General features: G+C 64.6%; 53 protein-coding genes and 1 pseudogene (1 of these 54 cut by a window edge). 37 read left to right on the plus strand and 17 right to left on the minus strand.

What is annotated here, in order from left to right:
- Window positions 1–69: 69 nt before the first annotated feature.
- Window positions 70–708: a TetR/AcrR family transcriptional regulator gene (locus AB4136_RS17725; protein ID WP_024924888.1), complete on the minus strand. Its 639-nt coding sequence runs from the start codon at window positions 706–708 to the stop codon at window positions 70–72.
- Window positions 709–890: 182 nt separating this feature from the next.
- Here AB4136_RS17725 and AB4136_RS17730 point away from each other — a divergent pair, with 182 nt between their 5' ends.
- Window positions 891–2,087, plus strand: coding sequence for a TCR/Tet family MFS transporter (locus AB4136_RS17730; protein WP_024924889.1), 1,197 nt, complete (start codon window positions 891–893; stop codon window positions 2,085–2,087).
- A gap of 65 nt (window positions 2,088–2,152) precedes the next feature.
- Here AB4136_RS17730 and AB4136_RS17735 read toward each other — a convergent pair whose 3' ends face one another.
- Window positions 2,153–2,788 (minus strand): TetR/AcrR family transcriptional regulator, encoded by a 636-nt coding sequence (locus AB4136_RS17735; protein ID WP_024924890.1) that lies wholly within the window; start codon window positions 2,786–2,788, stop codon window positions 2,153–2,155.
- A 159-nt stretch (window positions 2,789–2,947) separates the two neighbouring features.
- On the opposite strand from AB4136_RS17735, the gene AB4136_RS17740 reads away from it, so the two are divergent.
- The 8 genes and pseudogenes from AB4136_RS17740 to AB4136_RS17775 all read left to right on the plus strand — a co-directional run bounded on the left by AB4136_RS17740 (window position 2,948) and on the right by AB4136_RS17775 (window position 11,604).
- Window positions 2,948–4,129, plus strand: coding sequence for an MFS transporter (locus AB4136_RS17740; RefSeq protein ID WP_024924891.1), 1,182 nt, complete (start codon window positions 2,948–2,950; stop codon window positions 4,127–4,129).
- Between the two features lie 14 nt (window positions 4,130–4,143).
- A pseudogene (locus AB4136_RS17745) lies at window positions 4,144–4,524 on the plus strand (FAD-binding protein); the annotation flags it as partial.
- 176 nt (window positions 4,525–4,700) lie between these two features.
- Window positions 4,701–5,420 (plus strand): D-arabinono-1,4-lactone oxidase, encoded by a 720-nt coding sequence (locus AB4136_RS17750; protein ID WP_441931539.1) that lies wholly within the window; start codon window positions 4,701–4,703, stop codon window positions 5,418–5,420.
- Entirely contained in the window at window positions 5,420–6,568 is a 1,149-nt protein-coding gene (locus AB4136_RS17755; RefSeq protein ID WP_024924893.1) for an alanine racemase, read from the plus strand. The genes AB4136_RS17750 and AB4136_RS17755 overlap by 1 nt, the downstream gene beginning before the upstream one ends.
- Window positions 6,569–6,706: 138 nt before the next feature.
- Window positions 6,707–7,642, plus strand: a complete 936-nt coding sequence (locus AB4136_RS17760) for a bifunctional helix-turn-helix transcriptional regulator/GNAT family N-acetyltransferase (protein ID WP_024924894.1) — start codon at window positions 6,707–6,709, stop codon at window positions 7,640–7,642.
- A 496-nt stretch (window positions 7,643–8,138) separates the two neighbouring features.
- Entirely contained in the window at window positions 8,139–8,633 is a 495-nt protein-coding gene (locus tag AB4136_RS17765) for a MarR family winged helix-turn-helix transcriptional regulator (protein WP_024925257.1), read from the plus strand.
- A complete protein-coding gene (locus AB4136_RS17770) occupies window positions 8,630–9,808 on the plus strand; it encodes an HlyD family secretion protein (RefSeq protein WP_024925258.1) in 1,179 nt (392 codons plus the stop codon). Before AB4136_RS17765 ends, AB4136_RS17770 begins: the two co-directional genes overlap by 4 nt.
- A 260-nt stretch (window positions 9,809–10,068) precedes the next feature.
- Entirely contained in the window at window positions 10,069–11,604 is a 1,536-nt protein-coding gene (locus AB4136_RS17775; RefSeq protein ID WP_024925259.1) for a DHA2 family efflux MFS transporter permease subunit, read from the plus strand.
- A gap of 146 nt (window positions 11,605–11,750) precedes the next feature.
- Here AB4136_RS17775 and AB4136_RS17780 read toward each other — a convergent pair whose 3' ends face one another.
- Window positions 11,751–12,272 (minus strand): CAP domain-containing protein, encoded by a 522-nt coding sequence (locus AB4136_RS17780; RefSeq protein WP_024927180.1) that lies wholly within the window; start codon window positions 12,270–12,272, stop codon window positions 11,751–11,753.
- 183 nt (window positions 12,273–12,455) lie between these two features.
- Here AB4136_RS17780 and AB4136_RS17785 point away from each other — a divergent pair, with 183 nt between their 5' ends.
- A complete protein-coding gene (locus tag AB4136_RS17785) occupies window positions 12,456–13,274 on the plus strand; it encodes a DUF2189 domain-containing protein (protein ID WP_024927179.1) in 819 nt (272 codons plus the stop codon).
- 19 nt (window positions 13,275–13,293) lie between these two features.
- Here the strand turns inward: AB4136_RS17785 and AB4136_RS17790 are convergent, their stop codons facing one another.
- Complete coding sequence (locus AB4136_RS17790; protein ID WP_373426411.1) at window positions 13,294–13,878, minus strand: LysE family translocator; 585 nt, start codon at window positions 13,876–13,878, stop codon at window positions 13,294–13,296.
- Between the two features lie 278 nt (window positions 13,879–14,156).
- Here AB4136_RS17790 and AB4136_RS17795 point away from each other — a divergent pair, with 278 nt between their 5' ends.
- Window positions 14,157–15,017: a TIGR01459 family HAD-type hydrolase gene (locus tag AB4136_RS17795; protein WP_024927177.1), complete on the plus strand. Its 861-nt coding sequence runs from the start codon at window positions 14,157–14,159 to the stop codon at window positions 15,015–15,017.
- A gap of 9 nt (window positions 15,018–15,026) precedes the next feature.
- Complete coding sequence (locus tag AB4136_RS17800) at window positions 15,027–16,010, plus strand: bifunctional riboflavin kinase/FAD synthetase (protein ID WP_024927176.1); 984 nt, start codon at window positions 15,027–15,029, stop codon at window positions 16,008–16,010.
- On the opposite strand, the gene AB4136_RS17805 is transcribed toward AB4136_RS17800, so the two are convergent.
- On the minus strand, window positions 16,000–16,578 hold the full coding sequence (locus AB4136_RS17805) for an HdeD family acid-resistance protein (RefSeq protein ID WP_036255415.1): 579 nt from the start codon (window positions 16,576–16,578) through the stop codon (window positions 16,000–16,002). The two genes, AB4136_RS17800 and AB4136_RS17805, sit on opposite strands and share 11 nt — an antisense overlap.
- 171 nt (window positions 16,579–16,749) lie before the next feature.
- On the opposite strand from AB4136_RS17805, the gene AB4136_RS17810 reads away from it, so the two are divergent.
- From AB4136_RS17810 to AB4136_RS17820, 3 genes are all read left to right on the plus strand, one after another.
- Window positions 16,750–17,559, plus strand: coding sequence for a MipA/OmpV family protein (locus tag AB4136_RS17810; RefSeq protein WP_137900490.1), 810 nt, complete (start codon window positions 16,750–16,752; stop codon window positions 17,557–17,559).
- A gap of 238 nt (window positions 17,560–17,797) precedes the next feature.
- The gene (ileS, locus tag AB4136_RS17815; protein ID WP_137900491.1) at window positions 17,798–20,734 is read left to right on the plus strand and encodes an isoleucine--tRNA ligase; all 2,937 of its coding nucleotides are present in this window, start codon (window positions 17,798–17,800) and stop codon (window positions 20,732–20,734) included.
- 188 nt (window positions 20,735–20,922) lie between these two features.
- Window positions 20,923–21,603, plus strand: a complete 681-nt coding sequence (locus tag AB4136_RS17820; protein ID WP_024927172.1) for a hypothetical protein — start codon at window positions 20,923–20,925, stop codon at window positions 21,601–21,603.
- A gap of 17 nt (window positions 21,604–21,620) precedes the next feature.
- On the opposite strand, the gene AB4136_RS17825 is transcribed toward AB4136_RS17820, so the two are convergent.
- The gene (locus AB4136_RS17825) at window positions 21,621–22,067 is read right to left on the minus strand and encodes a nucleoside deaminase (RefSeq protein ID WP_024927171.1); all 447 of its coding nucleotides are present in this window, start codon (window positions 22,065–22,067) and stop codon (window positions 21,621–21,623) included.
- 273 nt (window positions 22,068–22,340) lie between these two features.
- Here AB4136_RS17825 and AB4136_RS17830 point away from each other — a divergent pair, with 273 nt between their 5' ends.
- From AB4136_RS17830 to AB4136_RS17850, 5 genes are all read left to right on the plus strand, one after another.
- Window positions 22,341–24,452 carry a pseudouridine synthase gene (locus AB4136_RS17830; protein ID WP_137900492.1) on the plus strand — a complete coding sequence of 704 codons (2,112 nt, stop codon included), beginning with the start codon at window positions 22,341–22,343 and terminating at the stop codon, window positions 24,450–24,452.
- Window positions 24,452–25,006, plus strand: coding sequence for a 16S rRNA (guanine(966)-N(2))-methyltransferase RsmD (gene rsmD / locus AB4136_RS17835; protein ID WP_024927169.1), 555 nt, complete (start codon window positions 24,452–24,454; stop codon window positions 25,004–25,006). The genes AB4136_RS17830 and rsmD overlap by 1 nt, the downstream gene beginning before the upstream one ends.
- Before the next feature lie 156 nt (window positions 25,007–25,162).
- Complete coding sequence (locus AB4136_RS17840; RefSeq protein WP_441931545.1) at window positions 25,163–26,470, plus strand: M16 family metallopeptidase; 1,308 nt, start codon at window positions 25,163–25,165, stop codon at window positions 26,468–26,470.
- Window positions 26,471–26,482: 12 nt separating this feature from the next.
- On the plus strand, window positions 26,483–27,886 hold the full coding sequence (locus AB4136_RS17845) for a M16 family metallopeptidase (protein ID WP_441931540.1): 1,404 nt from the start codon (window positions 26,483–26,485) through the stop codon (window positions 27,884–27,886).
- Complete coding sequence (locus AB4136_RS17850) at window positions 27,883–28,728, plus strand: patatin-like phospholipase family protein (RefSeq protein ID WP_024927166.1); 846 nt, start codon at window positions 27,883–27,885, stop codon at window positions 28,726–28,728. Before AB4136_RS17845 ends, AB4136_RS17850 begins: the two co-directional genes overlap by 4 nt.
- A gap of 358 nt (window positions 28,729–29,086) precedes the next feature.
- Here AB4136_RS17850 and AB4136_RS17855 read toward each other — a convergent pair whose 3' ends face one another.
- The 3 genes from AB4136_RS17855 to AB4136_RS17865 form a co-directional block, all read right to left on the minus strand.
- Window positions 29,087–29,503, minus strand: a complete 417-nt coding sequence (locus AB4136_RS17855) for a VOC family protein (RefSeq protein WP_024926105.1) — start codon at window positions 29,501–29,503, stop codon at window positions 29,087–29,089.
- A 121-nt stretch (window positions 29,504–29,624) separates the two neighbouring features.
- Window positions 29,625–30,017 (minus strand): hypothetical protein, encoded by a 393-nt coding sequence (locus AB4136_RS17860; protein WP_024926106.1) that lies wholly within the window; start codon window positions 30,015–30,017, stop codon window positions 29,625–29,627.
- Between the two features lies 1 nt (window position 30,018).
- Complete coding sequence (locus tag AB4136_RS17865; RefSeq protein WP_137900495.1) at window positions 30,019–30,903, minus strand: NAD(P)-dependent oxidoreductase; 885 nt, start codon at window positions 30,901–30,903, stop codon at window positions 30,019–30,021.
- A 140-nt stretch (window positions 30,904–31,043) separates the two neighbouring features.
- Here AB4136_RS17865 and AB4136_RS17870 point away from each other — a divergent pair, with 140 nt between their 5' ends.
- From AB4136_RS17870 to lpxK, 7 genes are all read left to right on the plus strand, one after another.
- Window positions 31,044–31,364 (plus strand): winged helix-turn-helix transcriptional regulator, encoded by a 321-nt coding sequence (locus tag AB4136_RS17870; protein WP_024926108.1) that lies wholly within the window; start codon window positions 31,044–31,046, stop codon window positions 31,362–31,364.
- Window positions 31,365–31,510: 146 nt separating this feature from the next.
- Entirely contained in the window at window positions 31,511–32,854 is a 1,344-nt protein-coding gene (locus AB4136_RS17875; RefSeq protein WP_024926109.1) for a TldD/PmbA family protein, read from the plus strand.
- Window positions 32,841–33,659: a 3'(2'),5'-bisphosphate nucleotidase CysQ gene (locus tag AB4136_RS17880; protein ID WP_024926110.1), complete on the plus strand. Its 819-nt coding sequence runs from the start codon at window positions 32,841–32,843 to the stop codon at window positions 33,657–33,659. Before AB4136_RS17875 ends, AB4136_RS17880 begins: the two co-directional genes overlap by 14 nt.
- A 75-nt stretch (window positions 33,660–33,734) precedes the next feature.
- A complete protein-coding gene (locus AB4136_RS17885; protein WP_024926111.1) occupies window positions 33,735–33,980 on the plus strand; it encodes a DUF4170 domain-containing protein in 246 nt (81 codons plus the stop codon).
- 2 nt (window positions 33,981–33,982) lie between these two features.
- The gene (locus AB4136_RS17890; RefSeq protein ID WP_024926112.1) at window positions 33,983–34,774 is read left to right on the plus strand and encodes a lysophospholipid acyltransferase family protein; all 792 of its coding nucleotides are present in this window, start codon (window positions 33,983–33,985) and stop codon (window positions 34,772–34,774) included.
- The gene (waaA, locus tag AB4136_RS17895) at window positions 34,771–36,087 is read left to right on the plus strand and encodes a lipid IV(A) 3-deoxy-D-manno-octulosonic acid transferase (protein ID WP_024926113.1); all 1,317 of its coding nucleotides are present in this window, start codon (window positions 34,771–34,773) and stop codon (window positions 36,085–36,087) included. Before AB4136_RS17890 ends, waaA begins: the two co-directional genes overlap by 4 nt.
- 1 nt (window position 36,088) lies before the next feature.
- Window positions 36,089–37,117: a tetraacyldisaccharide 4'-kinase gene (gene lpxK, locus AB4136_RS17900; RefSeq protein WP_024926114.1), complete on the plus strand. Its 1,029-nt coding sequence runs from the start codon at window positions 36,089–36,091 to the stop codon at window positions 37,115–37,117.
- A 43-nt stretch (window positions 37,118–37,160) separates the two neighbouring features.
- Here lpxK and AB4136_RS17905 read toward each other — a convergent pair whose 3' ends face one another.
- On the minus strand, window positions 37,161–37,388 hold the full coding sequence (locus AB4136_RS17905) for a DUF2093 domain-containing protein (RefSeq protein ID WP_171020924.1): 228 nt from the start codon (window positions 37,386–37,388) through the stop codon (window positions 37,161–37,163).
- A gap of 121 nt (window positions 37,389–37,509) precedes the next feature.
- Between AB4136_RS17905 and AB4136_RS17910 the strand changes: the two genes are divergently transcribed.
- Complete coding sequence (locus tag AB4136_RS17910; RefSeq protein ID WP_137900497.1) at window positions 37,510–38,118, plus strand: hypothetical protein; 609 nt, start codon at window positions 37,510–37,512, stop codon at window positions 38,116–38,118.
- 9 nt (window positions 38,119–38,127) lie between these two features.
- On the opposite strand, the gene AB4136_RS17915 is transcribed toward AB4136_RS17910, so the two are convergent.
- Together AB4136_RS17915 and AB4136_RS17920 are read right to left on the minus strand one after the other, a co-directional pair.
- A complete protein-coding gene (locus AB4136_RS17915; RefSeq protein ID WP_171020925.1) occupies window positions 38,128–38,709 on the minus strand; it encodes a GNAT family N-acetyltransferase in 582 nt (193 codons plus the stop codon).
- Between the two features lie 98 nt (window positions 38,710–38,807).
- The gene (locus AB4136_RS17920) at window positions 38,808–39,734 is read right to left on the minus strand and encodes a LysR substrate-binding domain-containing protein (RefSeq protein WP_137900499.1); all 927 of its coding nucleotides are present in this window, start codon (window positions 39,732–39,734) and stop codon (window positions 38,808–38,810) included.
- 195 nt (window positions 39,735–39,929) lie between these two features.
- On the opposite strand from AB4136_RS17920, the gene AB4136_RS17925 reads away from it, so the two are divergent.
- On the plus strand, window positions 39,930–40,823 hold the full coding sequence (locus tag AB4136_RS17925; RefSeq protein WP_137900500.1) for a DMT family transporter: 894 nt from the start codon (window positions 39,930–39,932) through the stop codon (window positions 40,821–40,823).
- Window positions 40,824–41,119: 296 nt separating this feature from the next.
- On the opposite strand, the gene mutL is transcribed toward AB4136_RS17925, so the two are convergent.
- Window positions 41,120–42,961 carry a DNA mismatch repair endonuclease MutL gene (mutL, locus tag AB4136_RS17930; protein ID WP_137900501.1) on the minus strand — a complete coding sequence of 614 codons (1,842 nt, stop codon included), beginning with the start codon at window positions 42,959–42,961 and terminating at the stop codon, window positions 41,120–41,122.
- A gap of 41 nt (window positions 42,962–43,002) precedes the next feature.
- Window positions 43,003–43,905, minus strand: a complete 903-nt coding sequence (locus AB4136_RS17935; protein WP_024926121.1) for a LysR substrate-binding domain-containing protein — start codon at window positions 43,903–43,905, stop codon at window positions 43,003–43,005.
- Between the two features lie 93 nt (window positions 43,906–43,998).
- Between AB4136_RS17935 and AB4136_RS17940 the strand changes: the two genes are divergently transcribed.
- The 3 genes from AB4136_RS17940 to AB4136_RS17950 are packed head-to-tail and all read left to right on the plus strand — an operon-like array spanning window position 43,999 to window position 46,622.
- On the plus strand, window positions 43,999–45,555 hold the full coding sequence (locus AB4136_RS17940; RefSeq protein WP_373426412.1) for a trimethylamine methyltransferase family protein: 1,557 nt from the start codon (window positions 43,999–44,001) through the stop codon (window positions 45,553–45,555).
- A gap of 34 nt (window positions 45,556–45,589) precedes the next feature.
- The gene (locus tag AB4136_RS17945; protein ID WP_024926123.1) at window positions 45,590–46,066 is read left to right on the plus strand and encodes a DUF3828 domain-containing protein; all 477 of its coding nucleotides are present in this window, start codon (window positions 45,590–45,592) and stop codon (window positions 46,064–46,066) included.
- 4 nt (window positions 46,067–46,070) lie between these two features.
- Window positions 46,071–46,622 (plus strand): hypothetical protein, encoded by a 552-nt coding sequence (locus tag AB4136_RS17950; protein ID WP_307419718.1) that lies wholly within the window; start codon window positions 46,071–46,073, stop codon window positions 46,620–46,622.
- A 57-nt stretch (window positions 46,623–46,679) separates the two neighbouring features.
- On the opposite strand, the gene queF is transcribed toward AB4136_RS17950, so the two are convergent.
- Window positions 46,680–47,138: a preQ(1) synthase gene (queF, locus tag AB4136_RS17955; protein WP_024926125.1), complete on the minus strand. Its 459-nt coding sequence runs from the start codon at window positions 47,136–47,138 to the stop codon at window positions 46,680–46,682.
- 60 nt (window positions 47,139–47,198) lie between these two features.
- Between queF and AB4136_RS17960 the strand changes: the two genes are divergently transcribed.
- Window positions 47,199–49,244, plus strand: a complete 2,046-nt coding sequence (locus tag AB4136_RS17960; RefSeq protein ID WP_137900502.1) for an NADH:flavin oxidoreductase — start codon at window positions 47,199–47,201, stop codon at window positions 49,242–49,244.
- Window positions 49,245–49,256: 12 nt separating this feature from the next.
- Here the strand turns inward: AB4136_RS17960 and AB4136_RS17965 are convergent, their stop codons facing one another.
- Entirely contained in the window at window positions 49,257–50,357 is a 1,101-nt protein-coding gene (locus tag AB4136_RS17965) for a mandelate racemase/muconate lactonizing enzyme family protein (RefSeq protein WP_024926127.1), read from the minus strand.
- 164 nt (window positions 50,358–50,521) lie between these two features.
- Here AB4136_RS17965 and AB4136_RS17970 point away from each other — a divergent pair, with 164 nt between their 5' ends.
- The 3 genes from AB4136_RS17970 to AB4136_RS17980 all read left to right on the plus strand — a co-directional run bounded on the left by AB4136_RS17970 (window position 50,522) and on the right by AB4136_RS17980 (window position 53,412).
- A complete protein-coding gene (locus AB4136_RS17970; RefSeq protein WP_024926128.1) occupies window positions 50,522–51,709 on the plus strand; it encodes a glycine C-acetyltransferase in 1,188 nt (395 codons plus the stop codon).
- A gap of 11 nt (window positions 51,710–51,720) precedes the next feature.
- Window positions 51,721–52,755: an L-threonine 3-dehydrogenase gene (gene tdh / locus AB4136_RS17975; RefSeq protein WP_024926129.1), complete on the plus strand. Its 1,035-nt coding sequence runs from the start codon at window positions 51,721–51,723 to the stop codon at window positions 52,753–52,755.
- Between the two features lie 153 nt (window positions 52,756–52,908).
- Window positions 52,909–53,412 carry an HPP family protein gene (locus tag AB4136_RS17980; protein ID WP_441931541.1) on the plus strand — a complete coding sequence of 168 codons (504 nt, stop codon included), beginning with the start codon at window positions 52,909–52,911 and terminating at the stop codon, window positions 53,410–53,412.
- On the opposite strand, the gene AB4136_RS17985 is transcribed toward AB4136_RS17980, so the two are convergent.
- A complete protein-coding gene (locus AB4136_RS17985; RefSeq protein ID WP_024926131.1) occupies window positions 53,339–53,854 on the minus strand; it encodes a MarR family winged helix-turn-helix transcriptional regulator in 516 nt (171 codons plus the stop codon). The two genes, AB4136_RS17980 and AB4136_RS17985, sit on opposite strands and share 74 nt — an antisense overlap.
- A 102-nt stretch (window positions 53,855–53,956) precedes the next feature.
- On the opposite strand from AB4136_RS17985, the gene hmgA reads away from it, so the two are divergent.
- A protein-coding gene (gene hmgA, locus AB4136_RS17990) for a homogentisate 1,2-dioxygenase (protein WP_024926132.1) crosses the window boundary here: on the plus strand, window positions 53,957–55,218 show its 5' portion. Its footprint extends 52 nt past the window's final position; 1,262 of the gene's 1,314 nt are visible here — the first part of the coding sequence; it begins with the start codon at window positions 53,957–53,959; its stop codon lies off the right edge, out of view.

Here is a 55,218-nt window from a genome sequence, read left to right on the forward strand (position 1 = left end):
GCGTTTCGCTGCCGAGGCCGGCGTTGGATCGATAATCTCCTGCATCCGGCCGCCGCCGCGAATGATTGCTCAGGCGTAGGGCGTGCCGGCCATCGCCGCCTTCAGGCCGGCGGCTCCCTTGTCGACAACGGTGAGGAAGGCGGCTTTCGCTTCCTCCGTGTCTTGCCTTAGTCGAAAGGTGCGGTGGGCTTCGAGGAAAGCCACGGTCCACGTCGCCAGGAGCAGGGCGGCTGCCAGGCGGGCACCGGCATCGGTCGCCTCCTGTCCGGTACATTCGGACAGCGCCGCCGCCACGACATGTTCGAGCTCGTCGCGGATCGCCCTGGCCCGCGCCTTGAGGGTTTCGCTGCCTTCGACCGTCTCTATGAAGCGCTGGCTCCTGGCGGAAAACTCCACATATGGAGCCCCGTCGGCGATCAGCTGGTGCGCGAGCCGGCGCAGCGTCTCGATCGGCGAAACACCCGGATCGCGCTGTCGCAAGGCTTCGCGGACGGTCTCGCGGCCCTCTTCGTCGCGATCGAAGAACATGTCTTCCTTGCGCGGGAAGTGGTTGAACACAGTCATCCGCCCGACATCGGCCGCCGCCGCGATCTCGTCCACTGTCACATTGTCAAAGCCCCGTTCCCAAAAGAGACGGTCGGCAACGAGCGAGATGGCGCGTCGCGTGGCGAGGCGCTTGCGGGATCGAAGGTCGGTTGGGGTTGACATGAAACTCCAGTCGGCATAATTGAAAGTATACTGAGTACATATTTATATCCAGTATATGAAACGCCGACTTGGCTGGCAAGTCGCTATTGCGGCGGTTGGCCCGCCGGACCCGTGGCCGTCATCCCAAACCCTCACAGCCTCCAGCACGCGGGACCCGTCGGTCCGCTCCCCTGAGACCAGTCATGAACAGATCCCTTACCGTTATCTTTGCCGCGATCGTCCTCGACGCCATCGGCATAGGCCTCATCTTCCCCATTCTACCGCGCCTTCTCGAGGAGGTGACGCACAGCCAGGACATCGCACCCTATATCGGCATCATGACCGCGCTCTATGCGCTCATGCAGTTCATCTTCGCGCCGGTGCTCGGCGCTCTGAGCGACACGCTGGGCCGGCGCCCCGTGCTGCTCATGTCGCTCGGCGGTGCGGCAATAGACTATCTCATCATGGCCTTCGCGCCGCATCTCTGGATGTTGCTTTTGGGCCGCGCCATCGCCGGCCTGACCAGCGCCAATGTCTCCGTGGCCATGGCCTACATCACCGATATTTCGCCGGAGGACGAGCGAGCCCGCCGCTTCGGCCTGTTCAACGCCATGTTCGGCATCGGCTTCATCGTCGGGCCGGTTCTCGGCGGTTTGCTTGGCGACCATTGGCTGCGACTGCCGTTCATCGCCGCCGCCGTGCTGAACGCCTGCAATCTTCTGCTGGCACTGTTCGTTCTGCCGGAGTCGCGCACGCCGACCCGTGCCAGGATCGATCTCGCCGCGCTCAACCCGCTCAAGCCGCTACGCGGCGTCTTCGCGATGACCGGGCTTGCGCCCATCGTCGCGGTGTTTTTCATCCTGAGCGCGACGGGAGAAGCCTACGGCACCTGCTGGGCGCTGTGGGGGAGCGATACGTTCGGCTGGAACGGCCTCTGGATCGGCCTGTCGCTGGGCGCATTCGGTATCTGCCAGACGTTGGCGCAGGCATTCTTGCCCGGCCCGGCAACCAGACTGCTCGGCGAGCGCTGGGCCGTCGTCGTCGGCATCGCCTGCACGTGCATCGCCCTTGTTGCCATGGCCTTCGCGGGACAGGGCTGGATCGTGTTCGCCATCATGCCGGTCTTCGCCCTCGGCGGCATCGGCGCGCCGGCGTTTCAGGCACTGGCCACCCGGCAGGTCGACCCGGCGAGCCAGGGCCAATTGCAAGGCGTGCTGGCCTCGGCCGTCAGCCTGGGCTCCGTCATCAGCCCGCTGGCATTCTCCACGCTCTATTTCGCGGTCCAGAAGACCTGGCCCGGGGCCATCTGGCTGTCGGCGGTCGTCATCTATGCAATCGCGGTCCCGCTGGTTTTTCTTGGCACCCGTTCAGCTTGTCCGGTGCAGCCCGCGCACGCATAGCTTTCGGAGGAAGACGCAAACCGGTGGCCGGTCGCGCGGAGGCAACTGTGTTTCGCCAGCCGAACCTAGTCGAAAAACCCGCGCAACTGGCAGTGGATGATCGATTTGTAGTCGTCGAGCATGCGTTGTCCCTCGGCCTTGTCCTGCGTCAGCGCCAGCCGCACCACACCGCCGGCGAGTTGGAAGAACAGGAACACCATGCGCCGGAACTCGTCCTGCCGTTCGGGTTTCAACAGCCGGATGATCTGATCGCAGAAAACGCTGGCCTGGTGATGCGTCTCGGCGATGTCGAGGTTCTTCAGCGCCTTGTCGGCCTGGATGGCGTTCTGCAGGTCCTGGATGGCGGGATCGCCGGCGACGCGCTCGAAATAGTCGTCGAGCATGCGGTCGGAAGCCGCGATCATGCTCTCCAGCCCATCGATGCCGGCGACGATCTCCTGTTGCCGCGCCCGCGTCACCTCCGAGAAGCGCTCGTAGAGCGTGGCCAGGATCGCCGACTTGTTGGGGAAGTAGTGGTAGACCGTGGCGATCGGCCCGCCGGCCAGCGCGCCGACCTCTTTCATGGTGACGGCGTCGATGCCCTTTTCGCCGATCAGCCGCATGGCGGTCGCCAGGATCGCGTCGATGCGCTCGCGGCTGCGCTCCTGCTTGGGGCGTCGCCTGAGCTGAGAACCGGTCTCTGCACGCTTGGCCTGTTTCATATGCCGGCTGTCCACATCCTGCTTGGCGAATTCGCATTGACAACAAAGATGATAAAGTATCAGTTTTCAAGATACTGATTGATTATCAGCTTTTGACGCATCCGCCTGAAAGCACGATGCGCGACGACAGAATGAGGCAACGGACGTTGGGAGGCGCCTGTGGACTCGAAGAATTCCGCGCATTCGCAAGGGGACTGGCTGGTCGGCAATCCAACGCGCGGGCAGCTTGCCGCGGCGCTCTGGATCGGTTCCGTCGGCCTGCTCATCCTCGGCCTGCAGCCGGTGCTGCTCGGTGCTCTTTTCACGCAAGGCCATGTCACCGGCGATGAACTGGCGCTGGTCGCCACCGCCGAGCTGATCACCATCGGCCTCGGCTCGGCCACGGTGGCAATGGCGCTTTCGGCGCGCAACATGCGCTGGAAAAGTGCGGTCCTTCTGCTGCTTTTGGCGCTGGCCAATCTGTGGACCGCCTATGCGGCGGGCGCCAACATGCTGATCGCCGCCCGCGCTGTCGCCGGCTTCGCCGAGGGTGGCCTTGTCGCCGTCGCAACCGAATTGATCGCGCGATCGCGCCGCGCCGAGCGCATCGGCGGCTATTTCGTCTCGCTGCAGACGCTGGCGCAATGCGTTCTGGCGCTGCTGCTCGCACTCGTCGTCATTCCCGCCTATGGCGCCGGCGGCGGTTTCGTCACGCTGGCGGTCGTTTGCCTGCTTTCGCTCGCCGTCGCCCGCAACGTGGCGGACGACTATGCGGACCTGCCCAAGGAAGAGCATTTTGCCAATGTGCTGACGCCCGGCGCGATCACCGCGCTGCTGTCGATCTTCTGTTACTTCATGTTCTTCGGTTCGGTCTGGGCGTTTCTCGAGCCGCTCGGCGCGCAATATGGCATCGACGGCCGCACGGTCGGACTGATCGTTTCGGCGAGCCTCGCCGCTCAGATCCTTGGCGCCATGACGGCCACCGTGTTCGAGGCGCGCATCGACTATCGCCTCGCCATAACCGGTGTCGGCATCGTTGCCGTGATCGCCTGCCTGGTGCTGGCCGGCGGGCCGGCACTCACCACTTTCTGGATCGCCGCTCTGGCGATGGGCTTCATCCTGCTCTTCGTCGTTCCCTACCAGATCAGGCTGGCGATCACCGCGGACGAGACACGCACGACTGCGCTCCTGGTGCCGGCAGCGCAATTGTTCGGCCTGGCGTTCGGGCCGGTCGCCGCCTCGCTGCTGATCAGGGAAGGGGATTTCCGCGGCGTGCCGCAATTCGCCGCCGCCAGCGTCGTCGCTTCGGTGGCGCTGCTTGGCCTGTTCGTCGCCCTGTCGCGCCGCCGCGTCGTCGCCTGAAACCGGGGGCCATCATGACCAACAGTTGGACGAACTGGTCGGGCTTTGTCGCGGCCTCGCCGCAGCAGATTTTGAGCCCAGACAATCTCGGTGGCATCGTCGAGGCGGTGAAGACGGCGCTCGGGCCGCTGCGTGTCGTCGGGGCAGGGCATTCCTTCACGCCGCTGGCCGCAACCGACGGCACCTTGCTGTCGCTGGAGAAGTTCGAAGGGCTGGTCTCGCACGATCCCGCCGCCAGCCTGGCGCGCATCCGCGCCGGCACCCGGCTTGGCCCGTTGATGAAGCTGTTGCAGGAGATCGGCCAGGGCCTGCCCAATATGGGCGACATCGACCGGCAGGCGATTGGCGGCGCGCTCGGCACCGCCACGCATGGTTCGGGCCGCACGCTCGGTGCCTATCACACCCAGCTTGAAGCGATGCAGTTCGTCGACGGGCAGGGCGCGGTGCGCGAACTGACGCTGGCGAAGGATCGCGACCTGATCCACGCCACCGGTGTGGCTTTGGGCGCCTTCGGCATCTTGACCGAGGTGACGCTGAAGAACGTCGCCACTTATCGCCTGCACCGGCGCAAATGGGTGCTGCCGATCAAGGATATGTTGGCGCAGTTCCAGCCGATGATGGGCGCGCACCGTTCGGCCGAATTCTACTATGTCCCGTTCTCCGGCCATGCGCAGTTCATCGCCAGCGACCTGTCCGACAAACCGGTCAGCCCAAGCCGCCGGAGGAGGATGAGGAGGGGCTGGCGACACTGCGCAAGCTGCGCACGGTGCTCGCCTGGGCGCCATGGCTGCGCGGCCTCATCATCCGCTCGGTGATGGCCAGGCTGCCGGCCGAGGACTACGTGCAGGATTGGCTGAACGTCTACGCCAGCGACCGCCGCACTCGTTTCAACGAGATGGAATATCATCTGCCCTTCGAGGAGGGGCCGAAGGCGCTGGCCGAGATCATCGAGCTGACCGAAAAGCGCTTTCCGGAAGTCTATTTTCCGATGGAGGTGCGGTCCGTCGCCGCCGACGAGTTCTGGCTCAGCCCCTTCTACAAGCGGCCGACCTGCTCGATCGCCATCCACCACGATGCCGCCAGCAACCCGTTGCCCTTCATGCGCGCGGCCGAGCCGATCTTCCGCAAATATGGCGGGCGGCCGCATTGGGGCAAGATGCACAGCCTGACCGCGAGGGATTTCGCCGCGCTCTATCCGCGTTGGAAGGACGCGATGGAGGTTCGCCGCGACATCGACCCGCAAGGCCGCTTCGTCTCGCCCTATCTGGCGAGCCTGTTCGGGCTAGCGTGATGGAAGCGTATTTTTCGAGCATGACAGCGGCATTGCGCGAGGCCGGGCTTTTCAAGCCCTGCCTGGTGCTCGACCGCGACCGGCTGGACGCCAACATCGCTCTGACCCGGCAGAGGCTGGCGCCGGGCCTTGCACTGCGGTTGGTCGACAAGTCGCTGGCCTGCCTGCCATTGCTGTCACGCATCGCCAGCGCCCTCGGCGCCGAGCGCTTCATGACCTTTCACCTGCCGATCACCGAGGCGGTGCTGAAGGCTTTCCCGACGGCGGATTTGTTGCTCGGCAAGCCGATGCCGGTGGAGGCGGCACGGCAAGCGCTGTCGCTTCGCGACGATGACTGGAGCCGCGTCTGCTGGCTGGTCGATACCGAAGCACGGCTTGAACAATACATGGCCATGGCGGAAGCGCTGGGCTCAGACCTGCGCATCGCCTTCGAGGTCGATATCGGCCTGCATCGCGGCGGTTTTTCCGAGCCGGCGGCGCTGTCGCGGGCGTTGCAGCGCTTGCGCGCGCATCCCCTGCTCCACTGCGAAGGCATCATGGGTTACGAGGCGCACGCGCCGCATATTCCAAACCTGTTCGGCGGCCCCGAACAGGCGCTAACGAAATCGGTCGCCGCGTTCCAGGCCTTCGTCGCCTGTCTGGCGCCGAACGAGAGGCAGATCCTCAACATCGGCGGCTCCAAGACGGCGCTGCTGCACCGCACTGACACGCTGGCCAACGAGGTGTCGGTCGGCTCCGCCTTCATGCTGCCGACCGATTTCGACACACCTAGCCTTGCCGGCTTCCAGCCAGCCGCCTTCATCGCCACACCGGTTCTGAAAGTGGTCGACGCCGAATTGCCCGGCCCGGCCTTCGTCGGCCGCGCCTTGCAGGCGCTTGGCCGCTTCCCGCGCCGCGGTTGCTACATCTATGGCGGCAAGTGGATGGCAAAGCCGGTGTTTCCCGAGGGCGCTGCCGAAAACGCCATGCTCGGCCTTTCCTCCAACCAGCAGTTCATGGCGCTGCCGGACGGCGCGACGATCCAGCCGGACGATTTTTTCTACCTGCGCCCAACCCAGTCCGAGTTCGTGCTGCAGCAGTTCGGAACCATCGCAGTCTTTTCCGAGGGGCGGGTGATCGAGCACTGGCCGGCGCTGCCGTTGGGCTGATGAACATCCCCGCTCCTTTGCAATAGATCTCGACGCCGAACGTCATCGCTTGATTGTTGTTTCCGACAATCATATATTTGACTGAGTCAACAATATCGTTGGCGCCGTCCTGTGATGCTAGACTCCACCGAGGTTGCCATGCTTGCCCTTTCGAACCCGAGCCAAGACCAGATCGACTGCATGCGGGCCTTCAACCGCTTCTACACGCGCCAGATCGGCCTGCTGGAGGAAGTGCTGCTGAAAAGCCCGTTCTCGCTCACCGAGGCGCGGGTGCTGTTCGATCTTGCGCAGCGAAACGGCCAGACAGCCGCCGAACTCGGCCGCGAGCTTGGTCTCGACGCCGGCTACCTCAGCCGCATGCTGAAGAAATTCGAGGAGCGCGGGCTGGTGCTGCGCGAGGCGCAGGCCGACGACGCCCGGCAATCGGCCATCGCGCTGACCGAGGCCGGTAGGAGCGCCTTCGCCGAATTGGATAGCGCCTCGAACAAGGAAATCGGCGCCTTGCTCGAGCGCCTGCCGCCGGAACGGCGACAGACGCTGGTGACGGCGATGGCGACGATCATGCGCGTGCTGGGCGGCGGCGGCGAACCGAAGGTGCCCTACATATTGCGGCCGCTGCAGACCGGCGACCTCGGCTGGATCACGCGCCGGCAGGGTATGCTCTACGCGCAGGAATATGGCTGGGACGAAACCTACGAGGCGCTTGTCGCCGAAATCCTCGCCGCCTTCGTGAAGTCCTACGATCCGAAGACGGAACGCTCCTGGGTGGCGGAGCGCGACGGCGAGGTGGTCGGCTCGGTCTTCGTGGTGCATCAGTCCGACGAGGTGGCGAAGCTCAGGCTTCTTTACGTCGAGCCGTCGGCACGCGGCCTCGGCATCGGCAAGCGGTTGACCGACGAATGCATCGCCTTTGCCCGGTCCCGCGGCTACAAGACGCTGACCTTATGGACCAACGATATTCTCATCGCGGCGCGGCGCATCTATCAGGCCGCCGGCTTCAAGCTGGTCAAGGAAGAACGCCACACATCCTTCGGCAAGGATCTGGTCGGGCAGACCTGGGAGCTGACGCTGTAGGCGCGTAAGGGCAGGCGCACGGCTTATTGGCACTGAGGGCATGCCTATTGGCACTGAGGGCACGGCGAGACGCCTCTCGTCCGTCATTCCCGACCTCGTCAGCGACCGCAGGGAGCGGAGAGTGTCGGGAATCCATGCCGTGACCGATATGCTGTGAAAACGGTGCAGCTACTGAAAGAACACCGCGCTCTTCGACCTCCTATCGTGGAAGGCTCTATAGTTGAGATGTTCTGGCATGGATTCCCGACACTCTCCGGTCGCTTCACTCCCTCACGAGGTCGGGAATGACGGACCTTAGCTGGCTGCGCCCAAGCCCATCCATCTGGAGTTCGTTGTCAGGGTCGAACCTCCAGGTTCGGCCCTTTTCTCATGCTGCGACCGCATGTTCCCTTGTCAGGACGCTCCCGCGCCAGCGCATGGCTGTCATGCAGATTTGCCAGTTCACGTTTTTCGTGATCGGCTTGAATAGTAAGCATGCTTATTATATGTCATGCTTATGTCTTCGAACACGGAACATACGATCGGCTTCCTGGTCCACACGGTGGGCCGGCTTTTGCGCAAGCGTTTGGAACAGATGGCGATCAACACGCATCTTTCCGCCGCTCAATGGCGGTTGCTGTTCTGGGTGGCCAAGGAAGAAGGCACGACGCAGGCCCGCCTCGCTGAATATCTGGAAATCGAGCCGATCAGCGTTTCCCGCATGCTCGACCGCATGGAGCAGGGCGGCTGGGTCGAACGCCGGGCCGATGCCAATGACCGCCGCGTGCGCGCGCTGTTCCTCACCGAACAGGGCCGCGAAGCCTTCCTCTACGTGAAGAGTTTCGTCGGCACGGTCACCGAAGAGGCATTCGCTGGAATATCGAAGGCCGATCAGCAGACAATCATGCAGGGGCTCGAGAAGGTCATCGAGAACCTCAACACCACCATCACGTCCTCCCAAGACGCTGACAATGGCACTGAAGCCAAGACGTTAGAGAGTGCAGACCAATGAACGCCGTGTCCAAGATCGACGAGAGTGAAGTGACCAAGCTCGAGATCGAGCAGCCCGCGCCGCCGGCGCAGCCGGTGATCGCTGCGCCGCCGATCGAGCCGGCGCCCGTGCCGCAGAAGAAGAAGTCGCGCGGCCTGCGCTTCATCCTGATGGTGTCGGTGCCGCTCGTGCTCGTCGCCGCCGGCGGCTACTACTGGGTGACCGGCGGTCGCTACGAAGAGACCGAAAACGCCAATCTGCAGCAGGCGACGCTGTCGATCGCGGCCAATGTTCCCGGCCGCATCGTTCAGGTGAACGTCGCCGACAATATGGGCGTCAGGAAGGGCGACGTGCTGTTCGCCGTCGATCCCGAGCCGTACCGGATCGCGCTGGCCCAGGCTGATGCTGCGGTTGCCAATGCACGCCTCGGCGTCGAGCAGCTGCGCGCCGCTTACAACCAGGCACAGGCGCAGGCCAGGTCCGCCTCCAGCGAGGTCGACTACGCCCAGTCGCAATATGACCGCGCCGCCGATCTGGTGAAGAAGGGCATCAACCCGCAGTCGACGCTCGACCAGACCCGCAACGATCTGGACAAGGCCAAGCAGCAGCTTTCCGTCGCCCAGCAGGGCATCGACAGTGCCAAGGCCGCGCTGGACGGCAATCCCGACATCGCCACCGACAAGCACCCGACCGTGTTGGCGGCACTCGCCGCCCGCGACAAGGCCGCTTTCGACCTGACCCAGGCGACGGTGCGCGCGCCTGACGACGGCGTCGTCTACAAGGCTGCGTCCTTCAAGGTCGGCCAGTATGTGGGCGTCGGCACGCCGCTGTTTGCGCTGGTCGAGACCGGCGACACCTGGGTCGACGCGAACTTCAAGGAAACCCAGCTCACCCGCTTGAAGCCCGGCCAGAAGGCCGACATCGTGCTCGACACCTATCCGGACAAGACCTTCAAGGCCACCGTGCAGGCAATCGGCGCCGGCACCGGCGCGCAGTTCTCGCTGCTTCCGGCCCAGAACGCCACCGGCAACTGGGTCAAGGTCACGCAGCGCATCCCTGTGCGCCTGCAACTGGACGACAGCGACGCCAAGCTGGCTCTGCGTGCCGGCATGAGTGCCTCCGTCACCGTCGACACCGGCGCATCGCGCGGTTTCGGCAGCCTGTTTGGCCACGCCTTCGCCGGTGAGGCCAAGTAAAGCGGCTTAAGCGAGCCGCACCACAGTTTGACGAGGAGGATCGGTTTGCCGGCGGGCCGGCGCGGCGTGTGATTGTGGTGACGCTTATGCGTCCCGATCCCTCGACCGCCGGCACCACCAAGAGTTTCCGGGCGGCAGGCGCGCGAAAGCAGGCGCTGGCCGTTAAACCCCCAAAATGGCTGGCAATCCCCTGACGAGGTTGCCTTGCCGCCCGGAAAGCCCTTCAGGCGCCGACCGCTCCGGACTGGATCGAAATTGCCATGAGTGCAGATCAAGGTTATCGCGAAGTCCCGAACCGTGGGCTGGCCACCGTGGCGATCATGGCGGCGACGGTGATGCAGGTGCTGGACACCACCATTGCCAATGTCGCGCTGCCGTCGATGTCGGGCGACCTCGGCGCGTCGCCTGACACCATCAACTGGGTGCTGACGTCCTACATCGTCGCGGCCGCCATCGTCACGCCGATGACCGGCTGGCTGTCCGACAAGTTCGGCCGCAAGGAGCTGTTCCTGGGCTCGGTCGTCGGCTTCGTCTTCTTTTCGCTTTTGTGCGGGCTCGCCTGGAGCCTGGAAACGATGGTGCTGTTCCGCCTCATGCAGGGCGTGTTCGGCGCATCGATCGTGCCGCTGTCGCAGCTTTTCCTGATGGACATCAATCCCAAGGAACGCCGGGGTCAGGCCATGGCGATCTGGGGCGCCGGCATCATGGTCGGGCCCGTGGTCGGGCCGACGCTGGGCGGCTGGCTGACCGACAGCTACAACTGGCGCTGGGTGTTCCTGATCAACCTGCCGGTCGGCATCGTCGCCTTCCTCGGCATGGCCGCCTTCCTGCCCAGCATCCCCAAGCGCATCCGCGGCTTCGACTTCTTCGGCTTCGCCATGCTGTCGCTGGGCGTCGGCGCGCTGCAATTGATGCTCGACCGCGGTGCCGATGCCGACTGGTTCTCCTCGACCGAGATCTGGATCGAGACCGGCCTCGCCGTCATCGGCATCTGGGTCTTTGTTGTGCACACCATGTCCGCCGACCGCCCGTTCATCGACGCCAAGATCTTCCTCGACCGCAATTTCGCGGCGGCGCTGGTGTTCATCTTCATCATCGGCGTCATTCTCCTGGCCGGCATGGCGCTGATGCCGCCCATGCTCTCGGCGATCTTCGGCTATCCCACGGTGACGACGGGCATGGTGATGGCGCCGCGCGGTGTCGGCACGATGATCTCGATGCTGGCGGTCGGACGCCTGATGCGCATCGTCGATCCGAGGAAGCTGATCTTCGTCGGCATGCTGCTCACAGCCTATTCGTTCAACATGATGGCCGGTTTCACGCCGCAGATGGATGCCTGGCCGATCGTGTCGTCCGGCATCGTGCAGGGTCTGGGACTAGGGCTGGTCTTCGTGCCGATTTCAACGATGGCCTTCTCGACGCTAAACCCCTCGGGTCTGCCGGATGCGACGGCGCTGTTCACGCTGGTGCGCAACATCGGTTCCTCCATCGGCATCTCGGCCTTTGCGGTGATGCTGACGCAGAACACGCAGATCAACCACTCGGAGCTGTCGGCCTTCATCAACCCGTTCAACCCGAACCTATGGATCGCTAACCCGTCGGCGGCGATGGGCGACCGCACCGCGCTGTCGCAGGTGGACGGTCTCGTCAACATCCAGGCCCAGATGGTTTCTTACGTCTCCGACTTCAAACTGATGATGCTGGTGACGCTCAGCGCCATTCCGCTCATCTTCCTGCTCAAATCGCCGAAGAAGTCTGCAGGCGGCGCGGCCGCGCCGGCGGTGCATATGGATTGAGGCAATCGGCAGTCGGCAGTCGGCAGTCGGAACTTACTGGTGAGAAATTGGCTAGGCATGGTCGAAATCAGCCATTATTTTCCGACTGCCGACTGCCGACTGCCGACTGCCGACTGCCGACTGCCGACTGCCGACTGCCGACTGCCCTACTTCCCCAAAACCAACGCCCAATACCGCCAACCAGGCCGTGACGCATCGCCGACATAGGCGAGGCCGAAGCGCGTGAAACGCGGATCGAGCATGTTGCGGCGATGCGGCGGCGAGTTCATCCACATGTCGAACAGGCGCGTCAGGTCCATGCGGCCTTGGGCGATGTTTTCGGCGGCCGCGCCCTTGATGCCGTTGTCGGAGACGCGCGCGGCGAAATCCTTGCCCCAGCCGGTCGTGTGCTCCATTCGCCCCGCGCTGGCCATATAGCGCGCTTGCTGCAGCGCGGCCTGTTCAAGCTGCGCGTCGGGGCTGAGCGCCGTCAGGCCGGCACCCGAGCGGATGCCGGAAACGATGCCGCTTGCCGCCGCCGAGGAGCCGCCACTTTCGCCGGTCGGGCGCATCGTGCCGCAGCCGGCGAGCAAGGCGAGCGCGCCGAAGCCGCCAAACCTCAGCAGGGCGCGCCGGTCCATCGAGAGGAGCGGGGTGGGCGATCGGGCGGTCGAATCTGAAAGTGTCATCGTCTCTTCCATACCCGCGAAAATGGCTTTTGGCAGGCGTCTCAAGAAACTGTGATGCCGCCCGGACGACAGTCGTGGACGAAGCTGTTATGGTGAGACGTTCAGACAGTGGCAGCCACGGGCGGCCATCAAGGGTTTCGACCCTCGGCGGTGACCGCTCTCCAACCCGACAGGAGGATGGTAATGGCCGGTTTTCATGTCATGGCAGGGGCGCACGGACTTGAGTTGCCGACGGTGCGCCGGATTTCCATTTCAGACCTGTTCGACGCCCTGAAGCGCGGTGCCGAGGATTTTTGGGCGAAACCTTCGCACTACGTCTTCCTCGGGCTGATCTATCCGATCGTCGGGCTGATCCTGACGGAGTGGACGTCGGGCTCCAACGCCATCCAGCTGGTCTACCCGCTGATGACCGGTTTTGCACTCGTCGGCCCCTTTGCAGCCATTGGTCTTTACGAGATGTCGCGGCGGCGCGAGCGCGGCATGGACACGTCCTGGAAGCGTGCGCTCGATGTGCGCCATTCGCCGGCGCTGCCGTCCATCGCCGTCATCGGCATCATGCTGATGGCGTTCTTCCTCTTGTGGCTGTTCACGGCGCAATCGATCTATGCATCGTCCTTTGGCGACCAGCCTCCGGCAGCGCTTGGAACCTTCGTTCGGGACCTGTTCACCACCAACCAGGGCTGGCGGCTCATCCTCCTCGGCAATTTGACCGGTTTTGTCTTTGCGCTGATCGTGCTGGCAACGACCGTCATCGCCTTCCCGCTGCTGCTTGATCGTGACGTCGGCGTGGTGTCGGCGATCGAGACTTCGGTGCGCGCCGTCGCCATGAACCCCGTGCCGATGCTGGCCTGGGGTCTGATCGTGGCGGTGTTACTGGTGATCGGCTCGATCCCGCTGTTTGCCGGCCTTGCCATCGTCATGCCGATCCTCGGCCACGCCACCTGGCACCTCTACCGCAAGGTGGTGGTACCGGAAGGCAAGGCCGACCGGCGGCCGATGTAGGCCTGTCGGGTTACCTTGATCAGCGCTGGCTTTCGGTCGCCATCCGCACGGCCAGCGCCGCCAGCACGGTTCCCATCAGCCAACGCTGGATCAGCATCCATAGCGGTCGCCCGGCCAGGAACACCGCTATGGAACCCGCCGTGACCGCGATGACGGCGTTGACGCTCAGGCTGATGGTGATCTGCGTTACGCCCAGCACCAGAAGCTGCGACAGCACGTGGCCCTTTTCGGGCTCGATGAACTGCGGCAGCAGCGACAGATAGAGCACTGCGACCTTCGGATTGAGCAGATTGGTCATCAACCCCATCATAAACAGCTTGCGCGGCCGGTCGCGCGGCAGCTCCTTCACCTGGAAGGGCGAGCGCCCGCCGGGGCGCAGCGCCTGCCAGGCGAGGTAGAGCAGGTAGAGCGCGCCGCCGAACCGCAGCACGTCATAGGCATAGGGCACGGCAAGCAGCAGCGCCGTGATGCCGAAGGCCGCGCACAGCACATAGAACAGGAAGCCGACGGCAACGCCGCCGAGCGAGATCAGCCCGGCTTTCGGTCCTTGCGAGAGCGAGCGCGAGATCAGGTAGATCATGTTCGGGCCTGGCGTCAGCACCATGCCGAGGCAGATCAGGGCGAAGGCGATGTGATTGGCGGTATCGGGCACGGCAGTCCCCCAGATGTGGCGCATCCAAGCGCGCTGGCGCGAAACTGCATCTTTGCCGCGCAACCCGCAAGATCATGACCCGTCGGCTGATTGCGCCAGATCGGGCTTCGCCTTTTGGCCCATCGCCCGTCACGGCAAAAGCTGGTGACAGCCGCCCGGGCTTCGGCTAATCCGGGGCCGTCCCGGCATGGCCGGTAGCACTCGAACGCGGCCTGTTTTTCTGGGATGCCATGACGGATCTGCTTGAAACGATCGATACGCTGACTGCCGTCTCCGGCCGCTATGACACGCTCTTGTGCGACGTCTGGGGCGTGGTCCACAATGGCGAGACGCATTTTCCGGCTGCGGCCGCAGCCCTTGCGCAGGCTCGCAAGGCCGGGCTGGCGGTGGTGCTCATCACCAATTCGCCGCGTCGAAACGCCGACGTGATCGCCCAGTTGCGGGTGATCGGCGTGCCCGACGACGCGTTCGACCGCGTGGTGACGTCCGGCGACGTGACGCGCGATCTGATCGCCGAAGGCCCGCGCAAGGTATTCCACCTCGGGCCGGACCGCGACGTCACCATCTATGACGGGCTCGATGTCGAACTGGTCGAGGAATTCGAGGCGCAGGCCGTGGTCTGCACTGGCCTGTTCGACGACGAGGCCGAAACGCCGGAAGACTATGCCGAGATGCTGGCGCGGCTGCGGGCGCGCAACCTGCCGTTCATCTGCGCCAATCCCGATATCATCGTCGAGCGCGGCGACAGGCTGATCTGGTGCGCCGGCGCGCTTGCCCGCGACTACGCCCAGCTCGGCGGCCGCACGCTGATCGCCGGCAAGCCGCATGCGCCGATCTATGCGGCGGCGATGAAGGCGGCTTGCGAGGCTCTCGGCCGTGACCTGACGCGCAACCAGGCGCTGGCCATCGGCGACGGCATGATGACCGACGTCAAGGGCGGCGCCGACAACGGCTTCGACGTGCTCTATATTTCCGGCGGCATTCATGCCCGCGACTATGGCGACCCGTTGCGGCCCGATCCGGCGCGGTTGGCGGCTTTCCTCGAAAAGCACGGCTACCGGCCCGTTGCCGTCATGCCGCGGCTGAAATAAGGGAGCGGCATGGACAAGCCGTTCGAACGCATTTCCGGCGACACGGTGCTGCCGTCCCGTCTGCGCGGCGGCGTGGTGGCGATCGGCAATTTCGACGGCGTACATCGCGGCCATCAGGCCGTGTTGCAGCGGGCATTGGACGAGGCGCATCGGCGCGGCGTCCCGGCGCTGGTGCTGACCTTCGAACCGCATCCCCGCACCGTTTTCAGGCCGGACGTGCCGCTGTTCGTGCTCACCCCGCCGCCGGTGAAGGCGAGGCTCCTGTCCTATTTCGGCTTCGACGCCGTTATCGAGCAGGAATTCACCCGCGAATTTTCCGAGCGGTCGGCGGAATCCTTCATCACCGATATCCTGGAAAAGAACCTCGGCATTTCCTGCGCGGTCACCGGTTTCGACTTCCATTTCGGCAAGGACCGCCAGGGCGGCCCGGCCTATCTGGCGGAAGCTGGCAGGCGCCACGGTTTTGGCGTCGCCCAGGTCGAGGCTTTTTGCGACGAGGGCACGGACGTCGTCTCCTCCAGCCGCATCAGGGCGCTGCTCACCGAGGGCGAGCCGGCCGAAGCGGCAGGCCTGTTGGGCTATCGTTTCACGGTCGAAAGCGAGATCATCGGCGGCCAGCAGCTCGGCCGCACGCTGGGTTTCCCCACCGCCAATATGAGGCTTTCGCCGCAAACCACGCTGAAGGAAGGCATTTACGCCGTCCGCTTCCGGCGCCAGGACGGCACCTTGCACGATGGCGTTGCCAGTTTCGGGCGGCGCCCGACGGTGGACGACAACGGTGCGCCGCTGCTCGAGACGTTTCTCTTCGACTTCTCCGACAGCCTTTACGGCGAGGTCTGCGAGGTATCGTTCTTCGCCTATCTGCGCGGCGAGGTGAAGTTCGAGGGGCTTGACCCGCTGGTCGCCCAGATGAAGCGCGACGAGGCGGAGGCGAGGGCGGTGCTGGCCGGCGTGCGGCCACTTTCCGCCCTCGACGGGAAGATCACTTTTTAGCGTCCGCGGGCGCGCTGGCCCTCAAGCCCAGACCGAAAGCGATGTAGGTCCAGCCCTGGAAGATCAGGTCGATCGCCAGGAACAGGCCGAGCACCCACAGGCTGTTGACCGGCCAGCGCAGCGCGATGATCAGGCCCGCCAGCACGGTGATGATGCCGGCGGCAATGATCCAGCCTGAACCCTTTTCGGCGCGGTGCTGGAAGCCGACGGTGGTGCGGATCAGGCCCGACGCCACCAGCGCGATAGCCAAAAGCAGGGTGAGTACCGCCGAGGCCAGCAGCGGATTGTAGAAGGCGAAGAAGCCGGCCACCGCATAAAGCAGGCCGTTGAGCAGCCAGTAGAAGAACCGTCCCCAGGTCTTGACGCCGAAGGCATGCACGATCTCGATGGCGCCGGCGATCAGCATCAGCCATCCGACGAAATAGACCGACACGACCGTGGCGATGAACAGATTGCCGAAGGCGATGCCGCCCAGGATCAACATCAAAACGCCAAGGGCAACGAACCATCCCCATTTGGAACGGGCTTGCCCGATTACATTCTTCAATTCGTCCGTTGGCAGGGTCATGGCCATCCTCTCCAAGGTTGTGCCTGTCACAGGGCGGACGATAACGCCGTGCCAATATGGCGTCCAGTGATGGCGCCGAAACGGAATTTGTTTGGAAATCGCGGATTTAAGTCAAATTTTACCAAACGGCCGTCATAGACAACGCAACGGTGAGTTGTGCATGGTGTTGTAATGAGTCCTGCAAGGTTCCTCCCGGCGGCACTGGCTGCTCTTGTCGTTGCTGCCCCGTCCGGCGCCCGCGCCGGGGACGGCTTTTTCGACTGGATTCACGGCGACTGGTATCTGGAGGTCGGCGTCACCGGCCTGGTCGCGCCGAATTTCGAAGGCGGCAAGAAATACCTGCTCGGCGCCGAGCCGATCATTTCGCTGGGCAAGGCTGGCAACGACACCCGCTTTTCCTCGCGCAACGACAATATCTCGCTGGGCCTCTACGACACCGGCAATTTCCGCGCCGGCCTGAACGGCAAGCTGCTGTTGCGCCGCAGCAGCGACACGCAGGGCCTGGAAGGGCTGGACCCGGTGCCATGGGGTGGCGAGCTCGGCGGTTTCGCCGAATTCTATCCCGTGGACTGGGTGCGCGTGCGCGGCGAGGTGCGCCAGGGCGTCCGCGCCCATCACGGTGTCGTCGCCGATTTCGCGGCCGACGCCTTCTATGACGTCACGCCGGAAGTCCGCATCTCCGGCGGTCCACGCATGTCGCTGGCCTCGTCGCGCTATTTCGACGCCTATTACGGCGTCAACGCCGCCGAAGCGGCGACCACCAGCCTTGCCGAATATCATCCGGGCGGCGGCGTCAAATCGGTGGGTGTCGGCGGCGCCGTCACGTGGAAAGTCAGCGACCCGATCACCGCGAGCCTGTTCGGCGAATACAGCCGTCTGACCGGTCCGGCTGCTTCGTCCAGCCTGGTCAAGCAGAACGGTTCGAAGGACCAGTTCACCATCGGCATCTCGACCAGCTACCGCTTCGATTTCAAGATGTAGCCGAATGCGGCGGCGAGGCGCTTTATTCCTGCCGCCTTATCGGCTAAAAGCGCGGCCATGACGGCTTTCTCGCGCCCACGCGGCATCGCGATACGAATTATTGGCCCGGTGTTCCGGACGGCTTAAGGTCGTCGGAGCCGCCGGGACTTTTTGCGTGGGGCACCCTCGCGCTTTTTCCAGAACATGCTAGTTCAACGCCCGAGGCTCGCCGCCGCCGGGCAACGCATATGGCAGATCGATGAACGACAAAGCTGAAACCCTCGACTATTCCAAGACCCTTTATTTGCCGCAGACGGAATTCCCGATGCGCGCCGGCCTGCCGGAAAAGGAACCGGCGCTGGTCAAGCGCTGGCAGGACATGGACCTCTACAAGCGCCTGCGCGAAACCGCCGCCGGGCGTCCAAAATACGTGCTGCATGACGGCCCGCCCTACGCCAACGGCAACATCCATATCGGCCATGCGCTGAACAAGATCCTCAAGGACATCATCGTCCGTTCCTTCCAGATGCGTGGTTTCGACTCGAACTATGTGCCCGGTTGGGATTGCCACGGCCTGCCGATCGAGTGGAAGATCGAGGAAGAGAATTATCGCTCCAAGGGCAAGTCGAAGCCCGACCTTTCGCAGCCGGCCGCCATGGTGGCGTTCCGCCAGGAATGCCGCGCCTATGCCGAAAAGTGGATCAAGGTGCAGGGCGACGAGTTCCAGCGCCTCGGCGTCGTCGGCGATTTCGACAACCCCTACACCACCATGGCCTATCACGCGGAAGCGCGCATCGCCGGCGAACTGCTGAAATTCGCGGCGACCGACCAGCTTTACCGTGGCTCCAAGCCGGTGATGTGGTCGGTGGTCGAGCGCACCGCGCTGGCCGAAGCCGAGATCGAGTATCAGGACTACGAAAGCGACGCGATCTGGGTGAAGTTCCCGGTGAACGACGCGACCAGCGCGTTTGCTGGCAGCCATGTGGTCATCTGGACGACCACGCCCTGGACGATCCCCGGCAACCGCGCCGTCGCTTATTCGCCACGCGTCGCCTACGGGCTGTACGAGATAACCGCAGCTGAGAACGACTTCGGCCCGCAGCCGGGCGAGAAGCTGATCTTTGCCGACGCGCTTGCGGAAGAATCGTCCGCAAAGGCGAAGGTTGTTATGAAGCGCCTCCGCGATATCTCGGCGGAGCAGCTTGCCGGCCTGACGCTTTCGCACCCGCTGCATGGCCTCGGCGGTGGCTATGAATTCCCCGTTCCGCTTGTCGCCGGCGACCATGTCACCGACGATGCCGGCACCGGTTTCGTGCACACCGCGCCCAGCCACGGCCGCGAGGACTTCGAGGCCTGGGTGGATGCCGCGCCGGAACTGCGCAAGCGTGGCATCGACACGGCGATCCCGTTCCCGGTCGACGATGCCGGCTTCTATACCAAGGACGCGCCGGGCTTCGGGCCGGACCGCGAGGGCGGCGCCGCGCGCGTCATCGACGACAACGGCAAGAAGGGCGACGCCAACAAGGCCGTCATCGAGGCGCTGATCGCCGTCAACGCGCTGTTCGCGCGCGGCCGGCTGAAGCACCAGTATCCGCATTCGTGGCGTTCGAAGAAGCCGATCATCTTCCGCAACACGCCGCAGTGGTTCGTCTATATGGACAAGGAACTGGCCGACGGCACCACGCTGCGCGGCCGCGCGCTGAATGCCATCGACGCCACGCGTTTCGTGCCGGCCGCCGGCCAGACGCGCCTGCGCTCGATGATCGAGGAGCGCCCCGACTGGGTGCTGTCGCGCCAGCGCGCCTGGGGCGTGCCGATCGCCGTCTTCGCCGACGAGGACGGCAATGTGCTGAAGGACGATGCGGTCAACGCCCGCATCCTTGAGGCTTTCGAGAAGGAAGGGGCGGACGCTTGGTTCGCCGAGGGCGCGCGCGAGCGCTTCCTGGGTGCTAAGGCCAACGAACCGTGGAAGCAGGTCACCGACATTCTCGATGTCTGGTTCGATTCCGGCTCCACCCACACCTTTACGCTCGAAGACCGTCCCGACCTCAAATGGCCGGCCGACGTCTATCTGGAAGGTTCGGACCAGCACCGCGGCTGGTTCCACTCCTCGCTTTTGGAAAGCTGCGGCACCAGGGGCAGGGCGCCTTACGACACCGTCGTCACCCATGGTTTCACCATGGACGAGGAAGGCCGCAAGATGTCGAAGTCGCTCGGCAACACGGTGGTGCCGCAGGACGTCATCAAGCAGTCGGGCGCCGATATCCTGCGGCTCTGGGTGGCGACGACCGACTATTGGGAAGACCAGCGGCTCGGCAAAACCATCCTGCAGACCAACATCGACGCCTATCGCAAGCTGCGCAACACCATCCGCTGGATGCTGGGCACGCTGGCGCATGACGACGGCGCCGAAGTGGCGCTTGCCGAAATGCCCGAGCTGGAGCGGCTGATGCTGCACCGGCTGGCGGAACTGGACGAGGTGGTGCGTTCCGGCTTCGATGCCTTCGAGTTCAAGCGCATCACGCGAACCTTGCTCGATTTCATGGTCGTCGAATTGTCGGCCTTCTATTTCGACATCCGCAAGGACGCGCTCTATTGCGACGCGCCGTCGAGCGTGAAGCGCAAGGCCTCGGTCAAGGTGGTGCGCCATCTGTTCGACTGCCTGGTGAAATGGCTGGCGCCGCTTCTGCCCTTCACCACGGAAGAGGCGTGGCTGGATCGTAACCCGAAGGCCGAATCGCTGCATCTGGAACAGATGCCGGCGGTGCCCGCCGAATGGCGCGACGATGCGTTGGCCGAAAAATGGCGCAAGATCCGCCAGGTGCGCAGCGTCGTCACCGGCGCGCTGGAACTGGAGCGCGCCAAGAAGACCATCGGCTCTTCCCTCGAGGCGGTGCCGGTCGTCTATCTGAACGACGCCGGACTGGAAGCCGCACTCTCCGGAAACGATCTGGCCGAGATCAGCATCACGTCCGATCTCGTTATCTCGCACGCTGCCGCCCCCGCCGACGCCTTTGCGTTGCGCGAGGTTCCGGGCGTTGCCGTGGTTGTCGGCAAGGCCGAGGACCGTGGTCTGGTCAAGTGCGCGCGCTCCTGGCGCTACACCGCCGATGTCGGCTCGGACGCCGCTTTCCCGGGCGTTTCGGCGCGCGATGCGGCCGCTCTTCACGAGCTGAAGGCACTCGGCCGGCTCTGATTGCCGGCTGGGTACGATGCCGGTGGCTTGTTGGCCGCCGGCGTTGCCCTTAACGGACCGTTGAGGTAAAGACGCGAAATTCCGGTGACAAGAAAGACAAACTATCGCCGGATTCCCGTCGGATGAGCGCATGGGTTCATTGCCGGGCCATCGGGGCTGGCCAGAGGTCGAGAGTGAAATATTTCAGCATGACCGAAAGACGCTGCGCACGCGCGCTGGTTCTCGTGCCGCTCATGGCGTCAGGTCTGGCGCTTGCCGGTTGCGTCGGATCGCCCACCTACGGCACCGACAAGCCCGCCGACCAACAATTGCTTGGCGACCTTTCCAACGCCATTTCGCTGCGTCCGCCGAAGAAGGACGCCATCGACTACAAGCCGCGCGCCGTGCTGGTGAAGCCGAAGGCCGGCACCAAGGAGGCGCTGCCCGCGCCGCAGGATTCGATCACCCAGACCGCTGGCGGCGAATGGCCGGAATCGCCGGAGCAGCGCCGTGCGCGCCTGCGCGCCGAAGCGACCGCCAACGAGAACAACCCCAACTACCAGACCCAGATCGTCGGCGACGACGTGCAGTCCGATCCGGCAGCCGTCCGGAAGGCGATGGCCGAATCGGGCTCCAGCCACCCACCGGCTCCCGATACCGGCCAGGCCGTATCCAAGCGCGCCGAGGTGGCACGCCGCATCGCCGCCAGCGAGAAGGGCACGCCGACCTCCAGAAAATTCCTGACCGATCCGCCGACGGCCTATCGCACCGCCGCCGACACCGCGCCGCAGAACGATGTCGGCGAGGACGAATACAAGAAGGAACGGCGCCTGAAGAAGGAAGCCCTGGCCAAGAGCGGCAAGTCGGGCTGGTTCGACTGGTGGAATTGACCGGCTGCTGACGAGCGTCAGCGGCGATCCTTGAAAAAATCCTTGAGAATGGCGGCGGCCTCGGTCTCCGCGATGCCGGCATAGATGTCCGGCGCATGGTGGCAGGTCGGGGTGGCGAAGAAGCGTGCCCCGTTGACGACCGCGCCGCCCTTTTCGTCGGCCGCCCCGAAATAGAGGCGCCGCAGCCGGGCGAAGGAAATCGCACCCGCGCACATCGCGCACGGTTCCAGCGTCACATAGAGGTCGTGCCCGGTCAGCCGTTCGCTGCCCAGTTTGCCGCAGGCCTCGCGGATCGCCAGCATTTCGGCATGGGCCGTCGGGTCGTTCAATTCGCGCGTGCGGTTGCCGGCCGAAGCGACGATTTCGGCGCCGCGCACGATCACCGCGCCGACCGGCACTTCGCCCCGCGCCGCGGCAGCTTCCGCCTCCTTGAGCGCGGCGGCCATGAAATCCGGTCGTTTCAAGCTGTTTCTGTCCCGAATAAGCCCTCGCCACCCGGTGGCGATCCTGTTATCTAGCGCACGACTTCGAAAACCGGTATCGGTTTTCGAACCGGATCACGCGCACAACAGAAGTGTTACAGCGTCTTGAGGCGTCCTTTCCGACGTCCGGCGCCGTGGCCGCGCCAGAGCATGACCTTGCCCGAAAAGTTGCAGACTTTTCGGGCAAGGTCATGCGACAAAATAGGAAGATAGAGCGGAAGGCCGATGGCATTCCGTTCGGGTGAGCAAGGTAATATGGACGACAGAGACAACAAGCCGCCGCGTTCGCGTGGCCCCAAAACGGGCGGACCGCGCGGCCGCGATGCCGGCGCAGGCAAGGGCGGCAAGCCCGGCTTCGGTAAGAAGCCGTTCGCCAAGCGTTTCGACGGCGACAAGCCGGCCGGCGACCGGCCCCGCGGCGATTTCAAGCCCGGCGGCGGCAAGCCCTGGCAGAAGCGCGAGGATGGCGGCAAGCGGCCTTATGAAAAGAGCGCGCGCGGCGAGGGCAAGCCCTTCGTCAAGCGCGACGGACCGCGCAAGCCCTATACGCCGCGCCAGGATAGTGCTGCCGACGGCGAGCGGCCGAGACGCGACTTCGGCGATCGTCCCCGCACACCCCGCCCGGAAGGCGAATTCCGGCAGGAGCGCAAGCCTTACGAGAAGCGGGAAGGCGGCGGCTCCTTCGGCAAGCGGCCCTACGAAAAGGGTGCACGCACCGAAGGCAAGCCCTTCGTCAAGCGCGACGGGCCGCGCAAGCCCTATACGCCGCGCGAGGATCGCGCAGCCGACGGCGAGCGGCCGAAGCGCGATTTTGGCGGCGACCGTCCGCGCGGCCCGCGGCCCGAAGGCGGCTTCCGCCCGGACCGCAAACCTTATGAGAAGCGGGACGACGCGGGCAGCCAGCGCCCCGGCCGCTACGAGCGCGGCGAACGCAGCGAACGGCGCTTCGACAGCGGTGAACGTCGTTTCGAGCGCCCGAAGCGCGAATTCGATGGCGAACGCAAGCCGTTCCGTCCGCGCGAGGATGGCGAGCGCAAGCCGTTCCAGAAACGCGAAGGCGGCGCACCGAAGCCTTTCGGCGACAAGGGTCCGCGCCGCGAGGGCGGTTTCCGCCCGCAGGCTTCGGAAGAAGCCATGGAGACAGGCGAGCGTATCGCCAAGCGCCTGGCCCGCGCCGGCATCGCCTCGCGCCGTGACGCCGAGGAGCTGATCGCCGCCGGTCGCGTCAAGGTCAATGGCAAGGTGCTTCCATCGCCAGCCTTCAACGTCTTGCCAACCGACGTCATCCATCTCGACGACACCGAAATCCCGGCGATCGAGCGGACACGCCTGTTCCTGTTCCACAAGCCGGCCGGCCTGGTGACCACCAACCGCGACCCCGAGGGCCGCAAGACGGTGTTCGACGTGCTGCCGGCCGAACTGCCGCGCCTGATGACGGTCGGGCGGCTGGACATCAACACCGAAGGCCTGCTCCTGCTCACCAATGATGGCGGGCTGTCGCGCGTGCTGGAACTGCCGGCCACCGGCTGGTTGCGGCGCTATCGCGTCCGCGTCCACGGCAAGGTCGAGGAACAGGCGCTGGCCGACCTCAGGGACGGCATCGCCGTCGACGGCATCTTCTACGGCGCCATCGAGGCATCGCTGGAGCGCACGCAAGGCAGCAATGCCTGGCTGGTCATCGGCCTGCGCGAAGGCAAGAACCGCGAGGTGAAGAACATTCTCGGTGCGCTCGGGCTCGAAGTGACGCGGCTGATCCGCATCTCCTACGGTCCGTTCCAGCTCGGCGAATTGCCGGAAGGCCATGTTCTGGAGATCAAGGGCCGCACGCTGCGCGAGCAGCTCGGCGAAACGCTGATCGAGGAATCGGGCGCCAATTTCGAGGCTGACATCGCCACGCCCTTCTCCAACAAGCCGGTGCGGCGCACCGAGCCGCGCGTGGAAGACAGGCCGCGTCTGCCGCCCCAGCGCGAGGGTGATCATCGCCCGATCGGCGAGGGCGGCCTGATCAAGGCGCGCAAGCGGCGCGAGGGCAGCCGCGACGAGGCGCTCGGCAAGCTTTCGACCCGGCCGGAGCGCGGCGGGTTCAGCAAGCCTGGCGGTTCCGGCAAACCAGGTGGCTTTGGCAAACCAGGCGGCTTTGGCGAACGCGGTCCCCGCAAGGGCGAGCGCGAACAGCGGCCGATCGAGCCGCCGGGTCAGCGCCGGGCCAATGTCTGGATGGCGCCGGGCGCGCGGCCGCAGGGCGCCAAGATCGAGCGGCCGGAACGTTCCGGCACCGGTGGCGATCGCCCGCGCGGCCGTCCTAGCGAAGGCAAGGGCGGCGCGCCGCGCGGCAAGGGACCGGGCAAAGGCCCGAGGCAGCGCTGATGCGGATCGTCGGGGGCGAATTTCGCGGCAGGCCGTTGGCCACGCCGCGCGATCACTCCATCCGCCCGACCACCGACCGCACGCGCGAGGCCGTCTTCAACGTGCTCGCGCATCGTTTTCCCGACAGGCTGGAAGGCGTGCGCGTGCTCGACCTCTTCGCCGGCACCGGCGCGCTCGGCCTGGAAGCGCTGTCGCGCGGCGCCTCCTACGCCGTCTTCATCGAGGAATCGGCCGAGGGACGCGGCCTGATCCGCTCCAATGTCGAAGCCTACGGCCTCACCGGCCGCACCAAGATATTCCGCCGTGACGCCACCCAGCTTGGCGAGGCCGGCACGATCGCGCCATTTACCCTGCTGTTTGCCGATCCGCCCTATGGCAAGGGCCTTGGCGAGCGGGCGCTTCAGTCGGCGCGGGCCGGCGGCTGGCTGGCGCCCGGCGCGCTCTGCGTGGTCGAGGAGACCGCCTCCGTCCCGTTCCAGCCAGGACCGGGTTTTTCGGTCGTCGATGAGCGCAACTATGGCGAAACCGTCATCCGTTTCATCGAGACGGCCTGACTTCGGCCTTGTTTTGCGGCAAGACGGGCTGAAACGCGTATTCGGGCAAACGGCAAGACAGGTGGTGCTGCATTGAGGCGGAACGGGTCGATGAAAGCACTTGGAAACTGGCCGCGCCGCGCGCTTTTGGCCGCATCCTTCACCGTCCTTCTTGCCATGCCGACGTTTGCCGAACAGGCACCTGTGCCGACGTCCCCGGTTTCCGAGTTCACGCTTGGCAATGGCATGCAGGTCGTGGTCGTTCCCGACCACCGCTCGCCGATCGTCACCCATATGGTCTGGTACAAGGTCGGCAGCGCCGATGAGCCGCCCGGCAAATCCGGCATCGCCCATTTCTTCGAACACCTGATGTTCAAGGCGACCGGCAATCATGCCGCCGGCGAACTCGACAAGGCGGTGGCCGATATCGGCGGCAACGACAACGCCTTCACCTCCTACGACTATACAGCTTTCCACGAGACCGTGCCGCCGCAGGCGCTCAGTCAGATGATGGCCTTCGAGGCCGACCGCATGCGCAATCTGGTGCTGAGCGACGAGGTCGTCGCCACCGAGCGCGACGTGGTGCTGGAAGAGCGCCGCATGCGCATCGACAACGACCCGCAGGCCCAGCTTGACGAAGCCGTGCTGGCCACCCTGTTCATGAACCAGCCTTACCGTATCCCGGTCATTGGCTGGATGCAGGAGATGCAGCAGCTCAACCGCGTAGATGCCAAGGCCTTCTACGACCGCTATTACGCGCCCAACAACGCCGTCCTGATCGTCGCCGGCGACGTCGAGGCCGAGGCGGTGCGCAAGCTGGCCGAGGAGAGTTTCGGCAAGATCCCGCGCGGTCCCGATCTGCCGCCGCGCATTCGCCCGAAGGAACCGCAGAAAACCACGCGGCGAACGGTGACGTTGAGCGACGCCCGCGTCAGCGTGCCGAGCTTCTCCATGCAGTGGGTGGTGCCGTCCTACAACACCGCCAAGCCCGGCGAGGCGGAGGCGATCGACCTGCTTGGCGAGATTCTCGGCGGCGGCACGCGCAGCCGGCTCTATCAGGAGCTGATCGTCAAGAAGGGCATCGCCGCCAGCGTCAATGCCGGCTTCCAGGGCCGGGCGCTCGACGATTCGGTCTTCGCCGTCTACGCCACGCCGCGCGGCGAGGCCAAGCTCGCCGACGTCGAAGCCGCTGTCGGCGCCGAGATCGAGCGGATCGCCCGCGATGGCATCAGCGCTGAGGAACTGGACCGGGCAAAAGCGCGGTATGTGCGCTCGATGATCTTCGCGCGCGATCGTCAGGATTCGATGGCCAACATCTACGGCAGCACGCTGACCACCGGCGGCACGGTTACCGACATCAACGAATGGCCGGACCGCGTCCGCAAGGTCACCGCCGAGGAAGTGAAGGCAGCCGCGGCGCGCTATCTCGTGCTCGACCGGGTGGTGACGGGTTATCTGTTGCCGAAGACGCAGGCGGAGAACTGAGCGATGCCGGCCATGAGAATTTTGCAGCAATCGTCGCACCCCGCCATTTCCGGCCTCGCGGGCGACCGCGCGTTGTCGATCAAAACCACCCCGGTCCGCGCCGCCGTCCTGACCCTGCTGCTCGGCCTGGTCTTCCTGGTTCTTCCGGTGTTCACGGCGTCCGCCATGACCATCCAGGAGGTGAAGTCCGAAAAGGGCATCACCGCGTGGCTGGTCGAAGACTACACCGTGCCCATCGTCTCACTGCGTTTCGCCTTCCAGGGCGGCTCCAGCCAGGACCCCGCCGGCAAGGAGGGCACCGCCAATCTGATGTCTGGCCTGTTCGACGAGGGCGCGGGCGATCTCGACAGCGACACCTTCCAGACCCGCCTCGACACGGCCGGCGCCGAAATGCGTTTCGAGGCGACCCGCGACGGCGTCTACGGGTCGATGCGCTTGCTGGCCGAAAAGCGCGACGATGCGCTGGGCCTGCTCAAGTTGGCGATCACCAGTCCGCGCTTCGACGCTGCGCCGATCGAGCGCATCCGCGCGCAGGTCCTCTCCGGCCTGCTCGCCGGCGAGCGCGACCCGGAAACCATTGCCCAGACCAAGTGGCGCCGCTCCATCTATGGCAGCCATCCTTACGCCAATGCCGACGACGGCACCAAGGAAACGGTGCCGGCCATCACCGCCGACGATCTGCGCGCCTTCCACAAGGCGACCTTCGCGCGCGACGGCCTGCGTGTCGCGGTCGTCGGCGCGATCGATGCCGAAACGCTGAAGCGCAAGCTGGACGAGTTGTTCGGCGACCTGCCTGAAAAGCAGGCGCTGAAACCGGTGGCCGACGTCGATCTCAAATTCGGGCAGAAGGTGGAGGTCAATTACGACCTGCCGCAGACATCGCTGCAACTGGCCTTCCCGGGCGTGCGCCGCGACGCGCCGGATTTTTATGCCGCGGCCGTCATGAACGACATGCTCGGCGGCTCGGCATACACTTCGCGCCTCTATCAGGAAGTGCGCGAAAAGCGCGGCCTGGCCTATGGCGTGTCGTCGTCGCTGGTCAACCGGCGCTACGCCGCCTTGCTCACGGTCGGTACCGCGACGCGCTCCGACCGCGCCGCCGAGACGCTTGGCGTCGTGCGCGACGTCATCCGGCGCATGGCGACGGAAGGGCCGACCGAGCAGGAACTGGCGGCGACCAAAAAATACCTGATCGGCGCCTATGCCATCAACAATCTCGACTCTTCCGACGCAATCGCCAACACTCTGGTCGAACTGCAGGTCGGCGAGCTGGGCATCGACTACATCCAGCGCCGTGCGTCCTATATCAACGCCGTGACACTGGACGAGGTGAAGGCCGTGGCCAGGAAGTTGCTCTCCGTCGAACCTTCCGTGCTGATTGTCGGCCCGCCGCTGGCCGGGGACGGCAAGGGTTGAGCCCGACCTTCGGCATCGCCTTTGGCGGCGGCGGCGCGCGCGGCCTCGCGCACATCCACGTCGTCGAGGCGCTTGACGAACTGGGCATCAAGCCGGTGGCTTTGGCCGGCTCGTCGATCGGCTCGCTGATCGGGGCCGGTGTTGCCTCCGGCATGAGCGGCCGCGACATCCACGCCTATGCGCGCTCCATCCTCGGCACCCGCGCCCAGGTGGCCAGCCGCATGTGGCGTGCCCGGCCGGGCACTTTTGCCGAAGCCATGGAGGGCGGCCTGCGTGTCGGCCAGTTCAATGTCGAGCGCATCCTCAAAGCCTTCCTGCCGGAGATCGTGCCGGCCAGCTTCGAGGAGTTGAAAATCCCGCTGAAGGTCACGGCGACCGACTATTTCGGCCACAAGCTCGCGGTCTTCGACGCAGGCGACCTGCATTCGGCGCTGGCCGCGTCGGCGGCGATCCCGGCGGTATTCCGGCCGGTGGTGCGCGACGGCGTCACCCTGATCGACGGCGGCATCTACAACCCGGTGCCCTTCGACCTGATCGCCAACGAGGCCGACATCACCATCGCCGTCGACGTCGTTGGCGGTCCCGAGACCGGCAGCCGCAAGCGGCCGACCTCGATCGACTTGATGTTCGGTGCCACCCAGCTGATGATGCAGTCCATCATCGCCAACAAGCTGACGCAGGGCCGTCCCGACATCCTCATCCGTCCGCCGGTCTCGCGTTTTCGCGTGCTCGACTTCATGAAGATCGACGCCGTGATGGCCGAGACGGTGGCGGTGAAGGACGAGGTCAAGCGCGCCGTCGAGGCCGCGCTTGAGGCGCGGCGGGTCAAACTCCTGCGATAATTCGGGTTGAGAAGCGGGGTCGTGACCTCGTTCTCCACCGTTCCGGCATGGATTCCCGACACTCTCCGGTCGCTTCGCTCCCTCACGAGGTCGGGAATGACGGACTGGATTTGCGGTCTGCGCCAACTGTCAAAGTGGACGTTACCATGCTCCTCGCGGGGCGGACCGTGGCCCACCGCAACCCAGGTGGGTTTCCACTGTCGGAGCAAGCGCTGGAGACTAGCGAAGACGGAAAGGAAACTCCGTCATTCCCGACCTCGTGAGGGAGCGAAGCGACTGGAGAGTGTCGGGAATCCATGCCGGAACGTGGACGAAGGTAACGCGGTTCAATCCCGAAGAAGTGCCCGTATCGCGCCCATCAATGCGCGAACACCTGTTCCAGCGAACGAAATCCCTTGAACTCCAGCGCGTTGCCGGACGGGTCGCGGATGAACAGCGTTGCCTGTTCGCCGGGCTGGCCCTTGAAGCGCACCATCGGCCGCTCCAGCCAGTCGATGTCCTGGCGCGCTTCCAGCCGGGCGGCGAGCTTTTCCCACTCGTCCATCAAAAGCACCGCGCCGAAATGCGGGATCGGCACGGCAATTCCGTCGACGGCGCCGTCGCGTTGGGCAGCGGCCGCGTTGGGCCGCAGATGCGCCGACATCTGGTGGCCGTAGAGGTCGAAATCGACCCAGCTGTCGGACGAGCGGCCGATGCGGCAGCCCAGCACCTCGCCATAGAAGGCACGCGTCTCGTCGAGGTCGCGCACGGGGAAGGCGAGGTGGAAGGGTGTCATGACGGGCCTTTCGTCGTTCGAAGTCGGGTTTGCGGACACAACCGCACTACTCGCGAGAGTGCCGCAAACATCGACCTCTTGGCAATTTCGAAAACGCTCGAAACGCCGGTGCCACCTAGGTTCAGGACGGGGCTGCGGCCTGGCGTACTTCTGGCCTGGCCAATGGTCCGAAAAAGCCGATGATGCGTGTTATGCGCGTCTGGTCGGCGTTGAGGAACGCAATGTCCAGGCCCTCGGGAAAGGACGAACCGTCCGCAAGCACGAATGTCCAGGCGAAGCGCGCAATGCCGTGGTGAACGTCCACGTCGCTCGTTCGAGCAATGCGGGCACCGGGATATCGCGCCTGGATACCCTTGATGTGGGCTAGCAACGCTTCCGCGCCGTCCGCATGGGCGGTGGGGTCCGTATAGGTCGCGCCATCGCCCCACACCGACAACAGCAAGGCCCGTCGCCGTTCCGCATCCTGGTCCGACCAGGATGCGCAATATGTGTCGATCAGCTGTGTCAGGGACATTCTATTTGCCGGCCCTTCCCATAAATTGCGACAGCGCCGCGAAATCGTCGTGCAGATGGCCGGCGGCGATCGCTTGCTGAAAGATTCCATCATAGCCGTCGACCACCGTGCGGTCGATCTTGCTCACGTCCATCAGTTCGACGAGGTGCTGGAATGCGCTGTAATGCGGCGAGATCGACGACAGCGTCTCGTCGTCCGCCGCGAACCGTTCCGCTTCGGTGCGTTTGATCAGGTCCGTCACCAGCCCCTCGATTACCGGGGCGGTCGCGGTCCATTGCTTGGCCAGTTCGCCAAGCTCGATCTTTTCGGCCTTGCTCACGGCAATGGAATGGAGCGCGCCGAATAAGGCTCCCCACATCAGCGCAAGCAGGGCGCTGTCCAGCGCATTGGCCCGCCCCAGATCCTCGCCGACATGCTGAACATTGCCGCCCAGCGCCGCGAACATGTCCGTGCCCGCGTCGAAAGCCTGTTTTGATCCCGAAACCAGGATCGTGCCGTGCTCGGTACCGATGTAGTCCGGCGTCGCCATGATCGCGCCGTCGAGATAGGTGACGCCGTGGCGCGCGGCCCATTCCCCGGCCTCGCGCGCGCCATGCGGCGTGCCCGATGCGAGTTCCACGATCACCTTGCCGCGAAGAGCGGCGAGGTCGTCGCCATGCAGCAGCGCCGCCGTTGCCGCATAGTCGGTCAGGTTGGCGATAACGATATCCGCGGCCTCGATTGCCTCCCGCACCGATGGCGCCACGATGGCGCCGACTGCAGCCAGCGGCGCGGTCTTTTCGATCGTTCTGTTCCACACAGTTGTCCGGTGCCCCGCCGTCAAAAGCGCGCGGGCGAGCGCCGATCCCATCCGTCCGGTTCCCAAAACAGTGATTGCAGGCTTCATTGCGACACTCCATATCGGCTGAACACACGGCTTGCTTGCCGTGAGCCGGGAGCTAAGACGCCGAAGGGGCGGGGCCAATACGCACGCAAACGTAAGTGGTTACCTCACGGTAAGGGAAATGGGCCGGTAAGGAGAACGGGATGAACAAGCCTATGGAAAACGGCTTTTCGGTCGCGATGAAACTGGTCGCGGGCAAGTGGAAGATCGATATCCTGTGCGCGCTTTCCGGCGCGCCGCGTAGGTTCGGCCGGCTCAGGCACTCCATTCCCGACATCAGCGAAAAGATGCTGGCGCAGCAATTGCGCGAGATGGAGACCGACGGGTTGGTGAAAAGGCAGGCCTATCCCGGATTGCCGGCCAAGGTTGTCTATTCGCTGACGGAAGCAGGTGCAGCACTCTGCGCCGGGGCAGAAGGGCTGTGCCGGTGGAGCGAACGGTTCCAGGTCCGCGCCGAGGCTTGAGAGATATTCCTTCTCCGGCAAGGGGAGAAGGCAACACCAGACTGCGGCGGATTGGCTTTCAGCCATTGCATAGGCTGGTTGAGGACAATAGATGGAGCGGCGACCCGCGTTCAAACACGCGCCCCGCTATCAGCAGGACAGCAGACATGGCCGACACGCTCGACACGACAAGACTGACCGATCGCGTTGCCGCGCTGGTCGATGCCGCTAAAAAGGCCGGCGCCGACGCCGCCGACGCGGTTGTGGTGCGCGGCCGCTCGACCAGCGTGTCGGTGCGCCTCGGCAAGGTGGAGAACACCAACGCGTCGGAGAGCGAGGATGTCTCGCTGCGCGTCTTCATCGGCAATCGTGTCGCCAGCGTTTCGGCGACCGCCGCCTCCGAACCGAAGATGCTGGCAGAACGTGCCGTGGCCATGGCGAAAGTCTCGCCGGAAGATCCCTATCAGGGCCTCGCCGACCCGGCGCTGCTGGCCAGCGGCGCCAACGATCTCGACCTGTTCGACGCAACCGAAGTTTCCGCCGACCGTCTGCGCGAGGATGCGCTTGCGGCGGAAGAGGCCGCGCTTGCCGTCAAGGGTGTGACCAATTCCGGCGGCGCCGGCGCAGGCGCCGGCATGGGCGGCCTGGTACTCGCCACCTCGCACGGCTTCCTAGGCCAGTATGTCGGCACCCGCTTCTCGCTCTCGGCCAGCGTCATCGCCGGCGAGGGCACCGGCATGGAGCGTGACTACGACTATTCCTCGCGCCTGCATTTCGCCGACCTCGACGGGCCGGAAACAATCGGCCGCAGCGCCGGCGAACGTGCGGTGAAGCGTTTGGGCGCACGCAAGATGCCGACCGGCACGGTCGACGTCATCTTCGATCCGCGTGTCGCGCGCGGCATTGCCGGCCATCTTGCCGGTGCCATCAACGGTGCCTCGGTTGCGCGGAAGACGTCGTTCCTGCGCGACATGATGGGCAAGCAGGTGGCTTCCGCCGCCATCACCGTCACCGATGAGCCGCTGCGCCGGCGCGGGCAGGCGTCCCGGCCGTTCGACGGCGAAGGCGTTGGCGCCAGCAAGCTCTTGATGATCGAGAAGGGCGTGCTCAATCACTGGTTCCTGTCGACTTCGGCGGCGCGCGAACTCGGCCTCACCACCAATGGGCGCGGCGCGCGCGGCGGCTCGCAGGTGTCGCCATCCTCCACCAATCTCGCCATCGAGCCCGGCGAACGGTCGCCAGAAGAGTTGATAGGTTCGCTGAAGAGCGGCTTCTACGTCACCGAAGTGTTCGGCCAGGGCGTCAACATGATCACCGGCGAATACAGCCGCGGCGCTTCCGGTTTCTGGATCGAGAACGGCGAACTGACCTTCCCCGTCTCCGAGGTGACGATCGCCTCGAACCTGAAGACCATGTTCCTCGGCCTGGTCCCCGCCAACGATCTCGACCGCGACTATGGCACCGCGGCGCCGACGCTTTTGATCGAAGGGATGACCCTTGCCGGAAGTTGACGCAGCCACGGATGCGGGCGGATCGGCCGGGTTCGACGAAGACCTGGCCCTGCTGCGCGCCGCCGCGCGCGAGGCGGGCGCCATTGCCCTGCGCTATTTCGGCAAGAACCCGGAAGTCTGGATGAAGGGCGGCACTTCGCCGGTCAGCGAGGCCGACTACGCCGCCGACGCCTATCTGCGCGAGACATTGATGGCGGCGCGGCCCGATTATGGCTGGCTGTCCGAGGAGACGGCCGACGGCCCCGAGAGGCTGAAGGCACGCCGCGTCTTCGTTGTCGATCCCATCGACGGCACGCGCGGCTTCCTCGATGGCCAGAAGAGCTGGTGTGTCAGCGTCGCGGTGGTCGAACAGGGCAGGGCGATTGCTGGCGTGCTCGAATGTCCGGCGGCGCACGAGACCTATTGGGCGGTGCCCGGTGGCGGCGCGTTCCTGAACGGAGCCCCGATCCGCGCGCGCGAAACGCCGCCCATCGCCGAAATGGCCGGACCGAAGCCGATGCTCGATCTGGTGCCGCAGGCCTGGCAGGGCCGCATGCACCGCGCGGCCTACATCCCCTCGCTGGCCTACCGCCTTGCGATGATCGCCGCCGGCAGGCTGGACGCCACCTTCGTCAAGCCGAACGCGCATGACTGGGACATCGCCGCCGCCGAACTCATCCTGCGCGAGGCGGGTGGCCGGTTGATCGACAGCCACGGGCAGACGCCTGCCTTCGGCAAGGAAAAGGTCAGCCACGGCGCCTTGGCCGCCGGCAGCGGCGAACTCCTGGCCATGATGGCCGTCGTCATCGGCAGCCAGCACGGCTAACGGCGTATCAAAGGTTTCAAAATAGGCGGCTTTGGTCTAGACCAAGCACCAAATCACGCGATGTGAAGGACGGACATGACCGGGGAAGACGGAAAGAAGCAGCTTTTGCACCTGGTGTTCGGCGGCGAATTGAAGAGCGTCGGCAGCACTGAGTTCCGCAATCTCGACGCGCTGGACATTGTCGGCGTTTATCCCGACTACCAGTCGGCTCTGACGGCCTGGAAGTCCAAGGCCCAGGGCAGCGTTGACAATGCGCATATGCGCTATTTCGTCGTGCATCTGCACCGCCTGCTCGATCCGGAAGGCAAGGCCGGCGCGTGACGATGGAAGAACGAGTGGCGAAACCGCGGGCCGACGAGCCGGCGGCCGGCAGGCAACGCAGCGGCAGCGCGTTGAAGCCGCTGTGGAAGAAGGTGCGTGAGCCGCTGGCGCAGTCGCGTTTCGTCAAGAGCCTGATCGTCAGCCTGTTCACGCTCACCATGCGGTTCATTCGCCTGACCAATCCCCGGGTTGCCGCTTCGGCGACCTTCGGCGACAGGGAATTTGAGGGCATCGAGCCGGGCATCATCGCGCTCTGGCACGGCCAGCACATCCTGATGCCCGCCTTCTACCCTTCCAAGCGCGGTCTCGTCGCCATGGTGTCGCGCAGCGCCGACGCCGAGATCAACGCGCAGGTGATCGAGCGTTTCGGTATCGAGACCGTACGCGGTTCCGGCGGCCGCGCCGATGCGCGCCACATCGACAAGGGCGGTGCCAAGGCACTGATCGCACTGAAGAAATCCCTCATGGCAGGCAAGAATGTCTGCATGATCGCCGATATCCCGCATGGCACGCCGCGTGACGCGGGTCTCGGCGTCATCCTTCTGGCCAAGCTTTCGGGCCGTCCCATCGTGCCGGCGGCGCTCGCCACCAGCCGCCGCAAGGTGCTGGAAAAGAGCTGGGACAAGACGACGATCAATCTGCCTTTCGGTCGTTCGGCAATCGCCGCCGGCGAACCGATCTTCGTGGCGTCGGATGCCAACGAGGAGGAGATGGAGCGCGTGCGTCTCCAGCTCACCGAGGCGCTGAACCTCACCACGGCGAAGGCCTACAGCCTGGTGGACCAGCCACGATGAGCGAGCGGCTGGCCCGCATGATGCTGTCCATGTATCGGGTCGCCGGTTCGGCGGCCTATCCGCTGGCTGGCCCCTATGTCGCCTGGCGTGCCTCCAAGGGTAAGGAAGACCGCACCCGCAGCCGCGAGCGCTACGGCATCGCCAGCCAGGAGCGGCCGGACGGGCCGCTGATCTGGGTGCATGCCGCCAGCGTCGGCGAAACCAATGCCGTCGTGCCCCTGGTCCGCTGCATCCTCGAATATGGCGTCACCGTCGTGCTCACCACCGGCACGGTCACCTCGGCCAAGCTGGTCGCGGAACGGCTTGGCGACCACGTCATCCACCAATATGTGCCGCTCGACCTGAAGCCGGCGGTCAGCCGCTTCCTCAATCACTGGCATCCCGATCTCGCCATCATCGCCGAATCGGAAATCTGGCCGAACACCATCCTGGAACTCGGCGCGCGCAGCGTGCCGCAGGTTCTGGTCAATGGCCGCATGTCCGACCGTTCCTTCGCCTCCTGGAAGAAACGGTCCAACATCGCCGAGGCTTTGTTCGAGAATCTCGCCCATGTGGTGGCGCAGTCCGAGGTCGACGGAGAGCGTTTCCGGGTGCTCGGCGCCCGTCCGGTCACTGTATCCGGCAATCTCAAGGTGGACACGCCGCCGCCGCCGGTCGACGAGACCGAACTTCTCACGCTGCGCCGGCAGATCGGCCAGCGGCCGACCTGGGCCGCCATCTCGACCCATGACGGCGAGGAGGCGATTGCCGCCGAGGTGCACAAGACGCTGCAGGCCCGCCATGCCGGACTGTTCACCGTCGTGGTGCCACGCCATCCCGAGCGCGCCGACCTCCTTGTCAATGAAATCGAGGCCATGGGCCTCAAGGTGGCGCGGCGTTCGATCGGCGACCAGATCACGCCGGACACCGACATCCTGCTTGGCGACACGATCGGCGAGATGGGACTTTACCTGCGCTTGACCGAGATCGCCTTCGTCGGCCGTTCGCTGACCGCCGAGGGCGGCCAGAACCCGCTCGAGCCGGCGATGCTGGACACCGCCGTTCTTGCCGGCCGCAATGTGCAGAACTTCCGCGAATCCTATCAACGCCTGCTCGATGCCGGCGGCGCCAAGCTGGTGCGGGACCGCTCGATGCTGGCCGGCGCGGTGAATTTCCTGCTCACCAACGAACCGGCGCGCCGCCAGATGATGGCTGCTGGCGCCACCACCGTCGACGAGATGCGCGGTGCGCTCGCCCGCACGCTCAAGGCGCTTGAGCCCTATATCCAGCCGCTTGTGGTCAAGGCTCGCCTGAGGGCGGCGGGAGGCCGCTGAGATGGCGAGCGAAGCGCCGCCCTTCTGGTGGGAAAAACCGGACTGGCGCGCTTATGCGCTCTCACCGCTCTCCTGGGCCTACGGGCAGATCGCCGCCCGGCGCATGCGCCAGGCACGGCGCGAAAAGGTCGAGGCACCGGTGCTTTGCGTCGGCAATTTCACGGTCGGCGGTTCCGGCAAGACGCCGGTTGCGATCGCGCTCGCCGAACAGGCCAAGGCCATGCAGCTGAAGCCGGGCTTCCTGTCGCGCGGGCATGGCGGCTCTTTCGCCGAGCCGCATATCGTCGATCCGGGTCATGACGTCGCCAAGCATGTCGGCGACGAACCCTTGCTTCTGGCCGAACACGCGCCGGTGGCGGTGTCGCCGAACCGGGCGGCGGGCGCCCGGCTGCTGATCGAAAAATATGGCTGCGATTTCCTGATCATGGACGACGGCTTCCAGAGCGCGCGTGTCCATATCGATTACGCGCTGGTGGTGGTCGATGCCCGCTATGGCCTTGGCAACGGCCGGGTCATCCCGGGCGGACCGCTGCGCGCGCCGGTTCTGGACCAGCTTCTTTACGCCGACGCGCTGTTGAAGATGGGCGACGGACTGGCGGCGGACGCCGTCGTGCGCCAGGCCGCGCGCGCCGGCAAGCCGATCTTCGAGGCGCGCGCGCGACCGCGTGAGGCCAAGGCGCTGGCTGGTCAGCGCCTGCTGGCCTTCGCCGGCATCGGCCATCCCGAAAAATTCTACGACACGGTGGCCGAGGCCGGCGGCGTCGTTGCACTCAGCCGCTCGTTTCCCGACCACCATGTCTACGCCGAGGACGAGCTGGCCGAACTGGCATCGACCGCGAAAGCGGCGGATCTCGGGCTGGTCACCACCGCCAAGGACGCCGCGCGGCTGCGTCACGGCCCGATGCCCGAAGGTCTGCTCGAACGGCTGAACGTGCTTGAAATCGAGACCGTGTTCGAGCCGCGCCACTCGCCGCAGCGTATCGTGGAAGAGACGATCGAAGCGTCGAGACGCCGGAGGATTGCGCGGTAGGTGGCACCATTCCCTTCTCCCCTTGTGGGAGAAGGCAAGGGCCTCACCGCTTGCGCAAATCCGGATTGGCCTCGATCTCGCGGCGCAGCGAGGCGGCGGCATTGATGTAGGGTTCCTGGCGCGCCACGCTCCAGTATTTCAGCTCGTCCAGGGTGATGTTCTCGCCCGTCACCGCGCAGCGCACGAAAGCGCCCGGGCTGGTGACCTGGAAGTCGCCGTCGAGATAGCGGATGCGGGCTTCCCGGCCGCCGGGACCTTCGAAACGGTTCATGAGTGTGAGAGACCTGCCGTCATGCAGCGTTTCCGCCATAAATCGCGAGCGAGGTCAAGCGTATCGCCAGTTTCAGGCAACGCAACCGCGTTATCTTGCCGGGAAACGTCGCCGGTTACCCATGGTCGCAGCAATTTCCCGTCTGGCTTCCCTGCTCAAGCAGGCCACCTCCGGTGAAGGCCGATTGCCCGTGGCCAAGCCGAACCCGTCCGAGGCCGAACTGATCAGGACATTGGTCAAGCCGGCTGTTGCGCTGCGCGGCAACAGCCGGCCGGTGCCCTTCGCGGCGCCGTCATTGCCCATGTCGGCCGGGATCGTGCCCGCACAGAAACCGGCCATGCCGCAGGCCATCGAGGCCTACCGCGCGATGATCGAGCTGGAGGAACCCGTGACGGCCGCAAGCCGGGAAGCGGCGCGGGCGAGGGGGACCACCGAGCCGGAAGCCGGCTTGCGACCAGTTCCTGGCCAGGCGCCCACGCGTGACGAGGCCATTTCCGGCCCGCGCGCCCAGATCCTCCCCGCGCACGGGCTGGTGGTGCCGCTGCAGGCCGCGCCGGGCCGGCCAGCGGTGGACGAGGTCGAAAACCGCACTGCATCGCGCAAGCGGGCGACGGCCTGGGCCGGCAGCCCTACGGGCAATTCGACGGAAATAGCGGTCAGCGCCCGCGCGCTGGCGTTCGGCCTGGCCGCCTTCGCGCTCCTCTTTCTGGTGATGCTTTTGGTGTTCTAGGCCGTCGGGTCATGCCCGGTTCGGGCTTTGGTCCTCGCGAGCTTCCCAATCGCTGCGCAGCAACGTCGTCACATGTTCGATCGTCTGCCTTCCGTCCGCCATGCAGCGGCTCTGAACCTCGGCGACGCGCCGGTATCCCAATTTGCGCTGCATCGCCCAGGAATTTTCGTTGCCGTCGAAGTAGCCGTTGACCAGTTTCGTCAGGCCGAGTTCCTGAAAAGCGAACCGGATCTTCGCCTCGAACGCTTCGCATCCATAGCCGCGTCCTTGATAGGCGCTGGCGATCCAGATGCCGCCGCCAGCGGTGCCGGCTTCGCGATCGACCTTGTTGAGACTGACCCCGCCGATCGCTGTTCGCTCAGGTTTGAGTTCAACCGCGAATTCGTAGGCAACCGGCCGCGTGCTTGCGTTTGAAATCTCGCGGCATCTGTCGACCCAGCTTTGAGCGTGCGCCGTCGTATAGGGGTGAGGTACGAAAGCCAGCCACTTCGCGGTCCCGATGTCGTTCAGCCCCAGCGTCAGCTGTTCGATGTCCTGCTCGCCCCAGGGCCGCAGCGTAAGGCGCGCCGTTTCGATCCTGATATTGTCCACGATGGTGCGGTCTCTTGTGCGTCGAAATCACCGGCAAACGATTTGGCTGGAGGATGATCGAAGGGCATTTCCGTCCGCCGCCAGCGGATAAGGGGAGCCTAACGCTCCGCGTCCAGAAAACTCTGCAAGCGGTCGTCCGGCACATTCGCCGAGATAGCGATGCGCCTGGCGAGTTCGATGGCGGCGGCACGCGGCTTTCCGGCCGGTCGGTCGAGCCAGTAGCAGACCGGATTGAGCGCGGTTCGCCGGTCGACCGCCACGACGCGGCCGGCGGTCACCTGTCCTTCGGCCAGAGGCGGCCGCGCCAGCGCGATGCCCAGCCCGTAGGCGGCGGCGTCCAGCACGAGGTTATAATCCTCGAAGCGACGGTCCTGCGGGCGCGGCCGGTAGTCCACGCCCTGTTCGCCAAACCAGGCGCGCCAGCCGGAGGCGTCCGAATCATGGATCAGCGGATATTTGAGCAGCCGCGCGGCATTGCCCGGGCCGATCTCCCGCGCCAGCTGCGGCGAGGCGATGGGGAACATGTGTTCCTCGAACAACTGCATGGCGATGCGTTCGGGAATGCGTCCGCGCCCGCAGCGGATGGAAAGATCGATGCCCTCGTCGGCGAGATCGATCTGGCGGTTGTCGACATCGAGCACGATCCTGATCTTCGGATCGCCGCTTTCGAGCATCGCCATGCGCGGCATCAGCCACAGGCCACTGATCGAGGGAATGGTGGCCAGCCGCACCACCGCCGTGCCGCGCGGCTCCACCCAGCGGTCGGAATTGGAGGCGATCAGCGCGAAAGCTTCGCTGGTGCGCAGATGCAGCCGGTTGCCCTCGATGGTCAGCGAAACGCCGCGCGCCCGGCGCTCGAACAGTTTCAATCCGAACCAGTCCTCCAGCCGGGCGATCTGCCGGCTGACGGCGCCATGGGTCAGGTTGAGCTTTTCGGCCGCCGCCGAAAAGGAACCTGTCTTGGCCGCGGCATCGAAGGCTCGCAAGGTGTCGAGCGGCGGCAGAGTGTCCAAGCTGTGATCCATGCTCACAGCTCATCCTCGATTTCGTCGTTTGTCAACAAGCTCGGAAAGGCGTTTTGTGGCACCGCGAACCTGCTGCATCGGCCAGAAAATCGGAATCGATTTTCGGCAGGCACGATGCAGCAGGTTCAAAGTGTTAGAGCGTCCTTTGCGCGTCCAACAGGACGCGCGGCGCTCTAGACGGGGTGGAGAAGGACAATGAGCGCACAAATGAGCATGGCGAATTCGGAACAGCGGACGGATATGACGGCGGTACTGGCGGTTGCGCTCACCGTGGTCGGCTGGGCTTCGGCCTTCCCGGCGATCCGCGCCGGTCTCGCCGCCTTCGGGCCGCTGGAACTGGGCGCGCTGCGCTTCGCCATCGCCGCCGTGCCGGCGGCGATCTTTCTCGCCATCAAGCGTCCGGCATTGCCCAAACTCAACGAGCTGTGGCGCTTCGGCGTCGGCGGCGCCATCTTCGTCGCGCTCTACACGGCCATGCTCAACATCGGCGAAACCACGGTCTCGGCCGGCGCCGCCGCCTTCATCATCAATGTCAGCCCGATCTTCACCGCCATCATGGCGATGATTTTGCTGGGCGAGCGGTTTCCAACCTTGGCCTGGGTCGGAACCTTCGTCTCCTTCGCCGGCATAGGCGTCATCGCCATGGGCGAAGGCAACGGTCTCACCTTCAACACCGGCGCATTGCTGATCCTGGGTTCGGCGCTGTGTTCCTCGGTCAACACCATCGTGCAGAAGCCGCTGTTCAAGAACCACCACCCGCTGACGGTCGCTGCCTGGAACATGGTGCTCGGCGCGCTGTGCCTGTCGCCGTTCCTGCCGCAAAGCCTCGTCGAAGCCGCCCATGCCAGTTCCGCCGGCCTTGGCGCGGTCATCTATCTCGGCATCGTGCCCAGCTTCATCTCCTACGCCGCCTGGGCGACCGCCCTGTCGCGCCTGCCGGCTGCCCGCGCCTCGAACTTCCTCTATCTGGTTTCGCCGATGGCGGTGTTGATCGGCTTCTTCTGGCTCGCGGAGGTGCCCTCGACGCTCGGCATCGTCGGTGGCGTGCTGGCGCTCGGCGGCGTGATCGTGGTCAACATGAAACGATAAGTCTGGCTTATCCGAAAAGCGATCGAAGCGACCCGCCGCGCCGCTTTCCTGGCGCGGCGGTTCTTGTTTGGGATTTCGGAGTGGAACGGGCTTCGCGTGAACGAGTTTGGGGCCATTTTGACCGAAAAGGAGGGCGCGCGGATAAAAATTCTGCAACCTATCCGGGAAATTCGCGCAGGATTTTGAAAAGAAATGGCTTTTCTGTTTCACAATTCGGGATCGGCTGCTGTTCCGTTCACATCCTGACGTCTGGTGACAGGGCAAACGCGGACGTTGTCCGAGCGCCGATCCTGCTTCTAGCGCCGGCCGAACAGCCGCTCGATATCGCCGAGCTTCAGCTCGATATAGGTCGGCCGGCCGTGGTTGCAGGTGCCGGATCCCGGCGTCGCTTCCATCTGGCGCAGCAGCGCGTTCATCTCGTCGGGCTTGAGCAGCCGGCCTGACCGCACCGAGCCGTGGCAGGCCATGGTGGCAGCGATGTGGTGCAGGCGCTCCGTCAGCGTCTCGATCGTGTCGTTGTCGGCGATCTCGTCGGCCAGATCGCGCACCAATTGCTGTACGTCGGTTTCGCCCAGCATCGACGGCGTCTCGCGCACGGCGATCGCGCCCGGGCCGAAGCGTTCGAGGCCAAGCCCGAAGCGCCGAAGCGTTTCGGCGTGTTGCGCCAGCCGCTCGGCGTCTTCTTCCGGAAGGTCGATGATTTCCGGCAAAAGCAGCATCTGCGCCGGCACCGGACGCGAATGCAGCGCGTTCTTCAACGCTTCGTAGACCAGGCGCTCATGCGCGGCATGCTGGTCGACGATCACCAGCGAATCCCTTGTCTGGGCGACGATGTAATTCTCGTGCACCTGTGCCCGCGCCGCACCCAAAACCATGCCGAGCAAGGTTTCGTTCGCCTCGGTCTGGCTGGCGCGGGCATCGGCGCTCATCGACGGTCCGGTCTCGAAGGCCGGTTGATCGCTCTCGCCGAACCCCATGTCGAGCGGGCGCTGCGGCGAGCGGGCGGGATCGTAGCCGGAGCCCGAGGCCCGGTAGGCTGCCTCGTAGCTGCGATGATTGTTGGCGGGGCCGCCATGTCCAAACGAGGTAGCGCCGGGCCGGAAAGCGGCCATCATGCCGGCGGCTCCCGTGGTTGCCGCGCGGATGCCGGCATCGGTCAGCGCCTGGCGGATGGCGCCGACGATCAGCCCGCGCACCAGGCCGGGGTCGCGGAAACGGACATCGGCCTTGGCGGGGTGGACGTTAACGTCGACCGTCGCCGGATCGAGGGTCAGGAACAGCGCTACCACCGCATGCCGGTCGCGCGGCAGCACGTCCATGTAGGCGCCGCGAATAGCGCCGGCGATCAGCTTGTCGCGCACCGGGCGGCCGTTGACATAGGCGTATTGCTGCAGCGCATTGGCGCGCGTGAAGGAAGGGATCGAGACATGGCCGGTCAGCCGCACACCCTCGCGTCCGGCATCGATGGCTATTGAATTTTCAGGGAAATCGGCGCCCATCACCTGCGCCAGCCGGCGCAACTGCCCCTCCGGTGTGTCGTCGGTCGCCGGCAATTCCAGCGTCGAGCGGTCGGAGCCGGCCAGCGTGAAACGCACCGCCGGGAAAGCGATGGCGATGCGTTTGATCACGTCGCTGGTGGCCGAGCTCTCGGCGCGCTCGCCCTTCATGAATTTCAATCGCGCCGGCGTGGCGAAGAACAGGTCGCGTACCTCGACCGTCGTGCCTCGATTGGCCGCTGCCGGCCGCACTGGGGCGATACGGCCGCCCTCGATGCTGATTTCGGCGGCGCTGTCGCCCGCCGCCGTGCGGGAGCGGATCGACAGCCTTGCCACCGAGCCGATCGACGGCAGTGCTTCACCGCGAAAGCCGAGCGAACGGATGTCATTGATGTCGGTGGAGAGTTTGGAGGTGCAATGGCGCGCCACGGCAAGCTCCAGCTCCTGTTCGGGAATGCCGCCGCCGTCGTCGGTGACGCGAATGAGGTTCAAGCCGCCGCCTGCCGTGACGATCTCGACGCGGCCGGCGCCGGCGTCGAGCGCATTCTCGACCAGTTCCTTGACCACGCTGGCCGGCCGCTCGATGACCTCGCCGGCGGCGATCTGGTTGATCATCGTTTCGGAAAGCTGGCGGATGGGCATGGCGCGATCCTAGCCGGATTCGAGCGCAGGGTGAAAGCGCGTCAGGCCTGTTCGACCAGCCAATCCCGAACCTTTTGCGCATTCTCCGAAAGCGGCCGGTTTTTCGGCCACACGACATGGAAGCTGTCGCCGGTCTTCATGGCATGGTCGGTGACCCTCACCAGCAGCCCGCTTGCCACCAGCGGGTCGGTCAGATGCCGCCAGCCGAGCGCGATGCCTTGCCCCTCCATCACGGCCTGGATGACGAGGACATAGTCGTTGATCAGCAACCCACGGTTGGTGGTGCCGGTATTGACGCCGGCGGATCGAAACCACTCGCTCCATGTCGCCGCCGCCCGGAACGGTTCCTCGAGGTGAATGAGCTGATGTGATGCAATCTCTGCGGGCGTGGCAGGCAAGCCGGCGCGGGCGACATAGGCAGGCCCGGCAACGGCGTAGATCTCTTCGCCGGCGATCGGCAGCGCGTCGTAGTCCGGCCAATCCCGCGCCGCGCCACCCCGGACGCCAAGCGGGATGCCTTCGGCGATGAGATCGAGATCGCGGTCGGCGGTCTGTATGCGCAGGTCGACGCCGGGAAGATCGTCGCGGAATTTCCGCAACCTCGGCATCATCCAGAACGAGGCAAATGCGGTGGATGCGGACAAGGTGACGTGCACGCCGCCGGCCTGAGCCCGCAGCTCTTCGGCCGATCTGCGAATGTGGGAGAGGCCGAGCGTCACGTCGGCGAAGAAGCGGCTGCCCGCCTCGGTCAACAACACCTGCCGATGACGCCGTTGGAACAGGCTGACACCGAGCTGCTGCTCCAGTCCCCGCACGGCATAGGATACGGCGGCTTGCGTCATGCCGAGTTCGCGCCCGGCAGCCGTAAAGCTCGAAAGCCTTCCCGCCGCCTCGAAAACGATGAGGCGGTCGGCCGACGGCAAGAGATGGCGCAAGCTTTGCATGAATCCAGCTTATGCTGGAGATCAATATTTTCAAGCATTACAGCCATATTCGAATGAACTAGCTTCATGTCACAGGGAGCGAAGTCGAACATGATGGTTGCGGAAACGCTGGAACAGGCGGCTGGGAAACGCGAGCGCGCCGGTCGCAGCGCGCGGCGCGAACAACGCAGCCACGGGGCGGAAGGCCTTGGCCGGCCCTACATTCTTCGCAATATCCCGACCTACGACATCCTTTCGGAAGAAAACCTGATCCGCATCGAGACGACCGCGGATCGAATCCTGGCCGAGATCGGCATCGAGTTCCGCGACGATCCCGTTGCACTCGACCTCTGGAAGCGGGCCGGGGCCGATGTGACCGGCCTGTTGGTGAAATTCGAACCGGGCATGCTGCGCGAAATCCTGAAGACCGCGCCGGCGGAGTTCGTGCAGCATGCGCGCAACCCGGCGAAGTCGGTTCTGATCGGCGGCAAAAGCGTTGTTTTCTCGCCGGCTTACGGTTCTCCCTTCGTGATGGATCTCGACCGTGGTCGCCGCTACGGCACCATCGAGGATTTCCGCAATTTCGTGAAGCTGGCGCAATCCTCGCCCTGGCTGCATCACTCCGGCGGCACGATCTGCGAACCGGTCGACGTGCCGGTCAACAAGCGCCACCTTGATATGGTCCACGCCCATATCAAATATTCCGACCGTCCCTTCATGGGCTCGGTCACGACCGAAAGCCGCGCCGAGGATTCCATCGACATGGCGCGCATCGTCTTCGGGCGGGACTTTGTCGATCGGAACTGCGTCATCCTCGGCAATGTCAATGTCAACTCGCCGCTGGTGTGGGACGGCACCATGACCCTGGCGCTGCGCGCCTATGCCCGCGCCAACCAGGCGGCCGTCGTCGTGCCCTTCATCCTTGGCGGTGCCATGGGGCCGGTGACGAATGCCGGCGCAATCGCCCAGTCCTTGGCGGAAACCATGGTCGGCTGCGCGCTGACGCAACTGGAAAGGCCTGGCGCGCCGGTGATCTTCGGCAATTTCCTGTCGTCGATGTCGTTGCGTTCCGGTTCGCCCACCTTCGGCACGCCTGAGCCGGCGATCGGCTCGATGGTGATCGGACAGTTGGCCCGGCGGCTGAATCTGCCACTGCGCTGTTCCGGCAACTTCACCACCTCGAAACTGCCGGACGCGCAGGCGATGAACGAAGGCACGATGTCGATGCTGGCGGCCGTGCATTGCGGCGCCAATTTCATCCTGCATTCAGCCGGGTTTCTCGATGGGCTGCTGTCCATGTCCTACGAAAAATTCGTCATGGACGCAGACTTCTGCGGCGCGCTGCATTCCTATCTCGACGGGGTGAAGATCGACGACAACCAATTGGCGCTGGACGCTTTCCGCGAGGTCGGGCCGGGCAGTCATTTCTTCGGCTGCGCTCATACCATGGCGAACTATCAGACGGCCTTCTGGGACACCGAAATTGCCGACAATGAGCCATTCGAGAAGTGGCAGGCGGCCGGCTCGCGGGATGCCGCATTGCGCGCCAACCAGCGCTGGAAGAAGATGCTGGCCGAATATCAGGCGCCACCCCTGGACGAAGCCGTCGACGAGGCCCTGCTCGATTTTATCGACCGTAAAAAAGCCGGGATGGCGGATGCGTGGTATTAAGCGGACTGCGCAACCGTTTCATCGGGGGAATACCATGAAGCCAGGAGTTCTGCTTGCACTGTGCATCTGTGCCTTTTCCGGCCCTGCGTTGGCTGGCCCGGCATCGGATGCCGTCATGTTCTTTTATTCGCCGGTCAAGTTCGCCGCCGACGCGCAATATCGCGATCGCTTCACCGAACCGGTCACCAAGCTGTTCGAGCTGAACGACGCCGCGCTCAAGAAGAACCCGGACGAAGTCGCCTGCATCGACTTCGAGCCGGCGCTCGATGCGCAGGACTATGACGACAAGGCGGTGGCCGACAGCCTGAAACTGAGCGAGGCCGTCAACGGCGACACCGCGACGGTGACAGTAAATTTCAATCTGTTCACCGAAGGCGATGATTCCAAACGTGAAATGGTGTGGGATCTGAAGAAGGTCAACGGCGGTTGGAAGATCGCCGATATCAGCTCGAAGAGCAACAGCTGGAAACTCAGCGAGTTGGGATGCTCGGGTGAGGACAGCGCGGATTGAGCCGGTGAACAGGATCGGTCGCTTGCTGGCCTGCATCGCGGTTGGAGCCTTCGCTGCCGGCCCGGGCGGCGCCGGCGCTGAAGGCTTGCTCGGCGCCAAGCCGCAGGCAGCGCCAGCTGCTCCGGCCCCGGACCAGCCGCCTGTCGCGTCCGGCCTGGCGACACCTGCCGCGGTCGGTTCGCCCTCTGCCGTGGTAAGGCCGTTTTATGCCGAGGGCGGTACCGATCTTGCCGTCGCCGACCGCAGCCGCTTCGTCGATCCGGCCAAAACCGTACTCGAAAAGAACGAGGCGCTGAAGAAATCCGGGCAGGGTGACTGCCTCGACCAGAACATGCCGCTCGACGAAGTTCCCTACGACAAGGCGGCGCTCGACAAGAGCTTCAAGTCGCTGGAATCGATCAACGGCGACGATGCTCGCGTCGTCGTGGCGTTTGTCGCGGGCAGTGACTCGCACAGGCTCGAGTGGAAGCTGAAAAAGGTCGGCGGCGAGTGGAAAATCACCGACCTTCTCTCCGTGACCGGAGAGTGGGCGCTCAGCCAGTATCAATGCGAATGATACGCAGATTCAAAGAGTTGGAGCGTCCTTTGCAAGTCCGAGCTAACGCGCGATGCTCTAACCGCGACCGCGATAGGGCGCCACGCCTGTATCGGGCAGCCATGCGCCTTTCGGCGGCTCGCCGGTCTGCCAGAAGACATCGATGGGGATGCCGCCGCGCGGATACCAATAACCGCCAATGCGCAGCCATAACGGGCTGGTTGCCTGCACAACGCGCCGCGCGATCATGACCGTGCAATCCTCGTGGAACGCACCGTGATTGCGGAAGGATGTCAGGAAAAGCTTCAGCGACTTGGATTCGACCAAAAGTGCATCAGGCGCATAGTCGATCACGATATGCGCGAAATCGGGCTGGCCGGTGACGGGGCACAGCGACGTGAATTCCGGACAGGTGAAGCGCACGATAGCCGGCGGGCCATCGCCACGGGTGAAGGGTACCGTTTCCAGGACCGCATGGTCGGGGCTGTCTGGCGTCTCGACCTTGGTGCCAAGCTGAGTCAGGCTTTCCGTCATCATGGGCAGTCTCCTTGGGGGCAGGCTCATCCACAGCCAGCATCGGTATAGAACAGGACAACGATGGCCAGCAACGATCCGCTCCTCCAGCCCTACCAGCTCAAACATCTGACGCTGAAGAATCGGGTGATGTCGACCAGCCATGAGCCGGCCTATTCCGAGGACGGCATGCCGAAGGAGCGCTACCGGCTCTACCATGCCGAAAAGGCCAGGGGCGGCATGGCGCTGACCATGACCGCGGGCTCGGCCATCGTTTCCCGCGACAGTCCGGCCGCATTCGGCAATTTGCATCTTTACGACGATGCCATCGTGCCCTGGCTCTCGGAGCTCGCCGAGGCCTGCCACGAGCACGACTGCAAGGTGATGATCCAGATCACCCATCTCGGCCGCCGCACCGGCTGGAACAAGGCCGACTGGCTGCCGGTGCTGTCCGCTTCGCCGGTGCGCGAGCCGGCGCACCGCGCCTTTCCCAAGGCCGCCGAGGACTGGGACATCGAGCGTATCGTCAAGGATTACGCGTCGGCGGCGCAGCGCTGTCACGCGGCCGGCCTCGACGGCATCGAATTCGAGGCCTACGGCCATCTGATCGACGGTTTCTGGTCGCCGGCAACCAACCATCGCGACGACGAATTCGGCGGCTCGCTCGACAACAGGCTGCGCTTCACCAACATGGTGCTCGACGCCGTGCGCGCGGCTGTCGGCGAGAAATTCGTCGTCGGCATCCGCATGGTGGCGGATGAGGATTTTGCCGCCGGTCTGTCGAAAGAGGAGGGCGTGGAGATCGCGCGGCGGCTGGCGAAATCCGGCAAGGTAGATTTCCTCAATATCATTCGCGGCTCAATCGAGACAGACGCCGCGCTCACCAAGGTCATCCCGGTGACCGGCATGCGGTCCTCGCCGCATCTTGATTTCGCCGGCGAGGTGCGGGCGGCGACCAAGTTCCCGACCTTCCACGCCGCGCGCATCCAGGATGTCGCGACAGCCCGCCACGCGATTGCCAGCGGCAAGCTGGACATGGTCGGCATGACCCGCGCCCATATCGCCGACCCGCATATCATGCGGAAGGTCATGGAAGGGCGTGAGCACGAGATCCGCCCCTGTGTCGGCGCCACATATTGCCTGGACCGCATCTATGAAGGCGGCGAGGCCCTGTGCGTCCACAATGCGGCGACGGGGCGCGAAGCGACGATCCCGCATGTCGTCGGCAATTCCGGTGGGCCCGAGAAACATGTCGTGGTCGTCGGCGCCGGTCCGGCGGGGCTTGAAGCGGCGCGTGTGGCGGGGGAGCGCGGCTACAGGGTAACCATGCTCGAAGCCGCCTCGCAGGCCGGCGGGCAGATTCGGTTGGCGGCACAGAACCCGCGCCGCAAGGAATTGATCGGCATCGTCGACTGGCGGCTTTCACAGTTGGAGCGGCTGGGTGTCGATATCCGCTACGATGCCTGGGCCGAAAAGGACGATGTTCTGGCGCTCGAACCGGACGTGGTCGTGGTCGCGACCGGCGGCATCCCGCAGAACCCGCCATTGGAGGCGGGCGACGCGTTGGTCACATCGAGCTGGGATATTCTTTCGGGGGCGGTCAAACCGGCGGAAAACGTCCTGCTTTACGACGACAATGGCGGTCATCAGGGCATGGGTGCGGCGGAGCTGATCGCCAATGCCGGTTCGAAGCTGGAACTCGTATCGCCCGAGCGGTTCTTCGCGCCGGAAATGGGTGGCCTCAACCATGTGCCCTATATGCGCGTCTTCCACGAGAAGGGTGTGACGGTGACCATAAACACCCGCGTTCGTGCGATACGGCGTGAAGGAAATCAACTGGTTGCGGAATTTCGCTCAGATTTTGCCGAAGGCTGGAAGGTTCAGCGTTTCGTCGACCAGGTCATTGTCGAGCATGGCACGGCGCCGCTCGACGAGCTCTATTGGGCACTGAAGCCGCTGTCGCGGAACGCCGGCGCCGTCGACTATGAAAGCCTGGTCGGCGGCGGCGACATTTTCCCGACACGCAACCCGAACGGTGCCTTCATTCTCTATCGGATCGGCGATGCCGTGGCTTCCCGCAACATCCACGCCGCCATCTATGACGGCATCCGCTTCGGTCTGCGCGTCTGAACCGCGTCGGGGTCAGCAGCGAAACAGTGGTTCGCCGAAGATCGTGGGGTCGACGTCGACGCCGAGCCCCGGGCGCCGCGGCGGCGACATCGCTCCGTCTGCGATAACGAAATCGGCCTTGCCATTGGCGACCGTCACCCAGTTGTGGAAGTCGACGGTATGCTGGCGCAGCAGTTGCGGCGTTGACAGCAGCAGGCCGCAATAAGCGGCCGTGTCGATCTGCGCGCCGCCGGTGTCCTCGATGGTGATCTTGAGATTGCGGGCGATGGCGATGTCGCGCAGCAGCTTGGCCTTGGTTAGCCCGCCGACACGGGCGAGCTTGATCGTGATGCCGTCCACGAGCCCGTCGCCGATGGCGCGCAGCAAGGCATCCGTGCCGTCGATGGTCTCGTCCAGCACCAGCGCCCGGTCACAGGCCGGGCGGATCGCGAGGTTCTCCTCATAGCTCGCGCAGGGCTGCTCCAGTGTGTAGTCGAGCGAGCGCGTCGCCTGCAGAAAGCGCCGGGTCTCGGCGGTGCCCCAGCTGCCATTGGCGTCGCAGAACAGCACCGTGCCGGAGGGGACTGCCGCACGCACCGCCTCCAGTCGCGCAATGTCGTCGTTGACGTCCAGCCCGACCTTCACCTGCAGCCGGCGATAACCTTCGACGATGTATTTCTTTGCCCGTGCCGCCATGACGTCCGGGCTTTCCTGTGCCAGCGAGCGATAGAGCGGCACGGTGGTGCCTTCCGCGCCACCCGTCATCGCGGCCAGCGAAAGGCCGCTGCGTTTGCCGGCAAGGTCCCACAGCGCCATGTCGATGGCCGCCTTGGCATAGGGGTGACCTTTCAGCAAAAGGTCCATGCGCCGGTTGATCGCCTCGATGCCGGCCGCGTCCTCGCCGATCAGGCGCGGCGTCAGTTCCCGCATCGCGGCGCGCGCGCCTTCGGCGAAAGCTGGATCGTAGAAGGAACCGAGCGGCGCCATCTCGCCATAGCCGCTGACACCATCCCGCGAGGCGATCTCGACGATGGTCGAATCGAAACCCTCGGCGCTGCGCCCGCCCGAACAACGATAGGTGCCGTCGCGAAATGGCTGCCATTGCTGGTAGACCGTGATGCTGGCAATGGTCATGGCGGCTCCTCGGGCGATTTTCGAAATGGTCTGTTCGAGTTGATGCTAGCGGCGGTAGGACACGTGCGCCGCGAGGGAAACGGCAGGTGCGCTGGTCGCTTTTGTGCTAGCTTCTCGGCGGCCGATCGCAGTATCCCTTGCCGCCTTAAAGGAGCCCACCGTTCATGAGCCAAAGCTTCCTCGCCCATCTCGACACGGAACTCACCGGCCTCAAGGCAACAGGCCTTTACAAGTCCGAGCGGGTGATTTCGTCGATGCAGTCGGCCGAGATCGAGGTGGGCGGCAACAAGGTGCTCAATTTCTGCGCCAACAACTATCTCGGCCTCGCCGACAGCGAGGAGTTGCGCGACGCGGCGGCCAAGGCGCTCGATCGCTACGGTTACGGCATGGCCTCGGTGCGCTTCATTTGCGGCACGCAGGAAGAACACAAGCAGCTCGAGGCAAGGATTTCCTCCTTCCTCGGGCTGGAGGACACCATCCTCTACGGATCCTGCTTCGACGCCAATGGCGGGCTGTTCGAAACGCTGCTTGGCGAAGAGGACGCGGTGATCTCGGACGCCTTGAACCATGCCTCGATCATCGATGGCGTGCGGCTCTCGAAGGCCAAGCGGTTTCGCTATGCAAACAATGACATGGCAGCACTTGAAGAAGAGTTGAAGAAAGCGGAGGGCAGTCGTTTCAAGCTGATCGCCACCGACGGCGTCTTCTCTATGGATGGCATCATCGCCAATTTGAAAGGCGTCTGCGATCTGGCGGAAAAATACGGCGCGATGGTGATGGTGGACGACAGCCATGCCGTCGGCTTCGTCGGCAAGCATGGCCGCGGCTCGGCCGAGCATTGCGGCGTCGAGGGCCGGGTGGACATCATCACCGGAACGCTCGGCAAGGCGCTGGGCGGCGCTTCCGGCGGCTATACGTCGGGCAAGCGGCAAGTGGTCGACTGGCTGCGCCAGCGCTCGCGGCCTTATCTCTTCTCCAACACTTTGATGCCGGCGATTGCGGCGGCTTCGCTCAAGGTGTTCGACCTTGTGGCGAATGGCGACGAACTGCGCGGAAAACTCTACGACAACGCCGCCCGGTTCCGCTCCGGCATGAGCAAGCTCGGCTTCACGCTTGCCGGCGCCGACCATCCCATCATTCCGGTGATGCTGGGCGACGCGGCGCTGGCGCAGCAGATGGCGGCCAAGATGCTGGAACGCGGTATCTACGTCATCGGCTTTGCGTTCCCGGTCGTACCCAAGGGCCAGGCACGTATCCGCACCCAGATGTCGGCCGCGCATTCCACCGCTGACATTGACCGCGCGGTTGCTGCGTTCGGGGAAGTGGGTAAGGAACTCGGCGTCATTTCCTGAGGAAGAACAGAATGTCCAACATGATGCGCGCGCTGGTGAAGGCCAAGGCCGAGCCTGGAATCTGGATGGAGCGCGTTCCAGTCCCCGAGATCGGCCCGAACGACGTGCTGATCAAGGTCAAGAAATCGGCCATCTGCGGCACGGACGTGCATATCTACAACTGGGATCAGTGGGCGCAGAAAACCGTGCCGGTGCCGATGGTGACCGGGCATGAATTCGTCGGCACGATCGCCGATGTCGGTTCGGCCGTGACCGAATATAAGGTCGGCCAGCGTGTGTCGGGCGAGGGGCATATCGTTTGCGGCCATTGCCGCAATTGTCGCGCGGGCCGGGGGCATCTGTGCCGCAACACGCTTGGCGTCGGCGTGAACCGGCCGGGTTCGTTCGGCGAATATGTCGCCATTCCGCAGCACAATGTCGTGCCGATCCCCGACGATATCCCGGACGAGATCGCGGCGATCTTCGATCCGCTGGGCAACGCGGTTCACACCGCGCTGTCCTTCGATCTGGTCGGCGAGGACGTGCTGGTTACCGGCGCCGGGCCGATCGGCATCATGGGCGCGCTGGTGGCGCAATGCGTCGGCGCGCGCAAGGTGGTCATCACCGACATCAACCCGGTGCGCCTGGCGCTGGCCAGGAAACTTGGCGTTCGCCACGTCGTCGACGCCTCGAAGGAAAAGCTGCGCGACGTGATGCGCGACGAGGGCATGACTGAAGGCTTCGATGTCGGGCTCGAAATGTCAGGCTCGGCGGTCGCCTTCCGCGACATGATCGACACGATGAACAATGGTGGCAAGATCGCTATTCTCGGCATTGCGCCGACCGGCTTCGAGATCGACTGGAACAAGGTCATCTTCAAGATGCTGCATCTCAAGGGCATCTACGGCCGCGAGATGTTCGAGACATGGTACAAGATGATCGCGCTGGTGCAGGGACCGCTGGATGTGAGTGGTCTGATCACCCACCGCATTGGCATTGATGACTACCAGGCCGGCTTCGATGCGATGCGCAGCGGCAATTCCGGCAAGGTGGTGATGGACTGGTAGGAAAAATATTTTCCTGCTGGTTGAATTTTTCGAATATTGTTTGTTGCCATGTCGCTGGCGGATTTGCTAATGCGAGCGACTTTTTGTGCAAGCGCTTAGCCTCGAGAACCAGAACCGGTTTTCGAGGCGGTGGTCAAGAGCCGGAATTCCGCAATGCGCCGCCATATCCGCTCCTTCACCGCGCGCCATGAGCCGTCCGGGCAGGTTCTTTCGCATGCCAAGTCGGGGCTTGGCGCGGTTGTCGGCATCGGAGCGGTCGGTGGTCTCGCGGCGCTGACAAACATGCCGCTGGTGTTGGCGCCGCTCGGCGCTTCGGCCGTGCTGATCTTCGGTCAACCGGCGAGTCCGCTGGCGCAGCCAGCCAATGTTTTCGGCGGCTATCTCCTGGCGACGATTGTCGGCGTGGCGGCAGCGCTGACCTTTCCGGGCATGTGGCAGGTTGCGGCGCTGGCCGTTGGCCTTGCAATAGCGCTCATGCTGATGTTTCGCGTCACGCATCCGCCCGCCGGCGCGGTGCCGCTGGTGGCGCTCGCCGCGCCTCTGCAGAGCGGCTCGCTGTTTTTCACGATCCTGATCGGCTCGATCAGCCTGGTTGGCCTCGGCGTCGTGCACCACCGGCTACCACCGCGCTTCCACTATCCACGCCGGTTGGACTGACGGCGAACGCCGCCTCGATGGCATCCAGCGCCGTCTCCAGCGCTACGCGATCCTGATTTGCGATCCGTTCCAGCAACTCCCGTTCGAACGCCTTCGCCAACGGCACCATGTCGCGATAAGCGGCCAATCCCGCCTTGGTCAGTGTCAGATGCTCGATGCGCCGGTCCTTTTCGTCCGGCGTGCGGGTAAGCCAGCGACGTTTCTCCAGTTCAGCAACGGCGCGCGACACCTTGGTCTTGTGCATCGACGACTGCTCGCCAAGCGCTGTCGCCGTCATCGAGCCGTGTTGGCCGAGCCCGGCTAGCGTGCGCCATTCGGGACGGGTGAGGCCAAGCCGGTCCTTGTAGACCCTGGCGAACTCGCGGCTGACCAGATCGGCCAGATGGTAAAGCCGGTAGGGCAGGAAGCTTTCCAGCTCGAGAGTGTTTTCCGGTGTTGCCATGATGCCCGTTCCGGTCGAGCTTGGATGCTGGGAGATGTCGTTGATAGTTACATTTTCGATGGTTACAGATGTAACCAGTTTGGTCAATCCGGGGAGGATGCGATGGCCTTTTCCTACATGCCGGGCTTCGGCAACGATTTCGAGACCGAGACGCTTCCGGGCTCGCTGCCCCAAGGTCGAAATTCGCCGCAGCGGCCAGCCTACGGGCTTTATGCCGAGCAGCTCTCGGGTTCGCCCTTCACAGCGCCGCGTGGCACCAACGAGCGTTCCTGGCTCTACCGCATCCGGCCGAGCGTCAAGCACACCGGCCGCTTCAAGGGCGTGAACTACCCGCTCTGGAAGACGGCGCCGAATGTCGGCGATCACGAACTGGCGCTTGGCCAGTATCGCTGGAACCCGACGCCGATGCCGAAGGAGCCGACCGATTTCATCGCCGGCATGCACACCATGACGACGGCGGGCGACGCGTTGGGCCAGAGCGGCATGGCCGCCCATGTCTACGTCGCCAACAAATCCATGGTGGACGACCATTTCTTCAACGCCGATGCCGAGATGCTGATCGTACCGCAGGTCGGCCGGCTGAACTTTGTCACCGAAATGGGCGTTATCGAAATGCGGCCGGGCGAAATCTGCGTCCTGCCGCGCGGCCTCGTCTTCAAGGTCGAACTGATCGATGCCGAGGTGCGTGGTTATGTCTGCGAGAACTACGGCGCCAAGTTCACCATGCCCGATCGTGGGCCGATCGGCGCCAACTGCCTGGCCAATCCGCGCGACTTCAAGACGCCTTGCGCCTGGTTCGAGGAGAAGGAGACGCCATGCCGGCTGATCGTGAAATGGTGCGGCTCCTTCCACATCACCGAGCTCGATCATTCGCCGCTCGACGTGGTCGCGTGGCATGGTAACTACGCACCGTATAAATATGATCTGGCTACGTTTTCTCCAGTCGGCGCTATTCTTTTCGATCATCCCGACCCGTCGATTTTCACCGTGCTGACCGCCCCGTCCGGCGAGGAAGGCACGGCCAATGTTGACTTCGTCATCTTCCCGCCGCGCTGGCTGGTGGCCGAAAACACCTTCCGTCCCCCATGGTACCATCGCAACATCATGAGCGAATTCATGGGCCTCATCCACGGCCAGTACGACGCCAAGGAAGAAGGTTTCGTGCCGGGCGGCATGAGCCTGCACAACATGATGTTGGCGCATGGGCCTGACGCGCCGGGTTTCGAAAAGGCTTCGAAAGTGGAACTGAAGCCGGTGAAGCTCGACAACACCATGGCCTTCATGTTCGAGACGCGCTTCCCGCAGATGCTCACCCGCCACGGTGCCGAGCTGCCGACCCTGCAGCAGGACTATATCGACTGCTG

Source organism: Mesorhizobium sp. 2RAF21, assembly GCF_052115345.1.
Lineage (GTDB): Bacteria > Pseudomonadota > Alphaproteobacteria > Rhizobiales > Rhizobiaceae > Mesorhizobium > Mesorhizobium terrae.

What these genes read in the sequence shown, in the direction of transcription:
- AB4136_RS17905 (WP_171020924.1), bottom strand. Translation starts at nt 37,388, where the DNA reads ATGAACCGTTTCGAAGGTCCCGGCGGCCGGGAAGCCCGCATCCGCTAT.
- AB4136_RS17965 (WP_024926127.1), bottom strand. Translation starts at nt 50,357, where the DNA reads ATGACCATTGCCAGCATCACGGTCTACCAGCAATGGCAGCCATTTCGC.
- AB4136_RS17860 (WP_024926106.1), bottom strand. Translation starts at nt 30,017, where the DNA reads ATGTCCCTGACACAGCTGATCGACACATATTGCGCATCCTGGTCGGAC.
- AB4136_RS17735 (WP_024924890.1), bottom strand. Translation starts at nt 2,788, where the DNA reads ATGAAACAGGCCAAGCGTGCAGAGACCGGTTCTCAGCTCAGGCGACGC.
- AB4136_RS17870 (WP_024926108.1), top strand. Translation starts at nt 31,044, where the DNA reads ATGAACAAGCCTATGGAAAACGGCTTTTCGGTCGCGATGAAACTGGTC.
- AB4136_RS17830 (WP_137900492.1), top strand. Translation starts at nt 22,341, where the DNA reads ATGGACGACAGAGACAACAAGCCGCCGCGTTCGCGTGGCCCCAAAACG.
- AB4136_RS17890 (WP_024926112.1), top strand. Translation starts at nt 33,983, where the DNA reads ATGGAAGAACGAGTGGCGAAACCGCGGGCCGACGAGCCGGCGGCCGGC.
- AB4136_RS17725 (WP_024924888.1), bottom strand. Translation starts at nt 708, where the DNA reads ATGTCAACCCCAACCGACCTTCGATCCCGCAAGCGCCTCGCCACGCGA.
- AB4136_RS17840 (WP_441931545.1), top strand. Translation starts at nt 25,163, where the DNA reads ATGCCGACGTTTGCCGAACAGGCACCTGTGCCGACGTCCCCGGTTTCC.
- AB4136_RS17820 (WP_024927172.1), top strand. Translation starts at nt 20,923, where the DNA reads ATGACCGAAAGACGCTGCGCACGCGCGCTGGTTCTCGTGCCGCTCATG.
- AB4136_RS17885 (WP_024926111.1), top strand. Translation starts at nt 33,735, where the DNA reads ATGACCGGGGAAGACGGAAAGAAGCAGCTTTTGCACCTGGTGTTCGGC.
- AB4136_RS17865 (WP_137900495.1), bottom strand. Translation starts at nt 30,903, where the DNA reads ATGAAGCCTGCAATCACTGTTTTGGGAACCGGACGGATGGGATCGGCG.
- AB4136_RS17925 (WP_137900500.1), top strand. Translation starts at nt 39,930, where the DNA reads ATGAGCGCACAAATGAGCATGGCGAATTCGGAACAGCGGACGGATATG.
- tdh (WP_024926129.1), top strand. Translation starts at nt 51,721, where the DNA reads ATGTCCAACATGATGCGCGCGCTGGTGAAGGCCAAGGCCGAGCCTGGA.
- AB4136_RS17875 (WP_024926109.1), top strand. Translation starts at nt 31,511, where the DNA reads ATGGCCGACACGCTCGACACGACAAGACTGACCGATCGCGTTGCCGCG.
- AB4136_RS17810 (WP_137900490.1), top strand. Translation starts at nt 16,750, where the DNA reads ATGAGTCCTGCAAGGTTCCTCCCGGCGGCACTGGCTGCTCTTGTCGTT.
- AB4136_RS17855 (WP_024926105.1), bottom strand. Translation starts at nt 29,503, where the DNA reads ATGACACCCTTCCACCTCGCCTTCCCCGTGCGCGACCTCGACGAGACG.
- AB4136_RS17790 (WP_373426411.1), bottom strand. Translation starts at nt 13,878, where the DNA reads ATGGTGCTGACGCCAGGCCCGAACATGATCTACCTGATCTCGCGCTCG.
- lpxK (WP_024926114.1), top strand. Translation starts at nt 36,089, where the DNA reads ATGGCGAGCGAAGCGCCGCCCTTCTGGTGGGAAAAACCGGACTGGCGC.
- queF (WP_024926125.1), bottom strand. Translation starts at nt 47,138, where the DNA reads ATGATGACGGAAAGCCTGACTCAGCTTGGCACCAAGGTCGAGACGCCA.
- AB4136_RS17780 (WP_024927180.1), bottom strand. Translation starts at nt 12,272, where the DNA reads ATGACACTTTCAGATTCGACCGCCCGATCGCCCACCCCGCTCCTCTCG.
- AB4136_RS17775 (WP_024925259.1), top strand. Translation starts at nt 10,069, where the DNA reads ATGAGTGCAGATCAAGGTTATCGCGAAGTCCCGAACCGTGGGCTGGCC.
- AB4136_RS17935 (WP_024926121.1), bottom strand. Translation starts at nt 43,905, where the DNA reads ATGCAAAGCTTGCGCCATCTCTTGCCGTCGGCCGACCGCCTCATCGTT.
- AB4136_RS17730 (WP_024924889.1), top strand. Translation starts at nt 891, where the DNA reads ATGAACAGATCCCTTACCGTTATCTTTGCCGCGATCGTCCTCGACGCC.
- AB4136_RS17760 (WP_024924894.1), top strand. Translation starts at nt 6,707, where the DNA reads ATGCTTGCCCTTTCGAACCCGAGCCAAGACCAGATCGACTGCATGCGG.
- AB4136_RS17770 (WP_024925258.1), top strand. Translation starts at nt 8,630, where the DNA reads ATGAACGCCGTGTCCAAGATCGACGAGAGTGAAGTGACCAAGCTCGAG.
- AB4136_RS17940 (WP_373426412.1), top strand. Translation starts at nt 43,999, where the DNA reads ATGGTTGCGGAAACGCTGGAACAGGCGGCTGGGAAACGCGAGCGCGCC.
- AB4136_RS17980 (WP_441931541.1), top strand. Translation starts at nt 52,909, where the DNA reads ATGCGCCGCCATATCCGCTCCTTCACCGCGCGCCATGAGCCGTCCGGG.
- AB4136_RS17910 (WP_137900497.1), top strand. Translation starts at nt 37,510, where the DNA reads ATGGTCGCAGCAATTTCCCGTCTGGCTTCCCTGCTCAAGCAGGCCACC.
- AB4136_RS17845 (WP_441931540.1), top strand. Translation starts at nt 26,483, where the DNA reads ATGAGAATTTTGCAGCAATCGTCGCACCCCGCCATTTCCGGCCTCGCG.
- AB4136_RS17920 (WP_137900499.1), bottom strand. Translation starts at nt 39,734, where the DNA reads ATGGATCACAGCTTGGACACTCTGCCGCCGCTCGACACCTTGCGAGCC.
- AB4136_RS17970 (WP_024926128.1), top strand. Translation starts at nt 50,522, where the DNA reads ATGAGCCAAAGCTTCCTCGCCCATCTCGACACGGAACTCACCGGCCTC.
- rsmD (WP_024927169.1), top strand. Translation starts at nt 24,452, where the DNA reads ATGCGGATCGTCGGGGGCGAATTTCGCGGCAGGCCGTTGGCCACGCCG.
- AB4136_RS17755 (WP_024924893.1), top strand. Translation starts at nt 5,420, where the DNA reads ATGGAAGCGTATTTTTCGAGCATGACAGCGGCATTGCGCGAGGCCGGG.
- AB4136_RS17765 (WP_024925257.1), top strand. Translation starts at nt 8,139, where the DNA reads ATGTCTTCGAACACGGAACATACGATCGGCTTCCTGGTCCACACGGTG.
- AB4136_RS17750 (WP_441931539.1), top strand. Translation starts at nt 4,701, where the DNA reads ATGGGTGCTGCCGATCAAGGATATGTTGGCGCAGTTCCAGCCGATGAT.
- AB4136_RS17800 (WP_024927176.1), top strand. Translation starts at nt 15,027, where the DNA reads ATGGACAAGCCGTTCGAACGCATTTCCGGCGACACGGTGCTGCCGTCC.
- AB4136_RS17785 (WP_024927179.1), top strand. Translation starts at nt 12,456, where the DNA reads ATGGCCGGTTTTCATGTCATGGCAGGGGCGCACGGACTTGAGTTGCCG.
- AB4136_RS17945 (WP_024926123.1), top strand. Translation starts at nt 45,590, where the DNA reads ATGAAGCCAGGAGTTCTGCTTGCACTGTGCATCTGTGCCTTTTCCGGC.
- AB4136_RS17795 (WP_024927177.1), top strand. Translation starts at nt 14,157, where the DNA reads ATGACGGATCTGCTTGAAACGATCGATACGCTGACTGCCGTCTCCGGC.
- ileS (WP_137900491.1), top strand. Translation starts at nt 17,798, where the DNA reads ATGAACGACAAAGCTGAAACCCTCGACTATTCCAAGACCCTTTATTTG.
- mutL (WP_137900501.1), bottom strand. Translation starts at nt 42,961, where the DNA reads ATGCCCATCCGCCAGCTTTCCGAAACGATGATCAACCAGATCGCCGCC.
- AB4136_RS17985 (WP_024926131.1), bottom strand. Translation starts at nt 53,854, where the DNA reads ATGGCAACACCGGAAAACACTCTCGAGCTGGAAAGCTTCCTGCCCTAC.
- AB4136_RS17805 (WP_036255415.1), bottom strand. Translation starts at nt 16,578, where the DNA reads ATGACCCTGCCAACGGACGAATTGAAGAATGTAATCGGGCAAGCCCGT.
- waaA (WP_024926113.1), top strand. Translation starts at nt 34,771, where the DNA reads ATGAGCGAGCGGCTGGCCCGCATGATGCTGTCCATGTATCGGGTCGCC.
- AB4136_RS17960 (WP_137900502.1), top strand. Translation starts at nt 47,199, where the DNA reads ATGGCCAGCAACGATCCGCTCCTCCAGCCCTACCAGCTCAAACATCTG.